Source organism: Collinsella aerofaciens, assembly GCF_015548375.1.
GTDB lineage: Bacteria > Actinomycetota > Coriobacteriia > Coriobacteriales > Coriobacteriaceae > Collinsella > Collinsella aerofaciens_AB.
Genome location: NZ_JADMWW010000022.1, coordinates 1 through 47,848, shown reverse-complemented (window position 1 = coordinate 47,848; position 47,848 = coordinate 1). Strand labels below are relative to the sequence as shown.

The 47,848-nt window shown below is 61.9% G+C and carries 36 protein-coding genes and 2 tRNA genes; 8 read left to right on the top strand and 30 right to left on the bottom strand.

What is annotated here, in order from left to right; genetic code table 11:
- Window positions 1–98 precede the first annotated feature (98 nt).
- From I1969_RS09130 to I1969_RS09100, 7 genes are all read right to left on the bottom strand, one after another.
- Window positions 99–302, bottom strand: coding sequence for a type II toxin-antitoxin system RelB/DinJ family antitoxin (locus I1969_RS09130; protein ID WP_006235351.1), 204 nt, complete (start codon window positions 300–302; stop codon window positions 99–101).
- Window positions 303–517: 215 nt separating this feature from the next.
- Window positions 518–1,897 (bottom strand): ATP-binding cassette domain-containing protein, encoded by a 1,380-nt coding sequence (locus tag I1969_RS09125; RefSeq protein ID WP_195234738.1) that lies wholly within the window; start codon window positions 1,895–1,897, stop codon window positions 518–520.
- 3 nt (window positions 1,898–1,900) lie between these two features.
- A complete protein-coding gene (locus I1969_RS09120; protein WP_229028369.1) occupies window positions 1,901–2,965 on the bottom strand; it encodes an ABC transporter substrate-binding protein in 1,065 nt (354 codons plus the stop codon).
- Window positions 2,959–4,770 (bottom strand): [FeFe] hydrogenase, group A, encoded by a 1,812-nt coding sequence (locus tag I1969_RS09115; RefSeq protein ID WP_229028368.1) that lies wholly within the window; start codon window positions 4,768–4,770, stop codon window positions 2,959–2,961. The genes I1969_RS09120 and I1969_RS09115 overlap by 7 nt, the downstream gene beginning before the upstream one ends.
- Window positions 4,764–6,596: an NAD(P)-binding protein gene (locus I1969_RS09110; protein ID WP_195234728.1), complete on the bottom strand. Its 1,833-nt coding sequence runs from the start codon at window positions 6,594–6,596 to the stop codon at window positions 4,764–4,766. The genes I1969_RS09115 and I1969_RS09110 overlap by 7 nt, the downstream gene beginning before the upstream one ends.
- Before the next feature lie 340 nt (window positions 6,597–6,936).
- On the bottom strand, window positions 6,937–7,638 hold the full coding sequence (locus I1969_RS09105; protein WP_271745515.1) for a 4Fe-4S dicluster domain-containing protein: 702 nt from the start codon (window positions 7,636–7,638) through the stop codon (window positions 6,937–6,939).
- A gap of 680 nt (window positions 7,639–8,318) precedes the next feature.
- Window positions 8,319–10,577, bottom strand: coding sequence for a DEAD/DEAH box helicase (locus I1969_RS09100; protein ID WP_195234716.1), 2,259 nt, complete (start codon window positions 10,575–10,577; stop codon window positions 8,319–8,321).
- Window positions 10,578–11,084: 507 nt separating this feature from the next.
- Here I1969_RS09100 and I1969_RS11275 point away from each other — a divergent pair.
- The 6 genes from I1969_RS11275 (at window position 11,085) to I1969_RS09070 (ending at window position 18,254) form a co-directional block, all read left to right on the top strand.
- Window positions 11,085–12,047 (top strand): FHA domain-containing protein, encoded by a 963-nt coding sequence (locus I1969_RS11275; protein WP_195234714.1) that lies wholly within the window; start codon window positions 11,085–11,087, stop codon window positions 12,045–12,047.
- A 171-nt stretch (window positions 12,048–12,218) separates the two neighbouring features.
- Window positions 12,219–14,303, top strand: coding sequence for a protein kinase domain-containing protein (locus I1969_RS09090; protein ID WP_195234712.1), 2,085 nt, complete (start codon window positions 12,219–12,221; stop codon window positions 14,301–14,303).
- A 251-nt stretch (window positions 14,304–14,554) separates the two neighbouring features.
- Window positions 14,555–16,894 carry a heavy metal translocating P-type ATPase gene (locus I1969_RS09085; RefSeq protein WP_195234710.1) on the top strand — a complete coding sequence of 780 codons (2,340 nt, stop codon included), beginning with the start codon at window positions 14,555–14,557 and terminating at the stop codon, window positions 16,892–16,894.
- Window positions 16,895–17,041: 147 nt separating this feature from the next.
- On the top strand, window positions 17,042–17,263 hold the full coding sequence (locus I1969_RS09080) for a heavy-metal-associated domain-containing protein (protein WP_195234708.1): 222 nt from the start codon (window positions 17,042–17,044) through the stop codon (window positions 17,261–17,263).
- Window positions 17,264–17,395: 132 nt separating this feature from the next.
- Entirely contained in the window at window positions 17,396–17,668 is a 273-nt protein-coding gene (locus I1969_RS09075; protein ID WP_035137388.1) for a metal-sensing transcriptional repressor, read from the top strand.
- Window positions 17,669–17,780: 112 nt separating this feature from the next.
- Complete coding sequence (locus I1969_RS09070) at window positions 17,781–18,254, top strand: hypothetical protein (protein WP_195234706.1); 474 nt, start codon at window positions 17,781–17,783, stop codon at window positions 18,252–18,254.
- A 107-nt stretch (window positions 18,255–18,361) separates the two neighbouring features.
- On the opposite strand, the gene I1969_RS09065 is transcribed toward I1969_RS09070, so the two are convergent.
- The 4 genes from I1969_RS09065 to gltB all read right to left on the bottom strand — a co-directional run bounded on the left by I1969_RS09065 (window position 18,362) and on the right by gltB (window position 27,224).
- Window positions 18,362–19,732 carry an amidohydrolase family protein gene (locus I1969_RS09065; RefSeq protein ID WP_195234704.1) on the bottom strand — a complete coding sequence of 457 codons (1,371 nt, stop codon included), beginning with the start codon at window positions 19,730–19,732 and terminating at the stop codon, window positions 18,362–18,364.
- Window positions 19,733–19,977: 245 nt separating this feature from the next.
- Window positions 19,978–20,685 (bottom strand): hypothetical protein, encoded by a 708-nt coding sequence (locus tag I1969_RS09060; protein WP_195234702.1) that lies wholly within the window; start codon window positions 20,683–20,685, stop codon window positions 19,978–19,980.
- 354 nt (window positions 20,686–21,039) lie between these two features.
- Window positions 21,040–22,521: a glutamate synthase subunit beta gene (locus I1969_RS09055; RefSeq protein ID WP_195234700.1), complete on the bottom strand. Its 1,482-nt coding sequence runs from the start codon at window positions 22,519–22,521 to the stop codon at window positions 21,040–21,042.
- Window positions 22,522–22,526: 5 nt separating this feature from the next.
- On the bottom strand, window positions 22,527–27,224 hold the full coding sequence (gene gltB, locus I1969_RS09050) for a glutamate synthase large subunit (protein WP_195234698.1): 4,698 nt from the start codon (window positions 27,222–27,224) through the stop codon (window positions 22,527–22,529).
- A 362-nt stretch (window positions 27,225–27,586) separates the two neighbouring features.
- Between gltB and I1969_RS09045 the strand changes: the two genes are divergently transcribed.
- Entirely contained in the window at window positions 27,587–28,843 is a 1,257-nt protein-coding gene (locus I1969_RS09045) for an Nramp family divalent metal transporter (RefSeq protein ID WP_195234696.1), read from the top strand.
- 151 nt (window positions 28,844–28,994) lie between these two features.
- On the opposite strand, the gene I1969_RS09040 is transcribed toward I1969_RS09045, so the two are convergent.
- From I1969_RS09040 to I1969_RS09015, 6 genes are all read right to left on the bottom strand, one after another.
- Entirely contained in the window at window positions 28,995–29,138 is a 144-nt protein-coding gene (locus I1969_RS09040) for a rubredoxin-like domain-containing protein (protein WP_035137395.1), read from the bottom strand.
- Window positions 29,139–29,226: 88 nt separating this feature from the next.
- Window positions 29,227–29,730, bottom strand: a complete 504-nt coding sequence (locus tag I1969_RS09035; protein ID WP_195234694.1) for a flavin reductase family protein — start codon at window positions 29,728–29,730, stop codon at window positions 29,227–29,229.
- A gap of 204 nt (window positions 29,731–29,934) precedes the next feature.
- A complete protein-coding gene (smpB, locus tag I1969_RS09030) occupies window positions 29,935–30,405 on the bottom strand; it encodes an SsrA-binding protein SmpB (RefSeq protein WP_006235325.1) in 471 nt (156 codons plus the stop codon).
- Window positions 30,395–31,312, bottom strand: a complete 918-nt coding sequence (locus I1969_RS09025; RefSeq protein ID WP_195234692.1) for a tetratricopeptide repeat protein — start codon at window positions 31,310–31,312, stop codon at window positions 30,395–30,397. Before I1969_RS09025 ends, smpB begins: the two co-directional genes overlap by 11 nt.
- Before the next feature lie 97 nt (window positions 31,313–31,409).
- A tRNA-Glu gene (locus I1969_RS09020) sits at window positions 31,410–31,486 on the bottom strand.
- A 17-nt stretch (window positions 31,487–31,503) separates the two neighbouring features.
- Window positions 31,504–31,577, bottom strand: a tRNA-Gln gene (locus I1969_RS09015).
- Between the two features lie 276 nt (window positions 31,578–31,853).
- Here I1969_RS09015 and I1969_RS09010 point away from each other — a divergent pair.
- Window positions 31,854–32,264, top strand: a complete 411-nt coding sequence (locus I1969_RS09010; protein WP_138375124.1) for a hypothetical protein — start codon at window positions 31,854–31,856, stop codon at window positions 32,262–32,264.
- A gap of 220 nt (window positions 32,265–32,484) precedes the next feature.
- On the opposite strand, the gene I1969_RS09005 is transcribed toward I1969_RS09010, so the two are convergent.
- The 13 genes from I1969_RS09005 to I1969_RS08945 form a co-directional block, all read right to left on the bottom strand.
- Window positions 32,485–32,844 carry an arsenate reductase family protein gene (locus I1969_RS09005; protein ID WP_195234690.1) on the bottom strand — a complete coding sequence of 120 codons (360 nt, stop codon included), beginning with the start codon at window positions 32,842–32,844 and terminating at the stop codon, window positions 32,485–32,487.
- A gap of 122 nt (window positions 32,845–32,966) precedes the next feature.
- Window positions 32,967–33,539, bottom strand: a complete 573-nt coding sequence (locus I1969_RS09000) for a VanZ family protein (RefSeq protein ID WP_229028370.1) — start codon at window positions 33,537–33,539, stop codon at window positions 32,967–32,969.
- Window positions 33,540–33,654: 115 nt separating this feature from the next.
- Window positions 33,655–34,260: a recombinase family protein gene (locus tag I1969_RS08995; protein ID WP_195234686.1), complete on the bottom strand. Its 606-nt coding sequence runs from the start codon at window positions 34,258–34,260 to the stop codon at window positions 33,655–33,657.
- Between the two features lie 176 nt (window positions 34,261–34,436).
- Window positions 34,437–36,572 (bottom strand): ribonuclease R family protein, encoded by a 2,136-nt coding sequence (locus I1969_RS08990; RefSeq protein WP_195234685.1) that lies wholly within the window; start codon window positions 36,570–36,572, stop codon window positions 34,437–34,439.
- A gap of 135 nt (window positions 36,573–36,707) precedes the next feature.
- The gene (gene ftsX / locus I1969_RS08985) at window positions 36,708–37,628 is read right to left on the bottom strand and encodes a permease-like cell division protein FtsX (RefSeq protein WP_055310349.1); all 921 of its coding nucleotides are present in this window, start codon (window positions 37,626–37,628) and stop codon (window positions 36,708–36,710) included.
- Window positions 37,615–38,835, bottom strand: coding sequence for a cell division ATP-binding protein FtsE (gene ftsE, locus I1969_RS08980; protein ID WP_022094244.1), 1,221 nt, complete (start codon window positions 38,833–38,835; stop codon window positions 37,615–37,617). Before ftsE ends, ftsX begins: the two co-directional genes overlap by 14 nt.
- Before the next feature lie 449 nt (window positions 38,836–39,284).
- The gene (locus I1969_RS08975; RefSeq protein WP_195234684.1) at window positions 39,285–40,226 is read right to left on the bottom strand and encodes a transketolase family protein; all 942 of its coding nucleotides are present in this window, start codon (window positions 40,224–40,226) and stop codon (window positions 39,285–39,287) included.
- Between the two features lies 1 nt (window position 40,227).
- Complete coding sequence (locus I1969_RS08970) at window positions 40,228–41,058, bottom strand: transketolase (protein ID WP_118079460.1); 831 nt, start codon at window positions 41,056–41,058, stop codon at window positions 40,228–40,230.
- 208 nt (window positions 41,059–41,266) lie between these two features.
- The gene (locus tag I1969_RS08965) at window positions 41,267–42,157 is read right to left on the bottom strand and encodes a YitT family protein (RefSeq protein ID WP_195234683.1); all 891 of its coding nucleotides are present in this window, start codon (window positions 42,155–42,157) and stop codon (window positions 41,267–41,269) included.
- A gap of 167 nt (window positions 42,158–42,324) precedes the next feature.
- Window positions 42,325–43,473, bottom strand: a complete 1,149-nt coding sequence (gene prfB / locus I1969_RS08960) for a peptide chain release factor 2 (RefSeq protein ID WP_195234682.1) — start codon at window positions 43,471–43,473, stop codon at window positions 42,325–42,327.
- Window positions 43,473–46,280 (bottom strand): preprotein translocase subunit SecA, encoded by a 2,808-nt coding sequence (gene secA, locus I1969_RS08955; RefSeq protein WP_195234681.1) that lies wholly within the window; start codon window positions 46,278–46,280, stop codon window positions 43,473–43,475. Before secA ends, prfB begins: the two co-directional genes overlap by 1 nt.
- A gap of 340 nt (window positions 46,281–46,620) precedes the next feature.
- Window positions 46,621–47,046, bottom strand: a complete 426-nt coding sequence (gene rpmE / locus I1969_RS08950; RefSeq protein ID WP_006235303.1) for a 50S ribosomal protein L31 — start codon at window positions 47,044–47,046, stop codon at window positions 46,621–46,623.
- A 366-nt stretch (window positions 47,047–47,412) separates the two neighbouring features.
- The gene (locus tag I1969_RS08945; RefSeq protein WP_006235302.1) at window positions 47,413–47,757 is read right to left on the bottom strand and encodes a hypothetical protein; all 345 of its coding nucleotides are present in this window, start codon (window positions 47,755–47,757) and stop codon (window positions 47,413–47,415) included.
- Between the last annotated feature and the right edge of the window lie 91 nt (window positions 47,758–47,848).

Genomic DNA, 47,848 nt, shown 5'->3' with positions numbered 1-47,848 from the left:
CTGACCCCATATCGTTGGGGCCAGGCCCGATTTTGCCTCTTGACAATGTCCTGCTCATATTAAAAGGAACGTCCCCAAGTGCCGGCAGTTTGGGACAGTCATTGTTGATGAGAATCGGGCGCAGCGCCAAAAGCCCCGCTCGGCGAGATGTCGAACGGAAAGGTGCCGCAGCGATTGAAGGCGGCGATGAACATGCGGATGGCGTTGGACGGCGTGGTGCCCACGAGCTGGGTTGCCGCCGCGAAGGCCGCCTTTTCCTCGGGCAAGACCTTCGCGACAACCGGGGTCATGTGTTCTGCCATGGCGCTTCCTTTTTGAAACGACGGTGGTGCGAATGGATGCGGGCCACGCGGCTGGGCGACGGGCTGTGAAGGCAACCCGATTGGCCCGCATCTGGAGTTTGTTCTACGGCGTTGGTATTACTTGGTATTCCTAAGTATTACCCCGCAGATAGAATACCATACCCGACCCCATGGGGACGGAGAAAAAACGGATCATTTTGTTGCTGAGTAAGTATTTACAGCGTGATGATGTCCGAGATATTGAGGGCCTGAGCGTCGACGGCATCGTGTGTAGCAAGCAACAGCATGCGGCCGTCGAGCAAGTCGAGCACGATCTCGGCGCATGCGTCGCGCGCAGCGGTATCTAGGCCGGTAAAGGGCTCGTCCAGAATCACTGCGCCGCCCGGACACAGCAGGGCTCGGGCAATCTCGACACGACGGCGCTGTCCACCCGAAAGCTCGGCCACGCGGGCATGCACATCGACCCCCGGCACCAGCAGGCGCAACAGGGCCGCGGCACTCGAGGCGTCCACGCGCGCGTCGGCGCACACCAGCACGTTATCCAAAGCCGAGGCGCCCTCTACCAGGCGCACATCCTGAAACACCATGGAGCACGGCGCGCACTCCCCCGCCGCCAGCGCAAGCAGCGTCGACTTGCCCACGCCCGAGGTGCCCATCACACAGATACGCCCACCCGCAGGCACGTTGAGCACCAGCCCGTCGAGCGCCGGCGCCCAGGGCGCACGATCGCCCACGGCAAGCGCAAGCTCCGCCGCAGCGCCGGCGCCAGCAGGGTCGCCCGAACGCCCGCGAGTACCACGCCCATGTGCCCACACGGCAGCACGCCACGCCGCGGGCCCCGAAGCCCGCAGCAACCACACCAGCACACGCTCGCATGCCCGCGATGCCGCCACGACCAACACGGTCCAAGCCAGCAGGTCAGCCGTCTCGATGAGCAGCTTCGCCTGATAGATGCGCTCGCCCACGGTGCCCGTCGCCATGCCGATCAGCTCCGCCGCCACGCCGGCCTTCCAGCTCATGCCAATCACGGCGCGGGCGCACGAAAGCACAAACGGCAGGACTTCGCGCCAGGTGTGGGCACAAAACAGTCGCCAACCCCGCACGCCATGCAGACGAAACATCTGCTCCAGCGGCTTATCCGCTTGCGTCAAACCCTCGACCAGCGAAAAATACACGCCCGGAAGCGCCATCAAAAAGACCGCCGCAATGCTCACGCGCGCCGACCCCAGCCAAATGAGCAGCAGGACCACCACGCAGGCAACCGGCGTCGCCTTAACAAACGAAAGCGCCGGAGCCACCAAGCGGACAAACGCCTGCGAGCGCGACGAAATTCCGGCCAGCAAACCACCGCACACCGCGGCAAGCGCCAAACCGCCTAGAATCCGCGCACCCGAGCCCGCCAGAATCGCCCACGTGCCGGCATCGCATACCAGCCGCAGCAACGCCACCACAACAGCACCCGGACCCGGCAAAATCAGCGGCTGTGCCACCAGCGCCGCCGCGAAGACCCACACGGCAAGCCAAAAGGCGGCGACGGCACCTGCTGCCGCCACCGCCTTCATACGCTCTGTCATTTGTCGAGCAAACACACGCACGGGCTACTCCATGTAGTAGAAATCGTCAGCCGGAAGTTTACCACCCACGGCGCTCGCGTCCGCGTCGGCCAGCACCTGCAGATACCCACTAAGTGCCGCCTTCATATCCTTGCCCGTCTGGCACACAAGCATGCACCCGGGAATCGCCCTCTCGGCAATCTTGGCGTTGTCCACGATGCCAGCATCGACCACGGCCTGCGCCCAGTCTGCCGGCGCCGCATTGACGGCCTTAACGCTCGCCGCATGGCAGCGCAAGAATTCCGCCACGGCCTCGGGATGCTCCTCGGCAAAGGCACGGCGCACCACGGTTACGCCCGTCAGCAAACGGGAGCCCGTGTCGCCCGCCAGCTCATCCCACACATCGGTCAGGCTTACCGGCGCCGACAGCTTGCCTCCGCTCTTTGCAATGGCAGCGGTCTTGAAGGGCTCGGGCAGCACGCCCACAGCAGACGGATCGGCAAGCAGCGCCGAGAGCACCTCGGTGGGCTCGCTCTTAAACTCAAGCGCCACCTGACCGGTCAGGCCCGCGCGCTCCAGCAGATAGTTCATGACGTACTCCGGTGTGGTGCCCTTGCCCGTCATGTAGACGGTACGACCCGCCAGGTCACCAAACGAAGTCACGTCCGCGTCGCCCGTCACCACGCTCAGCACGCCAAGCGTATTGATATCAATGACCTGTACCGCACCCTCGGTCTTGTTGTAGAGAACGCTCGCCACGTTGGCGGGTACCAAGGCAATGTCGACATCGCCCTGAATCACCTTGGGCACGATCTCGTCGGCGGCAGTGTTGATCGCAAAGTCGAACTCATTGTCTGTCTCGCCATCGGCTGCCTGGTCCATAAACTGCACCAGACCGATCGACGTCGGACCCTTGAGCGAGGCGACGTGCACCTCGACCGGCTCTGCGGCAGCACCGGCGCCGTCCGTGGCAACCGAGCCCGCGGCGGACCCGGCACCGGCAGCCCCGCCGCCACAGCCCGCGAGCGCAAGTGACAGGGCGCCCGCGGCGAGCGCCGAGGCAAACCCCCGGCGCGACATCTCAACATCAAACGCGCGCATCGCTAGCATGTCCCCTCGTTAGGCATCGACCAGGCATGATGGTCGGTATGCAGCAACTCCTCGGCCAGCGGCGAGAGCGGCGCGCCCAAAAACTCGCGGTAGCACGCCTGGACATCGGGATTCTCGTGCGAGAAACGAATGTCCGCCTTCGCATCCAGGCTCCACAGCACCTGGCCACGCTCAGCCGCCAGCTCGCAGCCGTCGTGGATGGGCTGACCGCCGCCACCGACGCAGCCGCCCGGGCACGCCATGACCTCAACAAAGTCATATCTCACACGGCCGTCGCGAATCGCGTCGAGCAGACGGGCGGCGTTGCCCAGCCCGTGCGCCACGGCGACGCGCACCTTGGTACCGTCGATATCGGCCACGGCCTCCTTCCAGCCCTCGAGTCCGCGCACGTCAGTGAAGAAGTCGGCATCCGGGTTCTTGCCCGTCACCAGGTAATATGCCGAGCGCACGGCGGCCTCCATCACGCCGCCCGTGGCGCCAAAGATCACACCCGCGCCCGTGCCAAAGCCCAACGGCGTATCGAGCGGCTCCTCGACCAGCGTGTCAACGCTCACGTGGCTCGCGCGGATCATGCGCACCATCTCGCGCACCGTCAGCGCAACGTCCACGTCGGGCGCGCCGCCCTCGCCCATCATGCTCGGCAGCGCACACTCGGCCTTCTTGGCCGTGCATGGCATAACGGACACCACGAACAGACGCTCGGGCTCCACGCCCAGCACCTTGGCGTAGTAGGTCTTGGCGATAGCGCCGAACATCTGCTGCGGCGACTTTGACGTGGACAGGCTGTCGACAAACTCGGGGTAACGTGCCTTCACAAAGCGCACCCAGCCCGGGCAGCAGCTCGTAAACATGGGCCAGCCGCGGCTGTCGCCCTCACCCTTAGCGGCGGCGCCCAGGCGCTCGAGCAGCTCGGAGCCCTCCTCCATAATGGTGAGGTCGGCCGAGAAATCGGTATCGAACACATACTCAAAGCCTACGCGGCGCAGCGCGCAAGCCAGACGCTCGACGGTTGCCTCCTCGCGCGGAATGCCGAGCTCCTCGCCCCAAGCACTACGCACGGCCGGCGCGATCTGCACCAGCACGATCTTGTCGGGATTAGCGAGCGCGTCAAACACGGTCTCGGTGTCGTCGCGCTCGCGCAGCGCGCCCGTCGGGCAATGCGTGATGCACTGGCCGCACGCGACGCAATCGGTCTTGCCGATCGGCACGCGCCCGCGGGTGCCCACGGCGGTATGCGTGGCGCGGTTGGTCAGGTCCCAAATCCCTAGGCCCTGTACGCTCTCGCACACCTTGATGCAGCGCATGCATTTAATGCACTTGTCGTTTTCGCGGATGATGGGGAAATCGAAATCCCAGCCCTCGCCCGCCAAATGCCTTTGATACGGCAGATAGAAAATGCCCAGGTCGTTGGCAATGGTCTGCAGGTTGCAGTTACCGCTGCGCACACAGCTCGTGCAGCGTGAATCGTGCTGCGAAAGCAGCAGCTGCACGTTGGTGCGGCGCGCCTCGCGGGCCTTGGGGCTGTTGGTGTGGACCACCATGCCATCGAGCACGTAGTTGTTGCAGGCGGCAACCAGCTGGTCGCAGCCCTCAACCTCGACCACGCACACGCGGCAGCCGCCGATCTCGTTCAGATCGCGCAGGTAGCACAGGGTGGGAATCTGGATGCCGACGGACTTGGCCGCGTCCAGGATCGTGGTGTGCTCGGGCACCACGACCTCGCAATTATCGATAGTGAGCTTGACCATATTGAGTGCTCCGCTTTCGGTGTTATCGCTGACAGTGGGGTTGTTGAGCTCTACCATTCCAGGTTCCTCCCTCCGCGGAACGCGCCAAAACCAAAGTGGTCGCAACGCAGGCAGCGGCTTGCCTCCTGGCGCGCCTCCTCCTCGGTAAGGCCCTGCTCGACCAGATTCCAATCGTGAATACGCTCGCCGGCCTCGCGCTCACCCAGCTCGCAGCGGCCGCACTCGTGCTTGCCCTTAAACTGAACGGTCGGCAGCTCCACGTCGAGCTTGATCTTGTGGTCGAAGCCCAGATAGCGGTCGATGTTTGCCGAAGCCACGCGGCCGGCGTTGATGGCACGGATGACGGTGGCGGGGCCGGTCTGGCAGTCGCCGCCGCTAAAGAGGCCATCGAAGTTGGGCACGGCACCGTCCGAGTCGGTGACCACGCAACCCCACTTGCAGGCGATGCCCATGTCCTCAAACGGCTTGGAATCGATGTCCTGGCCAATGGCGACAAACACGCGCTCGCAGGGGATGACGCGCTCGGGCGTAGCGGCGGCACGCGGAGCCGGACGACCGCGGCGGGGCTCGCCGATAATCTGCGGTTGCACGCGCAGGCCGCTCACGCGACCATCTTCGCCCGTCTCGATGGCGAGCGGCGCCGTGAGCTCCAGAACCTCGCAACCCTCGGCCTGGGCGCCGGCAATCTCGGCGTCCTGGGCCGTCATATCGCAGATGCGACGGCGGTAGACGATGCTCACCTTTTCGGCACCGCAGCGCACGGCAGAGCGCGCCACGTCCATGGCCACGTTGCCGCCGCCGATGACGCACACGCGCTGGCCGCTCAGGTCGGGCAGCTCGTCGTCTCCGATGGCGCGCAGCATCTTGACGGCCGACTCCACGCCGGGCGCCTCTTCACCCGGAAGGCCGAGCTTCTTGTCGCTATGGGCACCGATGGCCAGGTAGACGGCATCGAACTCGTCGCGCAGGCGAGCGAGCTCCTCGCCGTTCACGGAGTGATCGAGCTCAACGTCGATGCCGGCGCTCAAGATCCAGTCGATCTCGGCCTGCAGGCGCTCGCGCGGCAGACGATAGCTGGGGATGCCGTAGCGCAGCATGCCGCCCAAGTGGTGGCGCTGCTCAAAAATGGTCACCTTGTGGCCCATCACGGCCAGGTAGTAGGCACAGGAAAGGCCAGCCGGGCCGCCGCCGATCACGGAGACGCGCTTACCGGTGTTGTCCACTACATGCGGCTTGTGGTCGTTGAGGTCACTGTGCTCAACGGCAAAACGCTTGAGGGCGAGGATGTTCATGGGGTCGTCGACCATGCCACGGCGGCAATGCATCTCGCAGGGATGCTCGCACACCAGGCCGCAAACGAGCGGCAGCGGGTTATTCTTGCGGATGACCTTGACGGCATCGGCATAGCGGCCGGCCTCGACGAGCGAAATGTAACCGGGAATGTCGACATGCGCCGGACAGCCCGAGACGCACGGGACGCGGGCCTCGCGGTCAAAGCCACAGGAGTGCTCGCGGATGTGGTGCTCAAAATCGTCACGGAAACCGCGGATAGCCGTAAGCGCCATGGCGCCGGCCTCGTAACCGATGGCGCAATCGCTCGAAAGATAGATGGTGCGGGCGGTGCGCTCGATCAGATTGAGCGTGGACTCGTCGGCGCGGCCCTCGAGCACATCGGCGAGCAGATCGCTCAGCGCGCTCAGGCCCACGCGGCAGGGCGTGCACTTGCCGCAGCTCTGGGTGGAGCACAGGTTGACGAGCGCTGCCGTAAACTCAACGGGACACGGGGCGAGCGAACTCACCGCCAGACGACGTCCGAGCGCATCGTGCAGGTCGTCCATGACGGCCTGAGCGTGGCTGCGTTCCATTACGTGCAGTCGAGCCATAAGATCCCCTCTCACATGGCAGCCCGGAGGCGAGGCCGGGCGAAATCGCTACACGCACAACACTGACCTAAAAAGTTGTGAGGTCTCCATACGGTTCGGCAGGCGGTATAAAATGTCACCCTCAGCGGTGAAATAGAACATTACCGCAGATAAATGCCATATTTGATAAAACGCGTTACCAAATTGCAATATTCAATGTGAAAAAGAGCGCCTTACTATTTTTCCTTTTTGATCCGTTTTCCTCCGTCTCCTTCGGATCACATGATCCCTTGGGAACGGAGGAAAACGGATCGTTTTTGGTGCAAAAGGGCCAGGTTTGTTTGCACCAATCTCACTTGCGCTAGATGAAGAGCTCGCATTCCTTCCGCGCGACGCAAACCTTGCTCAGCATCTGGGAAACAGCGGATAGTTTGTTGGAATCAAGCTTGCGAGCACCTCGCGGACATACGGCGATGCAGCGCATGCAGGAGATGCACGCCTCGCCAGCTGCTCGTTTGGGGTCACTCTTGTCGATAGCGCAAACGGGGCACGCCGCGGCGCATGCACCGCAGGAGACACAATCCTCTGTTGCCTCGGGTGCCATGCGGTGACCTCCGGCTTGTTTATAAGGACGATTGCCGGGGATAGAGGGCCCGGACGCATCCTCAGCCAACAGCTTTTGCTGAATTTGCTGCGCAAACTCTGCGAGCTGCGCCGCATCCTGCGCATCCGGTCGCCCAGCAGCAAACTGACGAGCAACGGAATGCTCAGCAATAGCAGAAACCGCTGCAACAACCCTAAATACGGCGCGCTTCGCAACGTCCTCCAGCTCTACGAGCGTGTCCTCAAACGCGCGGTTTCCGTATACGCAAACCAAAACAGCCCGAGCCCCGTTGCCGCGCACCATGCCCAACCGGTCAGCCACCACAGCCGGGATTCTACCGGCATACGCCGGCACAGAGATTACGGCCACGTCGTCCTCAGTCATCGAGACAGCGCTGAAATCTAGCCCGCTATCGGCCAGATCGACGGTAACGGTATTCTTGCCCAGTGCCCCGGCCACAAGGCCAGACACCTTCCGCGTTCCACCCGTCGGACTAAACACAATTTCGAATACGCTCATCGAGGCACCCTCCCCTACGCCTGGCAACGCGTCAAGCCGCTTTCACATCCAGCCAGAGTATACGGCGCATGGGATCCCCGTTTTGGTGCACCAAGCACCCCAATGCACCCACCCTACGCTGTCTGCCTCTTCGTTTTGTATAAATTACGGTACAGATTGTATATATTTACGGGATACCGCCGTGTTCTCCCGAGGTACCCCATCCTGGCCCGTGCAAAAAACGGAGTATTCTGCAACGTGACCGCGCCAGCAATACCCCGAGCGGGCAAACCTTTAGGGCGCTGCGTCATTTTGGGTTCCGACATGGCGAGAATGACGCGCCCCTGCTCCGGAAAACGACGAAATCTGACTCAGAACGCTCGCTAGGGATATCCGAAAGCCACCGTTGGCGACGTCAAATCATATGCAGACAACTCGAACTGCAGAATACTCCAAAAAATGCACGGCGCACCCCATGGGACCCATTGCCGCATGGTAGGAAACAGGCCCACGGCATCCTCTAGATGCATTCCCGAGGAAATCACATTTGAACTAGCGATCGGATACGGCAAACAAAAAGGGCCCCGAGCGTAGTTGCTCGGGGCCCTTGGTTCACCTCGCTCTAGCGGGCGATGCGTATGTTACTTGCGCTTGCCGCCGCCGTCACCGGGGCGACGGGAGCTGCCGCCGCGCTTGCCGCCACGACTATTGCCATAGCTACCACGATTATCGCGACCACCGGCACGGCCGCCGCGGGAGCCGGCCTGGTTGCCGCCACGCCCGCCACGATAGCCGCCACGACGCTCCTCGCGGGTATCGTCGTAGTTGCGCCAGTCATCGCGACGATCGCGGCTGGCACGCGGATCGCGGCGATCGCGCGACTCGTTAGAGCGGCCAGCACCGCTGCGGCTGCCATTGCCACGAGTGCCCTCGCGATGCTCGCCGCCACGGCCACCGCGCTCATCAAAGCGCTTGCCGCCACGGGACTCTCCGCCGCGAGTACCACGCTCGCCACGCGAACCGCGGCCCTCGCCGCCACGGCGCTCATCACGGCCGCCGCGCTCGCCATCGCGACCGGAACGACGACGATCGCCCGAACCACGCTTGCCGCCACGCGAGCCACGGCCCTCGTCCTCGCGCTCAACACGGCGACGACCGCCGCGGTCCTCGTCCTCGCGGCGACGGCGATGCGCCTCGCCCTGGAACTGCTTGGCACGGCGCTCGGCACGGTTGCCGCGCGGGGCCTGCTCAACGACACCAGCACCGCCGCGCTCCTCGGCAGCCACCTCGCGGGCCACGCTCTCCACAGCCTCGTCCACGCGAGCCTGAACGCCCTCGCGCACGCGGGTCTTGCCGCCGCGCTTGGGACGGCTCGGACGCTCACCGTCGCCGCGACGCTCGTCTCGACCGCGGTTGGAACGACCGGCCACATCACCGTAATCGTCGCCGTTGCGTTTGCCGTCGCGACGCGCCTGCTCAAGCTTCTTCTTGCTCTTGGACTTGCCGCGCTTGGTCTTCTTCTTCACCTTAAAGGCCGCAGGATCGCGCTCGGGGTCAACCGCGGGCGGATTGGGGCCCACATGCAGGTCGCCGGCCTCGTAGATGTCGGCGGTCTTGTCCATGAGCTTCTCGATCTCGTAGAACTCATCGACATCCTGCTCGGTCACAAACGTGATGGCCCAGCCCAGCTCGCCGGCGCGGCCCGTACGGCCAATACGGTGGATGTAGTCGGTCGGCTCGGCCGGCACGTCAAAGTTCACGACGTAGCGCACGTCGCTGATGTCGATGCCGCGGGCGAGCACGTCGGTTGCCACCAACACGTCGACGGTACCGTCGCGGAAGGCCGAAAGGGCACGCTCGCGCTGAGCCTGGCTGCGGTTGCCGTGAATCGCGGCGGCCTTGATGCCCTTGCGCTCCAGACGACGGCAGCAGCTGTCGGCGCGGTGCTTGGTGCGCATAAAGACGATGGTGCGCTCCGGGCCCTCCTTCTTGAGGAACTCGGGCAGCAGATTGTTCTTGGCCTCGATGGACACCGGGAATACAAACTGGTCGACGGTGTCGGCGGTCGACGTGGCGGGCGCGATCTCCACGCGTGCCGGGTCGCTCACCAGGTCGGTGATCTCGCCCACGGCCTCCTCGTCGAGCGTGGCCGAGAACAGCAGCGTCTGACGCTCGGCCGGCGTCTCGCGCACAATGCGGCGGACGGCGGGCAAAAAGCCCATGTCGAGCATGCGGTCGGCCTCGTCCAGCACCAGCACCTTGACCTCGTCCAGGTGGCAGGCGCCCTGCTCGATCAGGTCAACCAGACGGCCCGGCGTAGCGACCAGGATGTCACAGCCGTACTTGAGCGCCGCGGTCTGCGGCTTGTAGCTCACGCCGCCCACGACGGTCACGGCGACATGGCCAGTGACGTCGGCAATCTTGCTCGCGACCTCGTCGATCTGCTGGGCAAGCTCGCGCGTGGGGGTGATGACGAGCATCAAGGGACCGCGACCGTTGCCCTCGGGCTTCTTGGCGCCGCGACGGCGGTTGCGACCGCCACGCTCGCGCACGGGCTTGGGCGGAGCGATGTGCTCCAGGTTGTTCATGGTCGGCAGCAAGAAGGCGGCCGTCTTGCCGGTGCCGGTCTGAGCAGCGGCAAGCAGGTCGCGGCCCTCGAGCACCACGGGGATCGAGCCAGCCTGGACAGGCGTGGGCGCCGTGTAGCCTAGGTTCTCGATAGCACGAAGCATCTCGTCCGAAAGGCCCAGCTCGTCAAAGGCGGGCAGGCTCTCGGTAGCGGACTCGACGGTCTGGGCAGCATTGGCCTCATCGGCGGCATCGAAGGCAGCCTGGGTCATGGCCTCGCGGGCCTCGTCCAGAATCTCGGCGTCCGTGACGTCGGATACAGAATTACGCATATGTTGTTGTTCCTTATCTGCACGCGCAATGGGCACGGCATGCGGCCGCGCGGGCGTGCTTGGTAGTGCGCTAATACATACAAAAACAGGTGCGCACAGAGAGGACGTTGCTCAGCACGCTGGCGATCGCTTTGGCAGCCCTATCACGCGCCGTCCAGACGCAGCAGCTCTAAGCGATGGAGCAGATTCGCCGCCGGTTAGTATACCCGCACTCCGTATGCCCCCACGTAAACCACAGATGACGAGGCGGACGGGGCGGGCCTGGCCGATTGTCTCAATCTGTAACAGATGCAGGGCAAAACCGGGTCCAAATGTTACAGAACAAGACAGAGGGGGATTTCCGTCCAGTCCAAACCAAATCTCTCAGTCTTCCTGCAATTTCGAACATGTGGCCTATAATGTTGCTTTGGTTACGCTGTATATTGCGCAGCCATTTAATACGTCGCCCACCGGGAGCCATTAATTCCTATCGCCATATTGGCTAGGAAGCAATCAAAGGAGGTATCCGTGGCAGCAGAGACGCCTTGCTCGGTCCTCTATAACGATATCCGCTCGTTCGGCGGTCTTAAACAACTCGAGATCGCCCGAATGCTCATCAATGGAAACTCTTATCTCGGCAGTACCCTGCTCGAGAAATGCTCTTCCAACCGCTCGTATCTCACCCGTTACATCGTCCATCGCAAGCCTGACCAGTGCGCGCCCGCCATCTACAGCGACTTTACCGTCACCACGCTCAACCTTTCCGCGGCAATCTGCAGCAAGCTCGGCGGCGGCGAGTCCGCCTATCGGGCAATCGCCGAGCACTATCGCGGTCCGGCCGCCAACGAAATGATGTCGGCTCTCGCCAGCTACAAGCTGGACAGCCGCCTATATGCAAATGCCCTCAATCGCATCGACAACTTTGACGGCAATGCCGTGCGTGAGAAAAGCACGCTTTACCTTATGCTCTTTGTGGCAACGGGGGCGCTCGCCGATCCCGTTCAGGGCGTGGCCACCGTCGAGCGCTTTTGCGACAGCAAGACGGGTGGGCACTTTGGCACCACCGAAACTACCGTCGGACGTGGCTTTATGGGCAGTCTGGATCAGCCGCACGCCGTCGCTCCCAACCTCGGTCTGCTCAGGACACATGCCGACAACTGCGTCGACATGCAAATCCATCCCCTCACACGCGATCCGCGTGGCACGGTAATTGGATCCTTGCCCAAAACCTCGCCCAGCATCACCGATGTGGGCGCCGACGCATCGCGCGAACATCTTCGCATTTGGCTTGAGGGTGAGCACTGGTACGCCCAGGGCCTTGGATCGACCAACGGCACGGTGCTCGAATCGAGCGCGGGCGACGGCGATATCGTAATCGAGCCGCCGCGCGACCTACGCGAGCCCGGCAAGATCTATCCCCCAGTGGAAATCGAAAACAGCGACAGGCTCCATCTGGGTCTCTACACGACATTCCTTGTCATTGTGGACTAGCGCGGACGGCGATCGAAAGACGGTCGCCGTCCGTCTTTCGTCTTCTACCTTCTGCGTCGTAAACGACAATGCTCAGCGGTATACGTGGGCAGTGCGGCTATCATGGTACTTTACCGATATCCGCACTGCTCGCGTAAACGTGCGGCAACCCATGCCAGACAAAGGAACGCCATGGATACTACCGATAGCGCCTATGGCGACAAACTCGTCCGTCTCGATACGTTCGATACCGCCGTGGCGGTCGACCCCAGCGCCGAGGACGACGCCAAGCGTCGGTTTATGACGCTTATTCTCCAGACGGCCCACCGCAACAACGGCAACATCGGGCACGTGCTGCGCGCGACCAACACGAGCGGCGAGGTCTTTGCCGTCAAGCTACTCAAGGACAATGCCATCCTTTCCGGCCAAGCCCCCGACCGCTCCGCCGAGCAATCGGCAGCGCACCTGGCCAGCACCGCCGCGCTGTTCGAGGAGTACCGTCATCTGTGTACCGTCTCGCACCTGCGCGGATTTCCGCGCGTCTATGGCTACGGATCGTGCGAGGATGACCCTCTCATCCTCATGGAGTGGGTCGAGGGCACCTCGCTCAAGCAGGCGCTGCCCCTGCTTCCGCACGACGCCTCGGGCGGGCTGACCACCCAGATGGTCGCCGCCGTCGGAAACGCCGTGCTTCGTGCGCTCTTGATGACCCAAGGCCTCGTGAATCCGGTCATCTATCGCGACCTATCGCCTGCCAATATCATGTTCCGCACCACCAGCCGAACACTCGAGCAGCAGATTGCCGATTGTTCCTTTGACCCCTGCCTCATCGACATGGGCTCCGCGACCATGGCTCTCGGCGACGACACGATCACCCGGCGCGCCGACATCTGGCGCTTTGCCACACCCGCATACGCCGCGCCCGAGATGCTCACGCAGGATATCGAAGGCATCGCGGCCCTTCGCCGTTCGCCCGCGATCGACGTCTATGCGCTTTCGAGCATTCTGTACCAGCTCTACAGCGGTCGCAAACCGTTTGACTTTGAGTCGACGGACGCCGCTGCAACCGGCTCGTTCTATCTCGTAAAGACCAAGACCAAGCCGGCGCCGCTCGAGCCGCGCTGCGAGGGCGATGAAGCGCTCGTCCAAATCATCATGAAGGGTCTCTCAGTCGAGCAGTGCGATCGTCCCACCGAGCAGCAGATGCTCGAGGTGCTCTCGGCATACCTCACCGATGCCGAATCCGAGGGCCGCGAAGGCACAGGAGACGAGGCCGCGATTGATATCGATTCTAGCACGCACCTTAAGGTCGACGTCGCCGGCGAGCGCGCGCGAGAGATCCTGGAGCAGGCCCGGCACGATGCCATGACCCGCCGCCGCTTTATTATCGGTGGCGTCGTTGCAGCCGTTGCGGGGCTCAGCGTCATTGGGGCGGCGACCCATGGCTTTGGCATCCCCGACTACCTGGACGGCATCCGCGGTTCGCTTGACGACTACACTTGGGATCAGCTGCAGGAGATTTCGCTCAAGATTAAGGCCGCCGAGACCCGTAGCGAGGCACGCGAGATTGCCAAGCGCTATCACCTGCTCGATGCCGATGGGCATATCCCCTATCCGTGTACCAAGCGTATCACGCTCACCAACGGGCTGCAGGTTGGCGCGCAGCTTGTGGGCATCCGCCACGATGAGCTTCTGGACGGGACGGGCAAGGCCGGGTTGACGTTTATGTTCGACGCGGGTATTGCCGAGCGCAACGCTGCGGCTGAACCGCCGAGCGCCGGCTGGGCAGATTGCGAGCTGCGGGAGTGGCTCAACGGCGACGGCCTTAAGCTGCTGCCCAACGAGTTGCGCGCGCTCATTAAAGGTGTCAAGAAGGTCTCGAACAATGTGGGCGCCGCCAACAGCGCATCGTGCCTGAGCGAGTTGCCCGCAACCCTTTGGCTGCCCGCCATGGTCGAGCTGTGCGGTACGCAACCGCCCGATTCGTTTACCGAGGACTATCACTACCTGGCAGACATCTACAACGGCGAGGGCAAGGAGTATCAGCTCTTCCGCGAGCTCAAGGTAAGCCCGTATTCCACGAACGAGACGATGGTCCGCCAGTGGAAGGGCAAGGACACCTGCTGGTGGGAGCGCACGGTGAGCCCCGACACATCGGAGAGCGAAGGCACGCTCTATATGAACCGCGTGGGACACGACGGCGACGTCTTTACGTACGCAACGCCTGCGGAAAAGCCAAACAAGCTAACCTGTGTGATCCCCGGGTTCTGTATCTAGGCGGCGAGCGTCTTGCCGCAACGGGACCCCTCCCCGGCAATTGTCTCGATCTGTAACAGTTAGAGGTCATTTTCCCTGCTAGATGTTACAGATTGAGATGATTGGTTGGGACGGTCCATCGGCCAACCATCCATCCTCATCTGTAACGAAATCTCATACATTTCTTTCTGTACTGGACACCCCCAGGGGGTATGGGTGTATAGTATCGGCAGGTTAACATTTCCGACACTACGTCACAGAAAGGAGAAGCCATGGCTCAAGATAAGTTTGACGTGGGCGGCATGACGTGCGCCGCGTGCCAAGCGCACGTGGACCGTGCCGTCAGCAAGCTCGACGGCGTCGAGAGCGTCGCGGTCAATCTGCTCGCCGGCTCTATGCTGGTGGACTACGACCCTGCGCAGGTCTCCCCCGACGATATCTGCACCGCTGTCGATCGCGCTGGCTACTCGGCCTCGCCCATCAGCACGGGCACCGACGCTGTCCAAAGCGGCAGCTCGCAGGCCAGGTCTGGCGTCACCCATATGGAGTCGCCGACCAAAAAGTTGGAGGCCGCCGCCTCTGCCATGCGCACCCGCCTCATCGTCTCGATCGTATTCCTTGTCCCACTGTTCTACATAGGCATGGGGCACATGCTCGGCTGGCCGCTGCCCGGCATCTTCACCGACCACACCCACAGCATGACGCTCGCGCTCACCGAGCTCGTCCTGCTCATTCCCATCGTCTACGTCAACGACGCGTACTTTATCAACGGGTTTAAATCACTCGCGCACGGCGCGCCTACTATGGACGCCCTTATTGCCGTGGGCGCCACCGCCTCCATCGCCTGGTCGCTCTACGCCATGTTCATCATGGCCGACCAATTAGCCGCGGGTCAGGTCCACGAGACCATGATGACGGGCATGGACAATCTGTATTTTGAGAGTGCGGGCACGATCCTGTCGCTGGTCACCGTGGGCAAATACCTCGAGACGCGCAGCAAGTCCAAGACCGGCGGCACCATCGAGGCGCTGATCGACCTGGCGCCCAAGACCGCGACCGTCGTGGCAGAGGACGGCAGCGAGGCCACCGTCGACGTCGACAGTATCCTTCCCGGCCAGGTCCTGCGCGTGCGCCCCGGCGAGTCCATCCCCGTCGATGGCGTGGTGCTCGAGGGCAGCTCGGCCGTGGACGAGAGCGCGCTGACCGGCGAGTCCATCCCCGTGGAAAAGACCGCCGGCGACACCGTCAACGCCGCCACTGTCAACCGCACCGGCTCGTTTACCTTCCGCGCCACACGCGTGGGCGCCGACACGTCGCTCGCCAAGATTGTCCAGCTCGTCGAGGACGCCAACGCCACCAAGGCGCCCATTGCTCGACTGGCCGACAAGGTCGCCGGCGTGTTTGTGCCCGTGGTGTTCGTGATCTCGGCCGTGACCTTCTTGGTGTGGATGGCACTGACCGAAAGCGTCAACGAAGCGCTCACCTCCGCCGTCGCTGTGCTGGTGATCAGCTGCCCGTGCGCGCTGGGCCTGGCCACGCCCGTCGCCATTATGGTCGGCACCGGCAAGGGCGCCGAGATGGGCATTCTGTTTAAGAGCGCCGAGGCGCTGGAGAACCTGCGCAGCGTGGGCACCGTGGTGCTCGACAAGACGGGCACCGTCACCCGCGGTAAGCCTGCCGTGACCGATATCGTGGTAGCCACGCGCGCCGACGGCTCGCCCGCCATGAGCGAAAAGGCGCTGCTCAAGCTGGCCGCCGCGTTGGAGCGCTCGAGCGAGCACCCGCTGGCCGAGGCGATTATGGCCGAGTGCGAGACACGCGGGATCGTCGCACGCATGGTCGAGGACTTTGCCGCCGTGCCCGGTCGCGGCGTTACGGCGCGCGAGGGGCAAAACGCCATTGCAGCCGGCAACGTACGCCTGATGAACGAGTTGGGCGTTACCGTGCCCGCGGGTCTTGCCGAGCAATTTGCCGCCGAGGGCAAGACGCCGCTGTTCTTTGCCAAGAACGGCGAGCTTGCCGGCACCGTTGCCGTGGCTGACGAGGTCAAGGAGACGAGCGCCGGGGCCATCGCCGCACTGCGCTCGCTTGGCGTCGACGTGCGCATGCTCACCGGCGACAACCGCGTCACCGCCGAAGCGATCGCCCGCCGCGTGGGGCTGAGCAGCGAACAGGTCATCGCCGACGTTCTCCCCGCCGACAAGGAACGCCACGTGCGCGAACTGCAGGATGCGGGCGGCAAGGTCGCCATGGTGGGCGACGGCATCAATGACTCCCCCGCCCTGGCGCGCGCCGACGTGGGCCTTGCCATCGGCACCGGCGCCGACATCGCCAAAGAAGGGGCAGATGTGGTGCTCATGCGCAGCGACCTCATGGACGTCGCCCGCGCCATCGAGCTTTCGCGCGCCACGATCCGCAACATCAAGCAGGACCTGTTCTGGGCACTGTTCTACAACGGCATCGGCATTCCGCTGGCGGCGGGCGTGTTCTTCCCGCTCACCGGATGGCAACTCTCGCCGATGTTTGGCGCCGCGGCCATGAGCCTGTCGAGCGTGTGCGTCGTAAGCAATGCGCTGCGCTTAAAATCCTTTAAGCCAAAAGTGGCAAAATAGGCTCACCATTAAGTCCATTTAGAACGGGTTTTCCAAGTGCCCGAGATTGACCTGAAAGAGGAGCGACGCGTACTTTGGTACGCGAGCGACGGTTTGAAGGTCAAGGTCGGGTGCCTGGGAAAGCCGACACAACAGAGAGGAATACCCATGCGTTTCACAATTAAGACTTCCGGCCTTATGTGCGGCCACTGCGACGCCACCGTCGAGACCGCGCTGCTCAACGTTGCGGGCGTAACCGACGCCGACGCCGACCACGAGACTCAGACCGTCCAGGTGGAGTGCGCCGACACCGTGACCCCCGAGCAGCTCGCCGCCGCTGTCGAGGGCGCCGGCGAGAAATTCCATGCCCTGTCCGTAACCGCCGCGTAGCAGGCGCCACCTGCCCCCTCAGAAGTTGCGGTGAAATACGGACTGTTGAGCCGCCCTAGGCCCTTAAACAGTCCGTATTTCACCGCAACTGACGGGGACATCCGGAAGATCGACCAGAAACGAGGACCCGCCATGATGGCAGACCACAAATCGGTGACCCGCATGCTCAAAACGGCACGCGGCCAGATCGACGGCATCTTGCGGATGGTCGATGAGGACCGCTATTGCGTCGACATCTCCACGCAGCTCATGGCAACACAGGCGCTCCTCGCGCGCATTAACGCCGACGTGCTCAAGGCGCATATCGAGGGCTGCGTGACTTCGGCAATCGAATCGGGCGACGAAGACCTCAAAGCCGCCAAACTCGCCGAAATCGAACGCGTCGTCGACAAACTCTCCAAGTAATTGGGGCATTGGGGACAGGTACGTTTGCACCACATTGGTGCAGATTAACCTGTCCCCCTTGCTCTAAATCGGGTATAAAGGCGTGCGGCATATCGAATGAAAGGCAATTTGCATGAATGACTTTATGAAGGGCCGCAATGGCGCTGACGAACTCACCATCGTGATGGGCTTCGCAGGCATTATCATCGCCATGATCGGATCGATAGCTCGCATCCAGTGGCTCAGCTGGATTGCCATCGCCGTAATCGTGATTGGCGTGCTGCGCGGCCTGTCCAAAAATATCGACGCACGTCACAAGGAGAACGAGGCCTTTGTCGCCGCGACCGCCAATGTTCCCGGCTTGGGCAAGTTTGTCGCCAGCTTGGGCGCCGGCGCCGCAGCGGCCAGCACCTCACGCGCAGCCGGAACGAGCAAGGAAGACTTTGAGCGCGCCAAGCGCACAGCCAAGAAGATGTGGAAGGGTCGCAAGACCACGGCATACCTCAAGTGCCCCAACTGCGGCCAGATGCTCTCCGTCCCCAAGGGCAAGGGCAAGATTCGCGTCACCTGCCCCAAGTGCCACGCCAAGATGGAGACGCGCTCATAGCCGCTACACCATAGGACAAATAAAAGCCGAGGCCTCGCACCGGGACCTCGGCTTTTTCTGATTATGACAAAAGGATTGTCCCTTTTTCGCATCGCCATATCGCGCGCTTACGCCACGCCGTCGCGGGCAAGCTCCTCGGCCAGCGCCTCAGCCGGCATGGCCATAATCGCGTCGAGCTCGGCGTCCACCTCGGGAATACGCTTCACCTTGAGCTTGCGTACCAGATCACCGCGACACATCACATGTATCGGCTCACGCAGAGCGCACAGATTATCGAGAGGATTCTCGCGCGTTACCAAGATATCGGCAGCCTTGCCGCACTCGATCGCGCCAGTATCGCCGCCCAGCCCCAGCAGCTCGGCATTAACCTGCGTGGCTGTATGCAGTGCGAAGGCGTTGCTCACGTCGACATACTTGGCAAAATAGGCGACCTCGCGCCACATGTCATACTGCGTCACGAACGGGCAGCTTGAGTCCGTGCCAAGGCCCACCTTAACGCCAGCTTCCAGTGCGGCACGGGCGCTCTCGATGATGCCCGAGCACACGATGTCGCCGTTCTTCTTTTGCGTATCGGTAGAATGGGTCTTTTCCGGGTCGAGCAATACAAACGGCAGCGCCGGGCTGATAGTGCAGGTCACACTCGGAGCACGCCCCTCGAGCTGCGTGCCCGCGGCGCCACGGTACAGCTCCAAGATTTCGGGTGTCAACGGAGCGCCGTGCTCAATCGTGTCAACGCCGGCCTCAAGCGCGGCCTTCACGCCCTCGGTACTCTCGACATGGGCCATAACCGGAAGGCCCATATCGTGCGCCGCCTTGCATGCCGCCGCGGCAACCTCCACTGGCATACGCAGCACGCCCGGCTCGCCCACCTCGGTCGCATCGAACACGCCGCCCGTCACGAACAGCTTAATGACGTCGGCACCACGCGCATACAGGTCGCGCACCTGTTCGGCTGCCTCGGCGGGGCTGTTGGCCACCTGGGCGAACAGGCCCGCACCATGGCCGCCCGGCACCGTGATGCCCGTTCCCGGCGCCACCAGGCGAGGACCCTGATACTTGCCGGCATCGATAGCATCGCGCACGGCCAGATCGGCAAACAGCGGGTCGCCCGCGCCGCGCACCGTGGTCACGCCGCTTGCTAGCTGCTGCTGGGCACTGCCTTTGAGGATGCGGCGGACGATGGTGCGGCCCACGGGATTATCGAGCTTCTTCATCAGCGCGCCCGCATCGCCGGCCGAGACAGGCTTGCCCGAGCCGCACAGGTGCACGTGCATATTGATGAGACCGGGCATGAGATACGCACCACCCAGGTCGATAACCTCGGCACCCGCGGGCGCCTGCGCCACAGCACTCGGCCCCATCCATGTGATGACACCGCGCTCAACGGCCACGGCCATATCGGGTTGCGGCTCCATATGCTCCGAACCATCCAGAATGGTCGCATTGATAAACAACGTAGAACGATCGGCAGACGCCATATCGAGCTCCTCCCCCTCAGAAAACTTGAACATCTGTCCATTATTATCCAGCGCGGCAGGATTGCTGCGGACATATCGGTTAACGGAGGGAAGAGGGGATGTGGGGGGGGACGGAATACGTTGCAGCCCCACCCCAGCAACATCAGGGGAATGTCTCGATCTGTAACAGTTACGGGCCCAAACAGCCGCCAAACGTTACAGATTGAGACAAAGTCAGGGCAGCAGGGCGACACCAGCCACATCCCCTACTCCCACTCCTGCTCGTAGATGTTGAGCGACTTTACGTAGCGCCCCTGGGCGCCCATGATGTCGCGGACCAGGCGCAAGAAGAAACTGATGCACGAGGTGTCAAAGCCATCCTGCAGGTCCTCCGGATGCACCGCACCCGGCCCATCGACTGCCGTGTCACTCAGGCGCGCGATGTCGTACAGATAGAGCTGTCCCGCCGTCAGCCAGACATCGTCGACGCAGGCGAGGCGCACCGCAATCGCTCCGTCGCTCCAATGCTCCTTTTGCACGATATGCGGGTCGTAGACATCAAAGCGACGGTCGGCGCGCGTGTCCTTCAGCGCGACCATACCAGTCGCAGGATCCTTGTCCAAAATGCCAAAGCGCGAGAAATACTGCGTGTCGCGTACCTGCTCGAGCCGCTTGAGCGCGGCAGGCGAAAGCGATGTCGGCGGCTCTTCAACATACAGCTCGAGCAGCGTCTTGCCATGGCGATAGGGGCGCTCGAAGAGCAGCCAATCGGTAAATGCCATGTTGTAGGCCATGATTTCGTTTTGCGAAGGCTCGGTGCAATAGCTGAGCCACGGGTCGACAATGATCTCGAACTGTTCGCGCGCCGGCTCCAAAAACTGGAACTTCCGCAGCATCCAAAAATGGGCCATGTCGGCAATATCGTTGCCGACGGCTTCGGCTAGCTGCGCTCGGTCTAAAACGTGGTCAGTCACGGCATCCTCCTCAAACTGATGAACCTCAATTTGAGCTTACGAGGAGGGTGGGCAGCCACTGTCAGCACGGACAAAATAGGCCTCCGGCTGCAAACCAACTGCCGACCAAACACTTGACGGGATGCTTGACCGAAAATGCGCACCGCAAAGAAACGGCAGGTAGATATAGACAGCTGACCCGCCATTTTGAGCCAGATGCCCGCTGCCACCACAGAAACAGCAGGTGACCACAGCTCAAGAAGTCGACAAATGAACACCCGTACGTCAACAAACGAGCAAATCGCTCGCAAAGAGTGTCCCCAACGACTAGACAAAAAAATGACTAGTCATTGGGGACGTTCTTAAATGACTACGTTACAGCTCCAGCGCATCGGCGACTTCGGCTGCGCAGGCCAGGGCATCGGCCATGGCGTTTACCACGAGCGAGCTGCCGTTGCGAGCATCACCCGCCACATACACCGGCGCGGCATCCGCGGCGACGCCGTCGACACGGGCCGCAAGGTGCGAGCCCTCGGCAGCCATCACCGGCAGCGGACGACCAGCGATGGCAACAGGCACGCCAACGGCGTCGAACACGCCATGCTCGGGACCCGTAAAGCCGCAGGCGATGAGCACCAGCTGGGCCGGCACCTCGTGCTCGGAGCCCGCGATGCGCTCGGGCTTGCCAGCCGACCAATCCAGATCGACCACGCGCAGGCCCGCGGCCGCGCCCTTCTTGTCCAACAGTACCTCGAGCGTATCCACACCCCAAGCGCGCATCTCGCCGCCCATGGCAGCGATGGCCTCCTGCTGGCCGTAGTCGGTCTTCTTAACGTTGGGCCACTGCGGCCAGGGGTTGCTTGCCGCGCGCTTATCGGGCGCAGCCGGCAAGAACTCAAACTGGCGCACGCTGCGCGCACCCTGACGTACCGCGGTGCCCACGCAGTCGTTACCGGTATCGCCGCCGCCAATGACCACAACGTCCAGGCCGTGCGCATCGATGGCAGGCTCGCCGCCATCGAGCACCGAGACGGTCGAAGCCGTCAGGTAGTCCACGGCATACACCACGCCCGGGGCATCAATGTTCGCAGCCGAAAGCCCATGCGGAGCACGGGCGCCGGCAGCCACCACGACGGCGTCAAAGCCATTGAGCTTGGCCGCCACCGCAGGGTTCGTAACGTCAGCACCCAGCTCGAACACAATACCCAGCTCGCGCATGAGCGCCACGCGACGCTCGACCACGGACTTCTCGAGCTTCATGTTGGGAATGCCGTACATGAGCAGACCGCCCGGGCGGTCGTCGCGCTCAAACACCGTCACGCGGGCGCCACGACGCGCAAGCTCCCATGCTGCCACCAGACCAGCGGGACCGGAGCCCACCACGGCAACCGTGGGTGCACCCTCCCCTACCGGCTCAAAGCGGTGCGGACCGCCGTTGGCCCACTCATGGTCGCTAATCGCGCGCTCGTTGTCATGGATCGTCGTGGGCTGGCCATCGACCGAGCCCAGGTTGCACGCGGCCTCGCACAGCGCCGGGCACACGCGACTCGTGAACTCGGGCATGGGCGAGGTGAGCGACAGACGCTCGGCAGCCTCGTCCCAACGGCCGCGGTACACCAGCTCGTTCCACTCGGGAATCAGGTTGTGCAGCGGACAGCCGCTCGGACGTGCCTTGCCAAAGCTCGCGCCCATCTGGCAAAACGCCACACCGCACATCATGCAGCGGCTCGCCTGGGCACGGCGCGCGTCGTCGTCGAGCTCCACGTACAGCGGATCGAAATCGCGGCTGCGCTCCTCCACGGGGCGCAGCTCATGGGTCACGCGATCGATATCAAGAAAAGCACCGGGCTTACCCATGGCACTTACGCCTCCTTCTTGGTCGAAGCAACAGAGCTGGAGGCGGTGGGCGCAGCACCCGCAGCACCACCCGCCACATCGAAGCGAGCGACATCCGCGGCACTCGCACGACCGGTCACAATGTCAAACGCCAGCTCCTCTGCCTGCGCATGTGTCTTGCCCACGGCCTCGGCCCCAGCGACAATCGCCAGCACGCGCTCGTACTCGGTCGGAATGACCTTCACAAAGTGCTTGCTCATCGTCTCAAAGCTGTAGAGCAGCTTGATGCCGCGTGGGCTCTGCGTTGCGTCCACGTGCTCCTGGATGAGCGCGCGAATCTGTGCCAGCTCGTCGGCCGTCGGGGCCTTGAGCTCAACGCTCTCGCGGTTCACGCGGGCATCGAGCGTGCCGTACTGGTCATAAACATAGGCCACGCCGCCCGTCATGCCGGCGGCGAAGTTCTGACCGACTTCGCCCAAGATAAGCGCCAGGCCACCCGTCATGTACTCGCAGCCGTGGTTGCCGCAGCCCTCGACCACCACGGTGGCGCCGGAGTTGCGCGCGCCAAAGCGCTGACCAGCCAGGCCGTTAATGAAGCCGCGGCCGCTCGTGGCGCCAAAGAACGCAACGTTGCCCACGATGATGTTCTCGTCGAACTTGTAGGTTGCACGCGGGTTGGGGCGCACGGAGACCTCGCCGCCCGAAAGGCCCTTACCAAAGTAGTCGTTGGCGTCGCCGCACACGTTGAGCGTCACGCCGCGCGGCAGGAAGGCGCCAAAGCTCTGACCGGCCGAGCCATCGCAATCGATGGTGATGGAGCCGGCGGGCAGGCCCTCGGGATGTGCCTTGGTCACCGCATTGCCCAAGATGGTGCCAACGCAACGGTTGACGTTGGCGATGTCGGCATGGAAACGAATCGGACGCAGGTGCGCACGGGCATCGGCCGTATAGGGGACAAACAGCGTAGAGTCGAGCGTCTTGCCGAGCTCGCTGTCCGCAGCCATCTGGGGCAGGAAGTGACGGCCGTCGGCACCCGGGATGTGGGCACCAAACTCACAGGTCGCGCTCGCCAGCACGGGCGACAGATCGAGCAGGTTGGCCTTGCGGTTGCCCGGCACCTCAATCTGGCGCAGGCACTCGGGATGGCCGACCATCTCGTCGATGGTGCGGAAGCCCAGGCGTGCCATGACCTCGCGCAGCTGCTCGGCCGCAAAGAGCATAAAGTGCTCAACGTGCTCGGGCTTGCCGCGGAAGCCGTGACGCAGACGGCAGTTCTGCGTGGCGATGCCGGCCGGGCAGGTGTCCTGCTGACAGTCGCGCTGCATGAGGCAGCCCATGGAGATGAGCGGCATGGTCGCAAAGCCAAACTCCTCGGCACCCAGCAGGCAGGCGACGGCAACATCGGTGCCGTCCATGAGCTTGCCATCGGCCTCGAGCACCACGCGTGAGCGCAGGCCGTTTTGCAGCAGCGTCTGCTGGGCCTCGGCAAGGCCAAGCTCCAGCGGCAGACCGGCGTGCCAGATCGAATCGCGCGCCGCAGCACCGGAGCCGCCGTTGTGGCCGCTGATCAAGATCTTGTCGGCGGCACCCTTGGCCACACCGGTGGCGATGGTGCCGACGCCGGCCTCGCTGACCAGCTTGACCGACACGCGTGCGCCGGGGTTGGCGTTCTTAAGATCGAAGATAAGCTCCGCCAGGTCCTCGATGGAGTAGATGTCGTGGTGCGGCGGAGGCGAGATCAGGCCGATGCCGGGCGTGGACTGACGGACCTCGGCGATCCAGGGGTAGACCTTCTTGCCGGGCAGGTGGCCGCCCTCGCCGGGCTTGGCGCCCTGGGCCATCTTGATCTGAATCTCGAAGGCGCTGCACAGGTAGCGGCTCGTCACGCCAAAGCGCGCGCTTGCCACCTGCTTGATGGCGGAATTCTTGGAGTCACCGTTAGCCAGCGGGGTCTCGCGACGCGGGTCCTCGCCGCCCTCGCCCGAGTTGGAACGGCCGTGCAGGCGGTTCATGGCGATGGCCATGCACTCGTGTGCTTCCTTGCTGATGGAGCCGTACGACATGGCGCCGGTGTTAAAGCGGCGGACGATGTTGAGCGCGGGCTCCACCTCGTCGAGTGCCACCGGGGTGCGGCCGCCGGCATCAAAGTCCAGCAGGTCGCGCAGGCGCACGGCACGGCCGGTGCGGTGCAGGCGGGCGCTGTACTCCTTAAAGGTGTCGTAGCTGTCCTCGCGGCAGGCGGTCTGCAGCAGGTAGACGGTCTGCGGGTCGATAAGGTGATCCTCGCCGCCGAGCGGGCGCCACTTGGTCAGACCCAGCGTGGGCAGCTGATCGGGAGCCGGGCTCTTGAGGATAGCGAGCGCGGCGTCGTAGCGCTCGTTTTGCTCGCGCTCGACGTCCTCGATACCCATACCGCCCACACGGCTCACCGTACCGGCAAAGTACGCGTTGACGAACTCCGGCGTAAAGCCCACGGCCTCAAAGATCTGCGCCGAATGGTAGCTCTGCACCGTGGAGATGCCCATCTTTGACATGATGGAGACAATGCCGGCAGTCGCAGCCTTATTGTAGTTGGCGATGCCCTGCTCGGCCGTCACGTCCAGGTCGCCGCGTGCCGCCAGATCGCGGATGCACGCATGTGCGTTGTACGGATAGATGCCGCTCGCGGAGTAGCCCACCAGTGCCGCAAAGTCGTGCGGGGACACGGCGTCGCCGCACTCCACCACGATATCGGCAAAGGTGCGCACGCCAGCGCGGATCAGATGGTTGTGCACGCAGCCCACGGCAAGCAGCGACGGCACGGGCACCTCGCCCGCTTCGGCGCGATCGCTCAACACCACGATGTTCACGCCGTCGCGGACCGCAGCCTCAACGTCCTCTGCGAGCTGTTTGAGTGCAGCCTGCAGCGCGCCCTCGCCGGCATCGCGGCGGTAGACGGCACGGAAGCGACGGGTCTTAAAGCCCACGCGGTCGATGGCGCAGATACGCTCGAACTCCTCCTCGTTGAGCAGCGGACGCTCCAGACGCACCAGCTGGCAGGCCGTGCGGGAGTCCTCGAGCAGGTTGCCGTGGTTGCCCAGGTAGAGCGTGGTCGAGGTGACCATATGCTCGCGTAGGGCGTCGATCGGCGGGTTCGTGACCTGAGCGAACAGCTGATAGAAGTAGTCAAAGAACGAGCGCGTCTTCTTGGACAGGCAGGCCAGCGGCGCGTCGATGCCCATCGAGGCGAGCGGGGCCTTGCCCTGCTGGGCCATGGGGCGCACGACCTCGTCAACATCATCCCAGTGATACCCGAGCTTGGCCATGCGCACGGCGGCGGGCACCTCGGTATCCTCGGCGGGCGTGGGCGCGACGGGCTTGTCGAGCGCGTCGACGGTCAGCGTCTCCTCGGCGATCCAGTCGCGGTAGGGCTTTTCCTTAGCGTAACGGGCGCGCAGCTCATCGTTGTAGATCACGCGACCGCGGGCAAAATCGACCTCGAGCATCTGGCCCGGCCCCAGACAGCCGCTCGTCAGGATGTTCTCGGGGCTCACCTCGATGGTGCCCACCTCGCTTGCCAGCATAAAGCGACCGTCGCGCGTCACATAGTAGCGGGCGGGACGCAGGCCGTTGCGGTCGAGGGCAGCACCCAGGGTACGGCCGTCGGTAAAGGCGATGGCGGCCGGGCCGTCCCAGGGCTCCATGAGCATGGACTGGTAGGCGTCGTAGGCGCGGCGCTCCTCGCTCAGGCTGTCGTTGTGGTCCCACGGCTCGGGCAGCAGCATGGACGCGGCACGCGTGAGCGGACGGCCGTTCATGACCAAAAACTCAAGCACATTGTCCAGAATCGCGGAGTCGGAGCCCTCGCGGTTGATGATGGGCATCACGCGCTCAAGATCGTGCTGCAGCACGGGGCTGTACAGGTTGGGTTCGCGGGCGCGAATCCAGTTGACGTTGCCCTTGAGGGTATTGATCTCGCCGTTGTGGATGATAAAGCGGTTGGGATGTGCGCGCTCCCAGCTGGGCGTGGTGTTGGTGGAGTAGCGCGAGTGGACGAGCGCCACGGCCGTTTTGACGGCGGCGTCGTTGAGGTCGATGAAGAAACGGCGCATCTGCGTGGCCACAAGCATGCCCTTGTACACGATGGTGCGCGAGCTCATGGAGCACACATAGAAGATCTTGTCGCGCAGGGCGAACTCAGCGTCGGCCTTCTTTTCGATGGTGCGGCGGCACACGTACAGGCGACGCTCAAAGGCATCGCCGGCGGGCGTGTCGTCCGGACGGCCCAGGAAAGCCTGCAGGATAGTAGGCATGCAGGCGCGGGCCGTCTCGCCCAGGTCGTGCGGGTCGACCGGCACCTCGCGCCAGAAGAGCAGCGGCACGCCGGCTTCGGCGCAGCCCTCCTCAAACACGCGGCGGGCATCCTCTACGCCCTTGTCGTCCTGCGGGAAGAACAGCATGGCCACGCCATAGTCGCCCTCTGCCGGCAGAATCTGGCCGCACTTTTGGGCCTCTTTACGGAAAAAGTGATGCGGAACCTGGAACAGGATGCCGGCGCCGTCGCCGGTGTTCTTCTCGAGTCCCGTACCGCCGCGGTGCTCCAAGTTGACCAGAATGGACAGTGCGTCGTCCAGAATCTGGTGATGGCGCTCGCCGTTGATATCGGCAAGCGCGCCGATGCCACATGCATCGTGGTCGAATTCGGGGCGATAAAGGCCCTGCTGCTGAGCGGAATCTGCCTGCATCGCGATCCTCCCCTTGGTGTTAGACAGTCAGTTGAATAGGCATACTAGGAGCATCGCCGGCCCGTTGTGTTTCCCGCCCGTTTCGAAACAATCGCGTAACGCACGCCCTACGAGTGGACACCGCCGACCTCAAGGACAACGACAAGGGCCCCAAGTTCGACCTGTAAACTCACCACTTCAAACATCTCAATCTGTAACAGTAAGATCCAATTTCCATCCCTAGTTGTTACAGATCAAGACATTTCAGCAATCCCCTTTCACCATCCTATTCAAATACAACAATTTTGTTAGTCTTGGTTAACTTTTGAGCCTAAAACGGGTATCCTTTGCGGCGTCAAACAAACGGCACGCAGGAGCTCACCATGCTCAACCATCTCAAACAACACTTTAGCTGCCGACGCACCGGTGGTCACGGAGGCCTAGACATTGCGCGGCTCATCGGCCCCGGGCTGCTCGTGACCGTCGGCTTTATCGACCCGGGCAACTGGGCCTCCAATATGGCCGCGGGCTCGCAGTTTGGCTACGCGCTGCTGTGGATCGTCACACTGTCCACGATTATGCTCATTGTGCTGCAGCACAATGCGGCGCACCTGGGTATCGCCACGGGCGCCTGTCTTGCCGAGGCCACGACACGTTACCTCCCCCGCTTCGTTGGACGCACGGTGCTCGCCAGTGCCTATCTCGCGACCATCGCCACCGCCATGGCCGAAGTCCTGGGTGGCGCGATTGCCCTTCAAATGCTCTTTGGGCTGCCCGTGCGTGCGGGCTGCGTCATCGTGGCGGCAGTATCGATGGCGATGCTCATGACGAACTCCTACAAGCGTGCCGAACGCTGGATCATCGCCTTCGTAGGCGTGGTAGGACTCTCGTTTTTGGCCGAGCTTGCACTAGTCAAGGTCGACTGGCCGCAAGCCGCCGCAAGCTGGATCACGCCCAGTATGCCCACTGGCTCTGCCGCGATTATCGTGAGTGTCCTGGGTGCGGTCGTTATGCCCCACAACCTCTTTCTACACTCCGAGGTCATCCAATCCATGCACTTCGAAGGCCAAGGCGAGCAGGTTATCGAAGAGCGCCTGCGCTATGAGCTCTTCGACACGCTCTTTTCGATGGGCGTGGGCTGGGCAATCAACTCGGCCATGGTCATCCTGGCCGCAACGACCTTCTTTGCGCACGGCATTGTCGTAGACGACCTCGCCGTCGCAGCGGACACGCTCTCCCCCATTCTGGGCCCAGCAAGCTCGACAATCTTTGCGGTGGCGCTGCTGTTTGCGGGCCTCTCGAGTAGTGTGACGGCAGGCATGGCGGCAGGCACCATCACCGCGGGCATGTTCGACGAGGAATACGACATCCGCGACCGACATTCCTCGATTGGGGTGGCGGCATGTTTCGCCGGCGCAGTGGCGGCGTGCCTGGTCGTCCCAAATCCTTTTGAAGGTCTCGTCTGGAGTCAGGCATTGTTGTCGCTTCAGTTGCCGATTACGGTCTTTGTGCTCATACGACTCACCAGTTCGCGCCGCGTCATGGGCAAATACGCCAACTCGCGCCCGCTCAACGCGCTGCTCGTAGGGATCGGCGTCATCGTGACGATTCTCGACATCGTGCTGCTAACGGGAATGTAATTGAGATGGCGTGACTGTCCAGATATAACGTCTTAATCTGTAACACGTGAGACCGTTTTAAACCGTCAGATAAATCAAAAGGGTCCCGGCCGAGAATTCGACCGGGACCCTTGGACAGAGCTATGTTCGGCTTTCGCCGTGTGCCTGCGAGTTACTCCTCGACGAGCTCAAACTGATCGGGACCGACGCCGCACACCGGGCACACGTAATCCTCGGGCAGCTCGGGCGTGTCGACCTCAACCTCGTAACCGCAAACGGTGCACACAAACTTATACGTCTTCTTTTCCTCAGCCATGATGTTCTCCTCTCGAACGTGACTGCTGGTGTACTTACTTATTAGTATATATTCTCAATAACATAATGCAAGTATTTTTAGAACATTTCTAGCCTTGATACGACGAGGCTTTGGGCGGCGTCTTGCCCTTTAGCACCTTGTGATAGTAGTCGTACGTCAGCGGCATCTCGTCGCTCAGGCGCTCGGCATCCTCGACCTCGCCAATAAACAGCAGATGCGTGCCCACATCCACAGTGTCGATCAAACGGCAGCTAAACAGGGCCGCCGCGTGCTCGGGCACATAGGGCATGCCCAGAGCCGTCTCGCGGGTCTCGTATTTGGCAAACTTGTCATAATCGCTGCTGGTGCGGAACCCAAAGTTACCGATGTAGAGCATGTCGGCCGTCTGATCGATCACGGTCAGCGCGAACGCTTTGGCCGATGCGATGATGCCCGAGGTGACATTGTCCTTGTTCACGGCAACCGAAATACGCGGCGGCATGGACGTCACCTGCACCGCAGTGTTGATGACGCAGCCGGCGCGCAGCCCGTCTGCCGCAGCGCTCACCACGTACAGACCGCTCGGCATGGTAAAGAACGCAGTTTTGTCCATAACGATCACTCCCCTAGCTCGAGTTGGAACCTCATGAATGTATGTACCCACAAAAAAGGCGGCACCCATAACGGACGCCGCCTTTGAGACATATGTGTCAGAACAGTAAGAAAGATGAGACGCCCGCAGTTGCGGTGAAATAGGGACTGAATAGCCCCTCAAACAGGCAAAACAGTCCGTATTCCACCGCAACTTACAGAGTGCCTAGCGGTTGCGTTCCTTAAGGGCGCGGTCGATCTCGCGTTGGACATCACGCTTGGCCATGTCCTCGCGCTTGTCGTAGAGCTTCTTGCCGCGACCCAGACCCAGCAGCAGCTTTACGCGGCCGTCGGTATTAAAGTAGAGCTCCAACGGAACCAGCGCATAACCACGGTTGCGAAGTTTGCCGTCAAGAAAGTCGATCTCCTTGCGGTGCAGCAGCAGACGACGCCGACGGTCGGGATCGCGATTCCACACGCCACCATGGCTATAAGGGTGGATATGCAGGCCGACGAGCCAGCACTCCCCGCCGCGGATCAGCGCGAAGGTATCGGTTATCTGGCAGGCGCGCTCGCGAATCGACTTGACCTCGGTGCCGCTCAGTTCAATGCCACACTCAAATGTCTCATCGATAAAGTACTCGTGATGTGCCGAGCGATTCTTGGAAATGAGCTTGCGCTCGCGCTTACTGGGCATCGCCGGCCTCCTTGGCGCCATCGGCGTTTGAGCCCGCAGCCTCGCGCTTTGCCTTGCGCTCGGCATTGAGCTCAGCATCGCTCTCGCGCACCAGCTTGATAATCGCCGCGCAGGCCTCCTCGCCCACCAGGTCGCGGGCGCGCACCGTCAGGCGCGTCGCCTCCTGTTTGTCGCCGTCGCTTGCAGCATCGGTCGCGCACATAATCAGGCAGATGGCAATCTCGGCCGAAGGTGAGGTCGGAACGCCCTGCAGGGCCAGTTCACCCATCACGTGCTCGTCGCTCTCCTCGGCGGCATCCGGATAGGTAGTATGGATCTTGTTGAGCAGGCGCGTCGTATGCGCATCGTTGGGCGCCAGGCGCAGCGCCAGACGTGCGCAGCCCACGGCAGCCGAAATGTTCTCGGTCTCGGGCTCCAAGAAGTACTGACCCAGATTGGCGTAAGCGCGGGCGGCGCACTTGCCATCGCTCGCGCGCTCCAGCACCGAAAACGAAAGCGAAGCCCACTCCTGCTTATCCTCGAGAGCGCGGAACAGCTCGGCCAAATCCAAGCGATAGTTGCAGTTCATGGGGTCCCAACGCACAGCCTGCATCAAGGCATTACGAGCGCTCACATAATCCTGCTGGCGAATGTAGGCAAACGCCATGTCAGAGTACAGGCGGTCAAACGGCACCTCAACCTGCACGAGCTCGCGCGGATCCTTCTCCACGCGGCGATAGGCCAAGCGCTCAAACTTGCTATCGAAGCTGAAGTATTGGCGCTTCTCCTCCGTCTTGCACTCGGCGTCGATATACTCCTCGGCGAGCTCCACCAGGCGCTCCAGCAGCGGCGTCGCCGTAGCCAGGTCGCCCTGCGCCAGATAGTTCTCGGCATATGTGATGTCTTGCAAGCTGATGGGCAGGTCCATGACAACTCCTCGGTCCGGGTGGCAGACTCAACGCGCGCCTTAAACATCGGTCAATACACAAAACCCGGGTCTCTTACGAGGCCCGGGCGTTCAATTTTGGTAGCCCGTACCAGATTCGAACTGGTGATCTCCGCCTTGAGAGGGCGGCGTCCTAAACCGCTAGACGAACGGGCCATATGTAGCAAATGCAATGGCTGGGATGGAGGGAGTCGAACCCCCATTGACGGAACCAGAATCCGCTGTCCTGCCATTAGACGACATCCCAATGACTGCATCGCTGCGCTCGGCTGTGCCTTTGCGCAAGAAAGAAATATACGGGAAGTCTCGCCGTGACGCAAGCCCCAATTTTGACTTTTTTGAAATTCAGTCAAATTGGCCTAATTTAGTCCAACCCGTGAAGGACCTGTGAAGCCAACCGCTGTACACGAAGGGCAAAACGCCGTGAGCGGTAGCCGTCAACCGTTGGCAGATTCTACCGTGAAAACGATAGCACCAGGCAACACAATCGAAGTATCAATGATCGCGTAGATATCGAGGCGCCATGGACGAAGAGCTTGATTACCTATGGGAGACCCTGGGCCTCGAGATCACTGCCGACCTTTGGCCCGAACGGGACAAAATTCACCCCACGTTACGCCCCGCCATTACTGTGGTGCAGGCAAAATACCGCCGTGCATCCTTTTTAATCATGCGGATGTCATGGCACGCGGGACTCCCCGACCTTAAGCGAATCCAGGCAAGCCTCGTCGAGCTGTCCGGCATGCCGACCGTCATATCCGAGGCGCACCTGGAGCAGCGCCAGCGCGAGCGACTGCAACAGCAGCGGATTCCCTTTATCTGCCCCGGCATTCAGGCATATCTGCCCTTTATGGACGAGGAGTACTGGAGCGGCAAGCCCAACAAGCACGTAAAGGTCTACGATCCGCACGAATGGGCACAGCTTGAGGATTAGCGCATATGCCCGCCAGCCGGGATAGTGCGCATGCCCGCCAACCGGAAAGCTCATCCCGGAATTTACGTCCAGAACGGGACGCGCTTTCCCCTAGAGGCCTCAAACGGAAACCGTATCCCAGATTTCGCGCTCAAACTGGGATACGGTTTCCGCTAGCCCCTTCAACCGGAAACTGCGTCCCGGAATCCGAGCTCAAAACGGGACGCACTTTCCGCAGCCACTACAGCAGCACCTCGGTCCAGGTCGCTTCCTTAAACCCAGGAATCGCAAAGTCGTCGCCCACCAGCAGCGGACGCTTGACCAGCATGCCGTCGGTCGCCAGCAGCTCGTAGCACTCCTGATCCGTCATGCCCGCATCCAGACGCGCCTTCAGGCCCAGCTCTCGATATTTCATGCCCGACGAATTAAAGAAGCGCCGCACCGGCAGCCCCGAACGAGCAATCCAGGTCGCAAGCTCATCAGCCGTGGGATTGTCCAAAACGATATCGCGATCGATATACTCTACCCCATGTTCGTCCAGCCATGCCTTGGCCTTCTTACAGGTCGAGCACTTGGGATATTCAACAAACAATACCGCCATGGGATTTCCTTTCTTAGAGAAAACAGGTGTCTGGAAAACTGCACATCGACGACCACTCGCGATTGCAGCCGTTATTGTAGTCAATGTCGAAGCATAGGCAGTCGCGATGTCTCGTCTTAAGGCTAGCGCCTCGCATGGGCGCCGATCGGCCGAGTCACATGGCGCACCAACGCCGCTGCCAGCAATACCAACAGCATGGCGGTGACATAGCCCGCAGCATCGAATCCTAAATCGATAACGTCGAAATGCCTGCCGGGAACAAAGATCTTATGCACCTGGTCGCCAACGGAGCAGGCAGCGCAAAAGAGAAACACAGGCACGCAACGGGAACACACACTCCATGGACGCCTGGAAAAGCAGACCACGATCACCGAGGCGAACAATCCGACGAAGAAAAACTCTACGGTATGGGCGACGCGACGGACGTTTGCGCCTACCCACATGCGAATGGAAGCAAGTCGACCAGGCTGGACCGTCGAGGCAGCCGGATTGGTACTCTCAGTCATGCCGTCCCCCGCCTGAATTTCACCCGTGATGCCGGTAGCCTGAACGCTCGCAGCCTGACCCTCCACCACGCGCGCGGTGGACTCGCTCAGCAACGACGTCTGCACTGCGTTTTGCTCCGTCAGCACCCAGATGCCCGCCAGCGTTGCGGCGAACAGAGCGATCGCGGTCCACCCGATTATTTTCTTCATGTGCGCCAAAGGCCAACCTCCGTCTTTTTAAATATGAGCGAGTGCAGCCCCAAATGACATCGTCACCGTATCAAAATTTGAATCGCAACAGGAAGCGACAAAGCGACGCAAACCCCTACCCCGCCTCGCGCATCCAGCGATCGAACGTCCCCACGCACACGCCCAGGCACTTTGCTGCCTGGCTGCGGGTAATATCGCCCGCCTCATAGCTATCGCGCACCAGCTCAAACTGAGGAGGGCACGGCTTGCGAGGTCGACCGAAACGGACCCCTCGCGCCCGCGCCGCTGCAATTCCCTCCGCTTGGCGCCGATGGATATTCTCGCGCTCCACCTGCGCCACGTAGCTCAGCAGTTGCAGCACAATATCGGCAATCAGGACGTTGGTCACATCTGGCGCGCCGCTGGCCCTAGCGCGCGTGTCAAGCAATGGCATGTCCAACACCACAATGGCAACCCCGAGCTCCTTGGTAATGCGTCGCCATTCCTCAAGAATCTCGGAGTAATTACGACCAAGTCGGTCGATAGAAAGCACCACCAGCACGTCCCCGTCTCCCAGGACGTGCAGCAGCTCGCGATAACGCGGTCGATCGAAGTCCTTGCCGCTCGCATGGTCGGCATAAATATTCGCTGAGCCCACGCCATAGGCGCCCAGCGCATCCAGCTGCCGATTCAGATTCTGATCGCGCGAACTCACCCGCGTATAACCGTACACCGTCGCCATCTCATCCCCGCTTTCTTGTAAACCTGCCAAAAGGGACAGGTTTATTTTGGTAGGTTTTACCTCTCAAATAGCAGGTAAGCGGGCGGCCGAGCAGACGGCAAGGTAGCCACGATTCAAATGCGGAGGGCGGTCCCGAAAGGCCGCCCTCCGCTCCCCCACCATGAGTCGGGATTTGGCTAATGGATAAGCTTAAAGTCCAAGTGCCCACGCGTGGTATTGACGCGCGAGACCTCGATGATCACGCGCTGCCCCAGCTCGTAACGGGCGCCCGTGTCGGCACCTGTGAGCGTTAGCGCGTCCTCGTCGAACTCGAACCACTCGTTGCCCAGGCTCTTGATCGAAACCAAGCCTTCGACCTGCGTTAGATCCAAGCGCACAAAAAGGCCCATGCTGCTAACCCACGAGACGGTTCCGGCATAGCGCTCGCCCAGACGGTCCTCATAGTACTGGGCAATCTTGATCTTTTGCGTCGCATGGCTGGCGGCATCTGCCGCGCGCTCGGCATCGCTACATGCGCGGCAGATCTGCGGCAGAATGCGCGGCAGCGACTCGCGCCCCTTGCCGATCAGCCGCGGCGTACGGACCAAGGCGTCCTTGCCGCCGAGCTGCTCATAGGCCAACTGCAGTTTGAGCACGCGGTGCACCACCAGATCGGGGTAGCGACGGATGGGACTCGTAAAGTGACAGTAGCACGGCGCGGCGAGCGCAAAGTGGCCCTCGTTGCGCGGCTTGTACAGCGCGCGCTGCATGCTGCGCAGAAGCAGCGTGTTAACAAGCGGTGCGTTGGCCGTACCGGCGGCAGCATCGACTGCAGCCTGCAGCTCATCGGGACTCCCCAGGGCAATACCGGCAGCACGGCGATCGTCGATGATGCCTAGCTGCGCCAGCGCAACGGCGGCACCGTGCAGGCTATCGGGGCTCGGATCCTCATGCACGCGATAGCAGGCCTCGATATCACGGTCCGCCAGCCACTCTGCAACGCACTCGTTGGCGAGCAGCATGGCTTCCTCGATAAGCGACGTGGCACACGAACGCTCACGCGCCACAATCTGCACGGGCACTCCGTCCTCATCCAATAGAGCGCGAATCTCGGCCGTGTCAAAATCGACTGAGCCGCGGGCGCGACGAATGCGACGGCGAAGTTCGGCGAGTTCGTTAGCGGCGACAAGGAAATCGCCGAGGTCGATGTTGTAGCCGCGGGCGGTCTCCTCGCACGCAAGACCGCGCTCAAGCGCTTCCTCGCGCGAGGTCTCAGCAGCCGCAACATCCTCGGCCGCACCCTCCAGCACCGAATACTCAACCGCGCCGGCACGCACCAGCAGAGCCTCGGCGCCGTCATAGTCCATACGCACACGCGAGCGAATCACGCTGGGGTACGGGTCGTAATGCCGCACGCGACCATGCGCATCGAGCTCGATATCGACGGTAAACGCAAGACGGTCCTCGTCAGGGCGAAGCGAGCACAGGTCACAGGACAGGCGTTCGGGCAGCATGGGAAGCACGCGATCGGCCAGATACACCGATGTCGTACGATGGTGAGCCTCAAGATCGATATGCCCGTCCCAAGCCACATAGTGTGAAACGTCGGCGATATGCACACCCAGCTTGTAGCCACCCTCGGGCGTGCGCTCCAGCGAAATGGCATCGTCAAAGTCGCGCGCGTCGACCGGGTCGATCGTGATGACAAAGCGGTCGCGCAGATCGCGGCGGAGCGGGTCCTTAAGCGCCACGGACACATCGAGCGAAAGCCCCTCGGCCTCGTCTAGCGCGGTCTCGGGATAGCTATCGGTATAGCCGTAACGCGCCATCACATATTGAACGCCCAAATCGGGCGCGTCATCTCCGCCAATGCGGCGTTCGATCGTCACGGTGCCCGATTCCAGGCGCGTCGGGTAGGTCAAAATGCGCGCGACAACGGCATCACCCGGGTGGACACCCAGACGATCCGCCGAGGTATCCTCGGGCAAAATGAAGAAGTCGGCCTTCAAGCGCGAATCGAGCGGCTCGATCACACCGAGCGGACCGGCGGTCTGGTACGTACCCACCACGCTTATGGCTGCGCGCTCAACTACGCCCTCGATCACGGCGCGACGCTCGCCATGCGGGCTATTCTTAATGCTCACGGCAACGGTATCGCCGTCCATGATCTCACGCTTGCCGCGACCCATGACCTTGTAGTCGCCATTCTCGGTTATGACATAGGCACTGTGCTCATGGAGCTGCACGCGCCCGGTCAGGCTCGGACGGCGTTCGCTGCGCACCGGCCCGCGCTTATTGCGAGCTCCACGCTTATGCTTGTTATTGCGCCCCATGGCGCCTCCTAACTATCGATTGCGAACTCCAAAGAGTCTACCCAAATGATTCGCTTTCCTGCCGTCCCCTAGGGATCAAAAAACGGGCCGCCCCATAAGAGACGACCCGTTGGAAGGGATGAATTCCAGGCATGCCTACACGCGCAGGTAGCGACGCATGGCGATGGCAGAACCAAAGAGGCCGATAATCACGCCGACCAGAATCAGCGCAGCATAGGTCACCAGGTAGTACTGCATCGGCAGGGCAAACGACATCCAGCCGATGCTCTCCTGCAAACGCGGAATCATCAGATTGCGCAGCAGCTCCAGAACGCCGATGGAAAGCAGCGAGCCCAAAATGGCCTGCAGTACGCCCTCGGTGATAAACGGGCCACGAATGAAGCCGTTGCTGGCGCCGACCAGACGCATAATCGCAATCTCACGACGACGCGCCGTAATGGACAGGCGAATCGTGTTGTTGATGAAGATGAATGCGATAAAGGTCAGAAGGCCAACGAGCACCACGGCGGCGATGCGGATGTAGTTGGTCACCTGGAACAGGCGGCTCACTTCCTCCTGGCCGTACAGCACGCTCGCGTTGACGTCGCCGTCATCCGCGATCTTCTGGAAATCGGCATCCTTCTTGAGCTTCTTGGCCGTGCTCTCGACCTGAGACGGATCGTCCATCTCAATCGCAAACGAGGCGGGCAGCGGGTTCTGGCCGTCGAGCGCGCTCATGGTGGCGTCGGCGTTACCCGACATCTTGCTCGTGTACTCGGCCAGCGCGTCGTCCTTATCCTTATAGGTCACGGACTTGACGTTGCTCCACGTCTTAAGCTCGGCCTCAAAAGCCTGAACATCGGCCTGATCGGCGTCATCACTAATGAACGCGTTGATGACAACCTGATCCTCGACGGTGCCGATCACGGAGTTCAGCATCGCAGAGCCCATGATGAACAGGCCGATGATAAACAGCGAAAGGAAGATCGTGATGACGGCGCCGAGCGAGGTAGTCCAGTTACGGAAGAAGTGGCTGATTGCTTCTTTGAAGGAGTAGCCCACGTTAGTTGGTGCCATAGTTGCCGTAACCTCCCCTCTCCTGGTCGCGGATGACGTGGCCGCCCTCGAGGGCGATCACGCGACGGTGCATGCTATCGACCATCTCGCGGTCGTGCGTGGCGACGATCACGGTGGTGCCGGTGCGGTTAATACGCTCAAGCAGCTTCATGATGCCCAGCGAGATCGCCGGGTCGAGGTTGCCCGTGGGCTCGTCGCAGATCAGCAGCGGCGGACGGTTGACCATAGCACGGGCGACGGCAACGCGCTGCTGCTCGCCACCGGAAAGCTGGTCGGGCAGCGAGTCCATCTGATCGGCCAGACCGACCAGACGCAGCACCTCGGGCACCTGGCTGCGAATGACGCCCTTGGGCTTGCCGATGCACTGCAGGGCAAACGCCACGTTTTCGTAGGCGGTCTTTTGCGGCAGAAGCTTAAAGTCCTGGAACACGGCGCCAATCTGGCGGCGCAGGAACGGAACCTTACGGTTCTTGATCTTCATGAGGTCCTGACCGGCAACCAGGATGCGGCCGCTCGTCGGCTTGACGTCGCGGTTGAGCGTCGACAGCAGCGTGGTCTTACCCGAGCCGGAGTGACCGACCAGGAAGACGAACTCGCCCGGATAGATCTCGATGTTGATGTCGTCGAGTGCAGGCTTGTTAGGCTGTGCCGGATAGATCTTGGTGACATGCTCCATAAGGATGACGGGCTCGACACCGGCCTGCTTGGCCATCTTCTTGCGGCTGGCCTGCGGATCGATGGGCGCAAACACCGACGTAAAATCGGGGTTGTTGAGCGCGTTATCGAGGCTTGCGACCTCGGCTGCCTGATCGCTCTCGACCACCGGGGCAGCAGGCTGCGTGGGGTCGGGAATAGCGGCAAAGAGACCGGACTGCGCAGGCTGAGGAGCCGGCGTCGCAGGGGCCAAGGGGTCGGGAATGCCGGCCATGGTAGGCTGCGGCGTGGCGGCACCAGCCTGAGGCTGCTCCACGCGAGCGGTCACGGCCTGAACGGGCTCAAAACCCGCCGTGCCGGAAAGCGCGACATCGCTGGTTGGATTGTAGGCAAAGGGATCGGATGCCGGCTGTGCCTGATCTGCCGGCTGAGCGGGGGCCTGAGCAACAGGCTGGCCCTCTGAATCCGGAGTGGCGAAACGACTGCCCTGGACGCCTGCCTGCGTCTTGGGGGCATCATCGCCCGCACCGGAGGTACGGAAGTGGTTACCCACTGGTGCTCCTTATCGTCGTGCGTTTAAACTACATGAGCGCTTTATATTTTAGCAGCATTAGCTTTGCTGCACATAAGAAGCATGGCGTGCTTAGGGATCCCGTCGGCCGTGCACAGGGTTACTCTCCAAATCGTCCTCGGACATGTCGGAGCCCCCGCTGCGCACTACGTGCGGCGGGGGCTCCTCCGTCCTGCGGAAAGATTTGGAGAGTAACCCTGTGTCCGGCCTGCGATAACTAAGGGGTCGCTGCGTTTTACTTGGGTGCAGCAGCGCCGTGCTTGGGGTCTGAATTGCACTTTGCTGGTCTGGGCCCGTTTCCCGGAGAAAGCCCTTACTTGGTGCGGGCCTAATTTGTTTGTTGCCGACAAAAAACAGGGGCGTCCTCTTTGGGGACGCCCCTGTTATGGATTGCATACGGTTGCTGAAGCGATGCTTTGCCTCGCCTTGCCTTATGCCAAGAACTCCTTGGTGGTCGCCACGATGTTGGCGGCGTCCAGGCCGTACTTGTGCAGGAGCTCGGCGCCCGGGCCAGACTCACCGAAGGTGTCGTTGACGCCGATCTTCTTGAGCGGCGTCGGGCACTGCTCGCACAGGACGTCGGCGACGGCGCTGCCCAGGCCACCGATCACGGAGTGCTCCTCGACGGTCACGACGTGGCCGGTCTTGGTGGCGCTCTTAACGATCAGGTCGGCGTCGATGGGCTTGATGGTGTGCATGTTGATGACCTCGGCATCGATGCCCTCGGCAGCAAGCTGCTCAGCGGCCTCGAGCGCCTCGCCGACCATCAGGCCGCAGGCGATGATGGTGACGTCGGTGCCCTCGCGCATGACTATGCCCTTGCCCACCTCGAACTTGTAAGTCTCGGGGTCGTTGATAACCGGCGAGGCCAGACGGGCGAAGCGCATGTACACGGGGCCGTCGCACTCGTAGGCGGCGCGCGTCACGGCACGGGCCTCGATGTCGTCGGCGGGAACGATCACGGTCATGCCGGGGATGACACGCATCAGGGCGATATCCTCGCAGCACTGGTGCGTGGCGCCATCCTCGCCCACCGAGATACCGGCGTGCGTGGCACCGATCTTAACGTTAAGGTGCGGATAACCGATGGAGTTGCGGACCTGCTCAAAGGCGCGGCCGGCGGCAAACATGGCAAAGCTGCTCGCGAAGGCGACGCGGCCGGTGGTTGCGATACCGGCGGCAACACCCATCAGGTTGCTCTCGGCGATGCCCACATCGAAGAAGCGGTCGGGGCAGGCTGCCTTGAACTTGCCGGTCTGCGTGGCGGCGGCAAGGTCGGCGTCGAGGACCACAAAGTCATCGTGCTCGTTGGCGAGCTCGACGAGGGCCTCGCCGTAGCTTACGCGCGTGGCGATTTTCTTGACGTCTGCCATCCTAGAGCTCCTCTCCGGCGGCCGTGAGCTCTGCCATGGCCTGCTCAAACTGTTCATCGTTGGGGGCCTTACCGTGCCAACCCACCTGGTTCTCCATAAAGGAGACGCCCTTGCCCTTTGTGGTCTCGGCGATAATGGCGGTCGGCTGGCCCTTAGTAGCGCGAGCCTCGGCAAAGGCGGCGCGGATCTGATCGAAATCGTTGCCGTCGGCGAGCTCCACCACGTGGAACTTAAAGGCGCGGAACTTGTCTGCCAGCGGCATGGGATCGTTGACCTCCTCGACGGGGCCATCGATCTGCAGGCCGTTGTGGTCAACGATCACGCAGAGGTTGTCGAGCTGCTGGTTGCCGGCAAACATGGCGGCCTCCCAGACCTGGCCCTCCTCGCTCTCGCCATCGCCCAACAGGGCGTAGGTGCGGTAAGTATCGCCCCAGTGCTTGGCGGCAACCGCCATGCCCACGGCGGCGGAGATGCCCTGGCCGAGCGAGCCGGTGGACATGTCGACGCCCGGGGTGTCGTTCATGTTGGGATGACCCTGCAGGTGGCTGCCGATATGGCGCAGCGTCTCGAGGTCCTCCTTGGGGAAGAACCCGCGCTCGGCGAGCACGGCGTACAGGCCCGGAGCGCAATGGCCCTTGGAGAGCACAAAACGGTCGCGATCGGCCTTGCGGGGATCGGCCGGGTCGACGTTCATTTCCTCAAAGTACAGATAGGTCATGATGTCGGCAGCGCCGAGCGAACCGCCCGGATGGCCGGACTTGGCAGCGTGCACGCCGGTGACGATGCCCTTCCTTACCTCGTTGGCAACCTTTTTGAGCTCTTCGTCGCTCATTGTGCCTTCCTTTCATCCTCATTAGACAAAATGCGCACGGCACCGAAGGTAATCCCAACACAGCCGCAATGCACGTACGTCATTCATTATGCTGGAAACTGATGGCTTTACCAGAGTTTTTATCAGTATTTGAACAATTGAGCAGGCAGACGCCCTGATGAAACGGTTTATCAATGTGAACGTCTTTTGGATGCGGTCCCGCTCAATCCTACGCGCTGATGTCCTTAAAGCCCTCGCCGAAGGTTTCCGTGACATCGGCAACGGTCACGATGGCGTGCGGATCGCGTTCGCGCACGATGGTCTTAAGGGTGTTGAGCTCACGACGGCTCACAATCACCATGATCACCGGCTTCTCGGCGCCCGAATACATGCCGGTCGCCCTAAATTTGGTGCAGCCGCGGCCCAGGCCGTACATGATGTCGGCCGCAATATCGGGGAAATTGTCCGAGATGATGAGCACCATACGGCGCTTGTTGCCGCCATCGACCACGGCATCGATCACATAACCGCTAATGACCATCGAAAGGCCGGCGTACAACGCGTTTTCGATCGAGAACACCGGGGCCGACAAGGCGCACACGGCAACATCGATCGCCATGACGGTTGAGCCCACCGGCAGTGACGTATTGCGCGAGATAATCTGGCCGATGGTGTCAGAACCACCGGTATTGGCGCCGGCACGCAGCACCATGCCGTAGCCAATGCCCGTAACGATACCGCCCCACATGGCCGGCAGCATCAGGTCGGCATGGGCTAGCGGTGCCACAAACGGGGCAAACAGGTCGGTGAAAAAGCCCAGCAGCACAAAGCCCGTCGCCGTCTGCACCACATAGAACATACCGCCCGCGCGCATAACCACCAGCAGCAGCAAGGCGTTCATCACGATAGTCTGGATGCCGACGGGAAGCGACACGCCGTGCGAGGCGCCGACCGCCTGGATAATGGTGGCAAGACCTGTAACGCCGCCGGCAGCGAGGCCATTAGGGATCAAAAACAGGTCGGTCGCGACGGCTGCCAGGGCGCACCCCAACATAATCTGGGGCAGGTCGTGAAAGAAGTTCATCGATAGAATGCGCTTGATGTCCAGACGATATGCCATGCTGCCTCCCTCAAAAAAGCGCACCCCATCGGATGCGCTTTGAACTTCTTCTTGTATTCGATTCTACCGATTCGCCGGACAAAAACCACCCCTGCGCAGGGTTTGCTTTGGATACAAAACCACCCTGCTCGGAAGGCCTTGATCCATTCCCACATAAACCGAGCGGTTTAGGCAGACGGGGTCTCCGCGTCAGCGTTGCCGGTAGCCCAACGGTGATAGCCAATCACAAACGGATCCAGGTCGCCGTCGTCAAGAACGGCCTCGACGTTGCTGGTCTCCACGCCCGTGCGCAGGTCCTTAACCATCTGGTACGGGTAGAGCACGTAGCTGCGGATCTGGTTGCCAAAACCAATTGTGGTCTTGGGTCCGCGAATCTCATCCAGGGCCTCGGCGCGCTTTTCGAGCTCAATCTCGTACAGACGCGCCTTGAGAATCTGCATGCACGCGGCCTTGTTTTGAATCTGGCTGCGCTCGTTTTGACACGTGACCACGATACCGCTGGGGAAATGCGTTACGCGCACGGCGGAGTCGGTGGTGTTGACACCCTGGCCGCCCGGGCCGCTTGCATGGTACACGTCGACGCGAATGTCATCGGGGCTAATCTCGATATCGATATCGTCGGGCAGCACCGGAATGACCTCGACGCCGGCAAACGTAGTCTGGCGGCGCTTCTTGTCGTCGGTGGGGCTAATGCGCACCAGGCGGTGAACACCGGCCTCGGCACGAAGCATGCCAAAGGCATCCTTGCCTTCGACGGTAAAGGTCGCGCGATCGATGCCGATGACCTCGGCCGCGGGGCAATCGTTGATGGTGACCTTCCAACCGCGGCGCTGGCAGTACTTCATGTACATCTTAAAGAGCATGAAGGTCCAATCCTGGGCCTCCAAGCCACCCTGCCCGGGCTTGATGGTCACAATTGCGTCGCCGTGATCGAACTCGCCGGTAAACCAGCTCGCAAGCTCAAGCTCGTCGATGGCGCGGGAAAGCCGCTCCGCCGTGGCGGCAGCCTCCTCACGCAGCGCGGCAGCATCGGGGTCATCGCCCATTTCCTCGGCAAGCTCCAGCGCGGCGCGAGCATCGGAAAGCTCACCGCGCGCCGTATCCACGGCGGCGATGTCCTCCTTGGCGCGTGCAATCTCCTCCATCGTGGCGCGAGCGGCATCGGCATCGTCCCAAAAGCCCGGGGCGACGCTTTTGGCCTCGAGCTCCGCCACGCGGGCGCGCTTCTCGTCCAAATGGAGATACGACTCGACCTCGCCGAGTCGGTCCGCAAACGCGTCCAACTCGGCGGGAGTTACCTCTAGAGTCTCGGCCATTAACGATTCCTGCCGTGGCAGTACTTAAACTTCTTACCGCTACCGCAAGGGCACAGGTCGTTGCGGCCCACGTTGACATAGGGGTCATCGCTCTCGGACTTGCGATAGGTCGTCACCTTGCCACCGTTGTTAACGGCAGCCGGACCACCCTGGACGGCGGTGCGGGCCTGCACCTGAGCCTGCTTGCGCAGTACCGAATCGCTGTTGTCGCCATCGACCTCGGCGGGACCAGAGAAGCGCGCACCCTTAAGGGCGGGGTCCTCCTTGTGCTCCACAGCCTGCGGGGCAGCTTTGAGCTCAATGCGCAGAACAGTGCGCAGGTAATCCTCGTACATGGTATCGACGAGTATCTGGAACGCACCGTAGGCCTCGGTCTTGTACTCAACCAGCGGGTCGCGCTGGCCAAAGCCGCGCAGGCCGATACCGGTCTTGAGGTAGTCCATTTCCTGCAGGTAGTTCATCCAACGCGTATCGATGACGCGCAGCATGACCTGGGTATTGAGCTCGCGCATCAGGTCCTCGCCCAGACGCTCGGCCTTCATGTTGTAGCACTTCTCAACATAAGCCAAGACATCGGCGGCCAGGGCCTCAAAGTCCTCGTCGGGGAACTGAGGGGTATCGATATGCCCGGTCAGCTCGACGACCCATTTGCGCAGACCCTCAAGATCGCGCTCGCCCTCGTGGCTGTCCTTGGTGCAGAACTCCTGAACACAGCGGTACACGGTATCGTGCATGACCTCGGTGATGTGGTCGGTCAGGTCCTTGCCGTCCAGAATCTTGTTGCGCTCGGCGTAGATGACCTGGCGCTGCTTGTTCATGACGTCGTCGTACTCAAGAACGCTCTTACGCATGGAGAAGTTGATGCTCTCGACCTTGTGCTGGGCATTCTCGACGGCCTTGGAAATGATCTTGTGCTGGATGGGCATGTCGTCGCCCATGTCGGCCGTGACCATCATCTTGGAGACGCGGTCCATCCTGTCGCCGCCGAACAGGCGCATGAGGTCATCCTCGAGTGACAGGTAGAACTGGGTCTCGCCCGGATCGCCCTGACGACCGGAACGGCCACGCAGCTGGTTGTCGATACGGCGGGACTCATGGCGCTCGGTGCCGATAACGGTCAGGCCGCCGGCGGCAAGCACGCGCTCGCGCTCGGCCTTGCAGGTCTCCTTGGCCTCGGCGTTAAACTGCTCGAGCTGCTCGGGCGTCACGTCCTCCATGGTCAGGCCCTCGTGCTCCAGGCGCTCGCGCACCAGCTCGTCGGGGTTGCCGCCCAGCAAGATGTCGGTACCACGGCCGGCCATGTTGGTAGCGATGGTCACGGCGCCATAGCGACCAGCCTGGGCCACGATATGGGCCTCGCGCTCGTGGTGCTTGGCGTTGAGGACCTCGTGCGCGATACCGCGCTTAGTGAGGGCGGCGGACAGTTTCTCGGAGCTCTCGATGGAGACGGTGCCCACCAGGACCGGCTGGCCCTTGGCGTGACGACGCTCAACGTCGTCGGCAACGGCGTTGTACTTGGCCTGGATGGTGCGGTAGACCAGGTCCTCGTGGTCAACACGCTGCACGGGCTTGTTGGGGGGAATGACCTCGACGGGCAGCTTGTAGATCTCGCGGAACTCGGCGTCCTCGGTGAGCGCCGTACCAGTCATGCCGGAGAGCTTATCATACAGGCGGAAGTAGTTCTGCAGGGTGATGGTGGCAAGGGTCTGGTTCTCCTCGCGCACGAGCACGCCCTCTTTGGCCTCGATGGCCTGGTGCAGGCCCTCGGAATAGCGGCGACCCTCCATGATACGACCGGTGAACTCGTCGACGATCTTGACCTCGCCGTTGGTGACCACGTACTGCTTGTCGCGGTGGAACATGTACTGCGCCTTCAGCGCCTGCTGCAGGTGGTTGACCAGCTGGCCGGAGAGATCGGCATAGATGTCATCGATACCCAGGCGGCGCTCAATCTTCTTAAGACCGCGCTCGGTGGCGGCGATGGTGTGCTTGGCCTCGTCCATGACGAAGTCGCCCGTGGGCTCCACGTCCTCGGTGGCGGTGAGCATGTCGTGCGAGACGTCCTCACCGCGCTCAAGGCCGCGCACGGCGCGCGCGAAGTCCTTGTAAGTGCTGGCGGACTTGGTGCCGGCGCCCGAGATGATGAGCGGCGTTCTGGCCTCGTCGATCAGGATGGAGTCGACCTCGTCGACGATGGCGTAGCTGTGGCCGCGCTGAACACGCTGCTCGGGGCGGGTAACCATGTTGTCGCGCAGATAATCGAAACCGAACTCGGAGTTGGTGCCGTACGTGACGTCGGCCTGGTAGGCTGGGCGCTTCAGCTCGAGCGGCATGTTGTTCTGCAGCAGACCGACGGTCATGCCCAGATACTTGTAGATGCGACCCATCCACTCGGAGTCGCGCTTGGCCAGGTAGTCGTTGACGGTGACGACGTGCACGCCCTTGCCGGCGATAGCGTTGAGATAGCCGGCCAGCGTGGAGACGAGGGTCTTGCCTTCGCCGGTCTTCATCTCGGCAATGTGGCCCTCGTGCAGCGCCATGGCGCCGATGAGCTGTACGTCAAAGTGGCGCATGCCCGTGATGCGCTTGGAAGCCTCGCGCACGGTGGCAAAAGCCTCGGGGAGCATGTCGTCGAGCGACTCGCCGTTGGCGTAACGCTCGCGGAACTTATCGGTCTGGGCGCGGAGTTCCTCCTCGGTCATCTTCTCAAACTGGGGCTCAAGACCGTTGATCTGGTCGACGATCTTGTAGTAGCGCTTAAGGTCCTTATCGGATCCAAAGGACAGCAGCTTTGACATGAATCCCATGTGGTTTTCCTTTTTGGCCATCGCCCACGCCGTGCAGCTGCGGGCGAGTTAAACACAGATGATTGTACTTTAGCCAAACAAGGCGCGGCCTATACGGTCGACCTCGACCGCCACGTAATAACTACGACCAACCTGCCAAAAAGGGACTGGTTTAATTTGTCAGCTTTTATCTGGGAAAACGCTGTCTCTCTGCCATTTGGCGCAAACCAATCCGTCCCCTTCGTACCAATCTGGTGCCATGGAGACAGGTTCGTTTGCACCAATAAAGGAAAAGGGCCGCGCACCCAAACGGATGCACGGCCCTTATGCCATGAATGCGAGCGATTCCGCGGCGAGCTATTTACTCAGCAGCCTCGGTGGTCTCAGCCTCGGCAGCGGCCTCCTCGACGGGAGCCTCTGCGGGAGCCTCGGCGGCCTGCTTGGCAGCCTCCTCGGCGAACTTAGCGGCACGCTTAGCCTTCTCGGCAGCCTTAGCCTCAGCGGCGGCCTTGCGAGCGGCCTCGGCCTCAGCGGCCTTGGCGGCCTTGGCAGCCTTGGCCTCCTCAGCCTTCTTGAGCTGGGCGGCAGCGGCGCCACCGAACTTGTCGGCGAAGCGCTGGACGCGTCCACCGGTGTCGACGAACTTCTGCTGGCCGGTGTAGAACGGGTGGCACTCGTTGCAAAGCTCAACCTTCATCTCGGACACGGTAGCGTGCGTCTTGAAGGTATTGCCGCAGGAGCACGTCACCGTGCACTCGACATACTGGGGATGGATACCCTGCTTCATGGTAGGACTCCTTATTGGTCAGGCGCTGGTTACCGATCAGCGCATAAGGCGTCTTGGTTTCCGACCAAGACAACAAACTCGGCTATGGTACCACGGCGCCGCGTGTCCCACAAAAGGTTCACGGTCTTTTCGGAACGACACGAATCTGACCCATCGAAACACATCTCCACCGTTCCTTCAACTGGGAAAATGCCGTCCCCGGGGCCTGAGAAGGGCCCCGGGGACGTTCGACTGACTGCGGGAACGGCCTTTCCGCTCAATGTGTTCGGCTGAGATCGGAAATCAACCAAACTGAACTAGGTTCAGTTGACATGGTTAAAAACGGGGGCGACGCTTTTGCGTCACCCCTCGTCCCGGCCGGTTGCTTTAGTTGTACACACGGTAGTTACACTTGAACTGGGTTATGTGTCCATAGTTGGAGCGGTACCAACCCGACGTATAGCTGATTGCCTCTGCGCCTAGATAGTCGTAGCCCTTGTTGTAGCGAAGCTGACGGTAGGTCGTGTCGTACTCTGCTACGTAAAACGTGTCTCCAGAGAAGGCTTTGTACCGGTCCTTAACCGTCGAAGCCATGTACGCGGGTTCGACATCGCCTTTCTCCCCGTTGAGCGCATAGACGGGTGCCGCGATTCCGCATAAAGCCGTTGCCACGAGGATGGCGTAGACAGCCATGCGCGACGCATTGGACTTCAGCTGTTCAAATAGTTTCATGTCATTCACCTCCTTCGTATGTATCGAGGTATTCCTGCTTGAGCGTCTGCGAGGACGACTTGATCTTTTCCACGAGCGTGCCGGCCTCGAT

Excerpts from the sequence above, each read along its gene's own strand:
- I1969_RS09130 (WP_006235351.1), bottom strand. The coding sequence starts at position 302 with ATGGCAGAACACATGACCCCGGTTGTCGCGAAGGTCTTGCCCGAGGAA.
- I1969_RS09120 (WP_229028369.1), bottom strand. The coding sequence starts at position 2,965 with ATGCTAGCGATGCGCGCGTTTGATGTTGAGATGTCGCGCCGGGGGTTT.
- I1969_RS09115 (WP_229028368.1), bottom strand. The coding sequence starts at position 4,770 with ATGGTAGAGCTCAACAACCCCACTGTCAGCGATAACACCGAAAGCGGA.
- I1969_RS09110 (WP_195234728.1), bottom strand. The coding sequence starts at position 6,596 with ATGGCTCGACTGCACGTAATGGAACGCAGCCACGCTCAGGCCGTCATG.
- I1969_RS09100 (WP_195234716.1), bottom strand. The coding sequence starts at position 10,577 with ATGCGTAATTCTGTATCCGACGTCACGGACGCCGAGATTCTGGACGAG.
- I1969_RS09090 (WP_195234712.1), top strand. The coding sequence starts at position 12,219 with ATGGATACTACCGATAGCGCCTATGGCGACAAACTCGTCCGTCTCGAT.
- I1969_RS09085 (WP_195234710.1), top strand. The coding sequence starts at position 14,555 with ATGGCTCAAGATAAGTTTGACGTGGGCGGCATGACGTGCGCCGCGTGC.
- I1969_RS09080 (WP_195234708.1), top strand. The coding sequence starts at position 17,042 with ATGCGTTTCACAATTAAGACTTCCGGCCTTATGTGCGGCCACTGCGAC.
- I1969_RS09075 (WP_035137388.1), top strand. The coding sequence starts at position 17,396 with ATGATGGCAGACCACAAATCGGTGACCCGCATGCTCAAAACGGCACGC.
- I1969_RS09070 (WP_195234706.1), top strand. The coding sequence starts at position 17,781 with ATGAATGACTTTATGAAGGGCCGCAATGGCGCTGACGAACTCACCATC.
- I1969_RS09065 (WP_195234704.1), bottom strand. The coding sequence starts at position 19,732 with ATGGCGTCTGCCGATCGTTCTACGTTGTTTATCAATGCGACCATTCTG.
- I1969_RS09055 (WP_195234700.1), bottom strand. The coding sequence starts at position 22,521 with ATGGGTAAGCCCGGTGCTTTTCTTGATATCGATCGCGTGACCCATGAG.
- gltB (WP_195234698.1), bottom strand. The coding sequence starts at position 27,224 with ATGCAGGCAGATTCCGCTCAGCAGCAGGGCCTTTATCGCCCCGAATTC.
- I1969_RS09045 (WP_195234696.1), top strand. The coding sequence starts at position 27,587 with ATGCTCAACCATCTCAAACAACACTTTAGCTGCCGACGCACCGGTGGT.
- I1969_RS09040 (WP_035137395.1), bottom strand. The coding sequence starts at position 29,138 with ATGGCTGAGGAAAAGAAGACGTATAAGTTTGTGTGCACCGTTTGCGGT.
- I1969_RS09035 (WP_195234694.1), bottom strand. The coding sequence starts at position 29,730 with ATGGACAAAACTGCGTTCTTTACCATGCCGAGCGGTCTGTACGTGGTG.
- smpB (WP_006235325.1), bottom strand. The coding sequence starts at position 30,405 with ATGCCCAGTAAGCGCGAGCGCAAGCTCATTTCCAAGAATCGCTCGGCA.
- I1969_RS09025 (WP_195234692.1), bottom strand. The coding sequence starts at position 31,312 with ATGGACCTGCCCATCAGCTTGCAAGACATCACATATGCCGAGAACTAT.
- I1969_RS09010 (WP_138375124.1), top strand. The coding sequence starts at position 31,854 with ATGGACGAAGAGCTTGATTACCTATGGGAGACCCTGGGCCTCGAGATC.
- I1969_RS09005 (WP_195234690.1), bottom strand. The coding sequence starts at position 32,844 with ATGGCGGTATTGTTTGTTGAATATCCCAAGTGCTCGACCTGTAAGAAG.
- I1969_RS09000 (WP_229028370.1), bottom strand. The coding sequence starts at position 33,539 with ATGAAGAAAATAATCGGGTGGACCGCGATCGCTCTGTTCGCCGCAACG.
- I1969_RS08995 (WP_195234686.1), bottom strand. The coding sequence starts at position 34,260 with ATGGCGACGGTGTACGGTTATACGCGGGTGAGTTCGCGCGATCAGAAT.
- I1969_RS08990 (WP_195234685.1), bottom strand. The coding sequence starts at position 36,572 with ATGGGGCGCAATAACAAGCATAAGCGTGGAGCTCGCAATAAGCGCGGG.
- ftsX (WP_055310349.1), bottom strand. The coding sequence starts at position 37,628 with ATGGCACCAACTAACGTGGGCTACTCCTTCAAAGAAGCAATCAGCCAC.
- I1969_RS08975 (WP_195234684.1), bottom strand. The coding sequence starts at position 40,226 with ATGGCAGACGTCAAGAAAATCGCCACGCGCGTAAGCTACGGCGAGGCC.
- I1969_RS08970 (WP_118079460.1), bottom strand. The coding sequence starts at position 41,058 with ATGAGCGACGAAGAGCTCAAAAAGGTTGCCAACGAGGTAAGGAAGGGC.
- I1969_RS08965 (WP_195234683.1), bottom strand. The coding sequence starts at position 42,157 with ATGGCATATCGTCTGGACATCAAGCGCATTCTATCGATGAACTTCTTT.
- prfB (WP_195234682.1), bottom strand. The coding sequence starts at position 43,473 with ATGGCCGAGACTCTAGAGGTAACTCCCGCCGAGTTGGACGCGTTTGCG.
- secA (WP_195234681.1), bottom strand. The coding sequence starts at position 46,280 with ATGGGATTCATGTCAAAGCTGCTGTCCTTTGGATCCGATAAGGACCTT.
- rpmE (WP_006235303.1), bottom strand. The coding sequence starts at position 47,046 with ATGAAGCAGGGTATCCATCCCCAGTATGTCGAGTGCACGGTGACGTGC.
- I1969_RS08945 (WP_006235302.1), bottom strand. The coding sequence starts at position 47,757 with ATGAAACTATTTGAACAGCTGAAGTCCAATGCGTCGCGCATGGCTGTC.